Source organism: Aureibacillus halotolerans, assembly GCF_004363045.1.
In the GTDB taxonomy this organism is placed as follows: Bacteria; Bacillota; Bacilli; order Bacillales; family DSM-28697; genus Aureibacillus; species Aureibacillus halotolerans.
The window spans coordinates 1-57,671 of sequence record NZ_SNYJ01000009.1; the positions used below are offsets into that span (position 1 = coordinate 1).

General features: G+C 44.6%; 55 protein-coding genes. 4 read left to right on the top strand and 51 right to left on the bottom strand.

What is annotated here, in order from left to right; translation table 11 throughout:
* Nucleotides 1–236: 236 nt before the first annotated feature.
* The 23 genes from EV213_RS11520 to EV213_RS11630 all read right to left on the bottom strand — a co-directional run bounded on the left by EV213_RS11520 (nt 237) and on the right by EV213_RS11630 (nt 23,866).
* Nucleotides 237–1,133 carry a GIY-YIG nuclease family protein gene (locus tag EV213_RS11520; RefSeq protein ID WP_133580695.1) on the bottom strand — a complete coding sequence of 299 codons (897 nt, stop codon included), beginning with the start codon at nt 1,131–1,133 and terminating at the stop codon, nt 237–239.
* Between the two features lie 437 nt (nt 1,134–1,570).
* Nucleotides 1,571–1,801, bottom strand: a complete 231-nt coding sequence (locus EV213_RS11525; RefSeq protein ID WP_133580696.1) for a DUF2188 domain-containing protein — start codon at nt 1,799–1,801, stop codon at nt 1,571–1,573.
* Between the two features lie 212 nt (nt 1,802–2,013).
* Nucleotides 2,014–2,889, bottom strand: a complete 876-nt coding sequence (locus EV213_RS11530) for a Shedu anti-phage system protein SduA domain-containing protein (RefSeq protein ID WP_166639276.1) — start codon at nt 2,887–2,889, stop codon at nt 2,014–2,016.
* A 51-nt stretch (nt 2,890–2,940) separates the two neighbouring features.
* Nucleotides 2,941–3,975 (bottom strand): SDR family NAD(P)-dependent oxidoreductase, encoded by a 1,035-nt coding sequence (locus EV213_RS11535; protein WP_133580698.1) that lies wholly within the window; start codon nt 3,973–3,975, stop codon nt 2,941–2,943.
* Entirely contained in the window at nt 3,956–5,326 is a 1,371-nt protein-coding gene (locus tag EV213_RS11540) for a UDP-glucose dehydrogenase family protein (protein ID WP_133580699.1), read from the bottom strand. The genes EV213_RS11535 and EV213_RS11540 overlap by 20 nt, the downstream gene beginning before the upstream one ends.
* Nucleotides 5,327–5,359: 33 nt before the next feature.
* Nucleotides 5,360–6,379: a dTDP-glucose 4,6-dehydratase gene (gene rfbB / locus EV213_RS11545; protein ID WP_133580700.1), complete on the bottom strand. Its 1,020-nt coding sequence runs from the start codon at nt 6,377–6,379 to the stop codon at nt 5,360–5,362.
* The gene (gene rfbD, locus EV213_RS11550) at nt 6,380–7,234 is read right to left on the bottom strand and encodes a dTDP-4-dehydrorhamnose reductase (protein ID WP_133580701.1); all 855 of its coding nucleotides are present in this window, start codon (nt 7,232–7,234) and stop codon (nt 6,380–6,382) included. It abuts the gene before it with no gap.
* A 4-nt stretch (nt 7,235–7,238) separates the two neighbouring features.
* Entirely contained in the window at nt 7,239–7,796 is a 558-nt protein-coding gene (gene rfbC, locus EV213_RS11555; protein WP_133580702.1) for a dTDP-4-dehydrorhamnose 3,5-epimerase, read from the bottom strand.
* A gap of 23 nt (nt 7,797–7,819) precedes the next feature.
* The gene (rfbA, locus tag EV213_RS11560; protein WP_133580703.1) at nt 7,820–8,698 is read right to left on the bottom strand and encodes a glucose-1-phosphate thymidylyltransferase RfbA; all 879 of its coding nucleotides are present in this window, start codon (nt 8,696–8,698) and stop codon (nt 7,820–7,822) included.
* 71 nt (nt 8,699–8,769) lie between these two features.
* Complete coding sequence (locus EV213_RS11565) at nt 8,770–10,065, bottom strand: lipopolysaccharide biosynthesis protein (protein ID WP_133580704.1); 1,296 nt, start codon at nt 10,063–10,065, stop codon at nt 8,770–8,772.
* Nucleotides 10,066–10,151: 86 nt separating this feature from the next.
* The gene (locus EV213_RS11570; protein WP_133580705.1) at nt 10,152–11,207 is read right to left on the bottom strand and encodes an EpsG family protein; all 1,056 of its coding nucleotides are present in this window, start codon (nt 11,205–11,207) and stop codon (nt 10,152–10,154) included.
* Complete coding sequence (locus tag EV213_RS11575; RefSeq protein WP_133580706.1) at nt 11,204–12,220, bottom strand: glycosyltransferase family 2 protein; 1,017 nt, start codon at nt 12,218–12,220, stop codon at nt 11,204–11,206. The genes EV213_RS11570 and EV213_RS11575 overlap by 4 nt, the downstream gene beginning before the upstream one ends.
* Nucleotides 12,221–12,260: 40 nt before the next feature.
* Complete coding sequence (locus EV213_RS11580) at nt 12,261–13,109, bottom strand: glycosyltransferase family 2 protein (RefSeq protein WP_166639277.1); 849 nt, start codon at nt 13,107–13,109, stop codon at nt 12,261–12,263.
* A 67-nt stretch (nt 13,110–13,176) separates the two neighbouring features.
* A complete protein-coding gene (locus tag EV213_RS11585; RefSeq protein ID WP_133580708.1) occupies nt 13,177–14,082 on the bottom strand; it encodes a glycosyltransferase family 2 protein in 906 nt (301 codons plus the stop codon).
* 359 nt (nt 14,083–14,441) lie between these two features.
* The gene (locus EV213_RS11590) at nt 14,442–15,341 is read right to left on the bottom strand and encodes an ATP-grasp fold amidoligase family protein (protein WP_243740074.1); all 900 of its coding nucleotides are present in this window, start codon (nt 15,339–15,341) and stop codon (nt 14,442–14,444) included.
* A 200-nt stretch (nt 15,342–15,541) separates the two neighbouring features.
* Entirely contained in the window at nt 15,542–16,639 is a 1,098-nt protein-coding gene (locus EV213_RS11595) for a glycosyltransferase family 4 protein (protein ID WP_133580709.1), read from the bottom strand.
* A 2-nt stretch (nt 16,640–16,641) separates the two neighbouring features.
* Nucleotides 16,642–17,604 (bottom strand): SDR family oxidoreductase, encoded by a 963-nt coding sequence (locus EV213_RS11600; RefSeq protein ID WP_208112746.1) that lies wholly within the window; start codon nt 17,602–17,604, stop codon nt 16,642–16,644.
* Nucleotides 17,570–18,196 (bottom strand): sugar transferase, encoded by a 627-nt coding sequence (locus EV213_RS11605; RefSeq protein ID WP_133580710.1) that lies wholly within the window; start codon nt 18,194–18,196, stop codon nt 17,570–17,572. Before EV213_RS11605 ends, EV213_RS11600 begins: the two co-directional genes overlap by 35 nt.
* Before the next feature lie 182 nt (nt 18,197–18,378).
* Nucleotides 18,379–20,226, bottom strand: a complete 1,848-nt coding sequence (locus EV213_RS11610; RefSeq protein ID WP_133580711.1) for a polysaccharide biosynthesis protein — start codon at nt 20,224–20,226, stop codon at nt 18,379–18,381.
* Nucleotides 20,227–20,259: 33 nt separating this feature from the next.
* Nucleotides 20,260–21,165, bottom strand: coding sequence for a UTP--glucose-1-phosphate uridylyltransferase GalU (gene galU, locus EV213_RS11615; RefSeq protein ID WP_133580712.1), 906 nt, complete (start codon nt 21,163–21,165; stop codon nt 20,260–20,262).
* Nucleotides 21,166–21,559: 394 nt separating this feature from the next.
* On the bottom strand, nt 21,560–22,327 hold the full coding sequence (locus EV213_RS11620; RefSeq protein ID WP_133580713.1) for a tyrosine-protein phosphatase: 768 nt from the start codon (nt 22,325–22,327) through the stop codon (nt 21,560–21,562).
* A 101-nt stretch (nt 22,328–22,428) separates the two neighbouring features.
* A complete protein-coding gene (locus EV213_RS11625) occupies nt 22,429–23,130 on the bottom strand; it encodes a CpsD/CapB family tyrosine-protein kinase (RefSeq protein WP_133580714.1) in 702 nt (233 codons plus the stop codon).
* Nucleotides 23,111–23,866, bottom strand: coding sequence for a YveK family protein (locus EV213_RS11630; protein WP_133580715.1), 756 nt, complete (start codon nt 23,864–23,866; stop codon nt 23,111–23,113). The genes EV213_RS11625 and EV213_RS11630 overlap by 20 nt, the downstream gene beginning before the upstream one ends.
* Before the next feature lie 673 nt (nt 23,867–24,539).
* Between EV213_RS11630 and EV213_RS20765 the strand changes: the two genes are divergently transcribed.
* A complete protein-coding gene (locus tag EV213_RS20765) occupies nt 24,540–24,707 on the top strand; it encodes a hypothetical protein (protein WP_166639278.1) in 168 nt (55 codons plus the stop codon).
* A gap of 364 nt (nt 24,708–25,071) precedes the next feature.
* Nucleotides 25,072–26,220 carry an AI-2E family transporter gene (locus EV213_RS11635; protein ID WP_133580716.1) on the top strand — a complete coding sequence of 383 codons (1,149 nt, stop codon included), beginning with the start codon at nt 25,072–25,074 and terminating at the stop codon, nt 26,218–26,220.
* 102 nt (nt 26,221–26,322) lie between these two features.
* Here EV213_RS11635 and EV213_RS11640 read toward each other — a convergent pair whose 3' ends face one another.
* The 8 genes from EV213_RS11640 to EV213_RS11670 form a co-directional block, all read right to left on the bottom strand.
* Nucleotides 26,323–27,186: a GNAT family N-acetyltransferase gene (locus EV213_RS11640; protein WP_133580717.1), complete on the bottom strand. Its 864-nt coding sequence runs from the start codon at nt 27,184–27,186 to the stop codon at nt 26,323–26,325.
* Nucleotides 27,187–27,223: 37 nt separating this feature from the next.
* A complete protein-coding gene (locus tag EV213_RS11645) occupies nt 27,224–27,514 on the bottom strand; it encodes a hypothetical protein (RefSeq protein WP_133580718.1) in 291 nt (96 codons plus the stop codon).
* A 25-nt stretch (nt 27,515–27,539) separates the two neighbouring features.
* Nucleotides 27,540–27,842 (bottom strand): hypothetical protein, encoded by a 303-nt coding sequence (locus EV213_RS11650; RefSeq protein ID WP_133580719.1) that lies wholly within the window; start codon nt 27,840–27,842, stop codon nt 27,540–27,542.
* A gap of 123 nt (nt 27,843–27,965) precedes the next feature.
* Nucleotides 27,966–28,985 carry an alpha/beta hydrolase family protein gene (locus EV213_RS11655; protein WP_166639279.1) on the bottom strand — a complete coding sequence of 340 codons (1,020 nt, stop codon included), beginning with the start codon at nt 28,983–28,985 and terminating at the stop codon, nt 27,966–27,968.
* 13 nt (nt 28,986–28,998) lie between these two features.
* Nucleotides 28,999–29,616: a hypothetical protein gene (locus tag EV213_RS11660; RefSeq protein ID WP_133580721.1), complete on the bottom strand. Its 618-nt coding sequence runs from the start codon at nt 29,614–29,616 to the stop codon at nt 28,999–29,001.
* Between the two features lie 188 nt (nt 29,617–29,804).
* The gene (locus tag EV213_RS20770; RefSeq protein WP_166639280.1) at nt 29,805–29,978 is read right to left on the bottom strand and encodes a hypothetical protein; all 174 of its coding nucleotides are present in this window, start codon (nt 29,976–29,978) and stop codon (nt 29,805–29,807) included.
* A gap of 77 nt (nt 29,979–30,055) precedes the next feature.
* Complete coding sequence (locus EV213_RS11665; protein ID WP_133580722.1) at nt 30,056–30,433, bottom strand: hypothetical protein; 378 nt, start codon at nt 30,431–30,433, stop codon at nt 30,056–30,058.
* A gap of 170 nt (nt 30,434–30,603) precedes the next feature.
* The gene (locus EV213_RS11670) at nt 30,604–31,638 is read right to left on the bottom strand and encodes a zinc-binding alcohol dehydrogenase family protein (RefSeq protein ID WP_133580723.1); all 1,035 of its coding nucleotides are present in this window, start codon (nt 31,636–31,638) and stop codon (nt 30,604–30,606) included.
* Between the two features lie 236 nt (nt 31,639–31,874).
* On the opposite strand from EV213_RS11670, the gene EV213_RS11675 reads away from it, so the two are divergent.
* Nucleotides 31,875–32,846 (top strand): nuclease-related domain-containing protein, encoded by a 972-nt coding sequence (locus EV213_RS11675; protein ID WP_133580724.1) that lies wholly within the window; start codon nt 31,875–31,877, stop codon nt 32,844–32,846.
* 377 nt (nt 32,847–33,223) lie between these two features.
* Here the strand turns inward: EV213_RS11675 and EV213_RS11680 are convergent, their stop codons facing one another.
* From EV213_RS11680 to EV213_RS11775, 20 genes are all read right to left on the bottom strand, one after another.
* A complete protein-coding gene (locus tag EV213_RS11680) occupies nt 33,224–34,378 on the bottom strand; it encodes a DegT/DnrJ/EryC1/StrS family aminotransferase (protein ID WP_133580725.1) in 1,155 nt (384 codons plus the stop codon).
* Nucleotides 34,379–34,860: 482 nt separating this feature from the next.
* Nucleotides 34,861–35,940 carry an N-acetyltransferase gene (locus EV213_RS11685; protein ID WP_166639281.1) on the bottom strand — a complete coding sequence of 360 codons (1,080 nt, stop codon included), beginning with the start codon at nt 35,938–35,940 and terminating at the stop codon, nt 34,861–34,863.
* Between the two features lie 23 nt (nt 35,941–35,963).
* Nucleotides 35,964–37,070: a non-hydrolyzing UDP-N-acetylglucosamine 2-epimerase gene (gene wecB / locus EV213_RS11690; protein WP_133580727.1), complete on the bottom strand. Its 1,107-nt coding sequence runs from the start codon at nt 37,068–37,070 to the stop codon at nt 35,964–35,966.
* The gene (locus EV213_RS11695) at nt 37,067–38,188 is read right to left on the bottom strand and encodes a DegT/DnrJ/EryC1/StrS family aminotransferase (protein WP_133580728.1); all 1,122 of its coding nucleotides are present in this window, start codon (nt 38,186–38,188) and stop codon (nt 37,067–37,069) included. Before EV213_RS11695 ends, wecB begins: the two co-directional genes overlap by 4 nt.
* Nucleotides 38,185–38,856, bottom strand: coding sequence for an acetyltransferase (locus tag EV213_RS11700; protein ID WP_133580729.1), 672 nt, complete (start codon nt 38,854–38,856; stop codon nt 38,185–38,187). The genes EV213_RS11695 and EV213_RS11700 overlap by 4 nt, the downstream gene beginning before the upstream one ends.
* Nucleotides 38,780–39,406, bottom strand: coding sequence for a sugar transferase (locus tag EV213_RS11705; protein WP_243740075.1), 627 nt, complete (start codon nt 39,404–39,406; stop codon nt 38,780–38,782). Before EV213_RS11705 ends, EV213_RS11700 begins: the two co-directional genes overlap by 77 nt.
* 4 nt (nt 39,407–39,410) lie before the next feature.
* The gene (locus EV213_RS11710) at nt 39,411–40,748 is read right to left on the bottom strand and encodes a UDP-glucose dehydrogenase family protein (RefSeq protein WP_133580731.1); all 1,338 of its coding nucleotides are present in this window, start codon (nt 40,746–40,748) and stop codon (nt 39,411–39,413) included.
* A gap of 6 nt (nt 40,749–40,754) precedes the next feature.
* Nucleotides 40,755–41,642, bottom strand: a complete 888-nt coding sequence (gene galU, locus EV213_RS11715; RefSeq protein WP_133580732.1) for a UTP--glucose-1-phosphate uridylyltransferase GalU — start codon at nt 41,640–41,642, stop codon at nt 40,755–40,757.
* A gap of 24 nt (nt 41,643–41,666) precedes the next feature.
* Nucleotides 41,667–42,932 carry a glycosyltransferase family 4 protein gene (locus EV213_RS11720; protein ID WP_133580733.1) on the bottom strand — a complete coding sequence of 422 codons (1,266 nt, stop codon included), beginning with the start codon at nt 42,930–42,932 and terminating at the stop codon, nt 41,667–41,669.
* A 14-nt stretch (nt 42,933–42,946) separates the two neighbouring features.
* Nucleotides 42,947–44,059 (bottom strand): glycosyltransferase family 4 protein, encoded by a 1,113-nt coding sequence (locus EV213_RS11725; RefSeq protein ID WP_133580734.1) that lies wholly within the window; start codon nt 44,057–44,059, stop codon nt 42,947–42,949.
* Nucleotides 44,056–45,306 carry an O-antigen ligase family protein gene (locus tag EV213_RS11730; RefSeq protein ID WP_133580735.1) on the bottom strand — a complete coding sequence of 417 codons (1,251 nt, stop codon included), beginning with the start codon at nt 45,304–45,306 and terminating at the stop codon, nt 44,056–44,058. The genes EV213_RS11725 and EV213_RS11730 overlap by 4 nt, the downstream gene beginning before the upstream one ends.
* Nucleotides 45,303–46,490 (bottom strand): glycosyltransferase family 4 protein, encoded by a 1,188-nt coding sequence (locus EV213_RS11735; RefSeq protein WP_133580736.1) that lies wholly within the window; start codon nt 46,488–46,490, stop codon nt 45,303–45,305. Before EV213_RS11735 ends, EV213_RS11730 begins: the two co-directional genes overlap by 4 nt.
* A complete protein-coding gene (locus tag EV213_RS11740; protein ID WP_133580737.1) occupies nt 46,487–47,656 on the bottom strand; it encodes a glycosyltransferase in 1,170 nt (389 codons plus the stop codon). Before EV213_RS11740 ends, EV213_RS11735 begins: the two co-directional genes overlap by 4 nt.
* Before the next feature lie 22 nt (nt 47,657–47,678).
* Nucleotides 47,679–48,995 (bottom strand): flippase, encoded by a 1,317-nt coding sequence (locus EV213_RS11745; RefSeq protein ID WP_133580738.1) that lies wholly within the window; start codon nt 48,993–48,995, stop codon nt 47,679–47,681.
* On the bottom strand, nt 48,992–50,281 hold the full coding sequence (locus tag EV213_RS11750; RefSeq protein WP_133580739.1) for a polysaccharide pyruvyl transferase family protein: 1,290 nt from the start codon (nt 50,279–50,281) through the stop codon (nt 48,992–48,994). The genes EV213_RS11745 and EV213_RS11750 overlap by 4 nt, the downstream gene beginning before the upstream one ends.
* Complete coding sequence (locus EV213_RS11755) at nt 50,278–51,621, bottom strand: nucleotide sugar dehydrogenase (protein WP_133580740.1); 1,344 nt, start codon at nt 51,619–51,621, stop codon at nt 50,278–50,280. The genes EV213_RS11750 and EV213_RS11755 overlap by 4 nt, the downstream gene beginning before the upstream one ends.
* On the bottom strand, nt 51,605–52,648 hold the full coding sequence (locus EV213_RS11760; RefSeq protein ID WP_133580741.1) for a Gfo/Idh/MocA family protein: 1,044 nt from the start codon (nt 52,646–52,648) through the stop codon (nt 51,605–51,607). The genes EV213_RS11755 and EV213_RS11760 overlap by 17 nt, the downstream gene beginning before the upstream one ends.
* 384 nt (nt 52,649–53,032) lie before the next feature.
* Nucleotides 53,033–54,856, bottom strand: a complete 1,824-nt coding sequence (locus tag EV213_RS11765; RefSeq protein WP_133580742.1) for a polysaccharide biosynthesis protein — start codon at nt 54,854–54,856, stop codon at nt 53,033–53,035.
* A gap of 208 nt (nt 54,857–55,064) precedes the next feature.
* Nucleotides 55,065–55,766 carry a CpsD/CapB family tyrosine-protein kinase gene (locus EV213_RS11770; RefSeq protein ID WP_243740076.1) on the bottom strand — a complete coding sequence of 234 codons (702 nt, stop codon included), beginning with the start codon at nt 55,764–55,766 and terminating at the stop codon, nt 55,065–55,067.
* Complete coding sequence (locus tag EV213_RS11775; protein WP_133580743.1) at nt 55,756–56,499, bottom strand: YveK family protein; 744 nt, start codon at nt 56,497–56,499, stop codon at nt 55,756–55,758. The genes EV213_RS11770 and EV213_RS11775 overlap by 11 nt, the downstream gene beginning before the upstream one ends.
* Before the next feature lie 645 nt (nt 56,500–57,144).
* Here EV213_RS11775 and EV213_RS11780 point away from each other — a divergent pair.
* Nucleotides 57,145–57,513 carry a VOC family protein gene (locus tag EV213_RS11780; RefSeq protein ID WP_208112748.1) on the top strand — a complete coding sequence of 123 codons (369 nt, stop codon included), beginning with the start codon at nt 57,145–57,147 and terminating at the stop codon, nt 57,511–57,513.
* The last annotated feature ends 158 nt before the right edge of the window (nt 57,514–57,671 follow it).

The window sequence follows — 57,671 nt, forward strand, 5'->3', positions numbered from 1 at the left end:
AACCACGACTATTACAAAGCGGGAATTTTAGTTGAGTGTAACCGGCATCAACTTTCAGGGTAAAGTGTCAAGCACTGATTTCGAGGTAGAACCTTATTTTAATAATGCTTTTCCCTGGGTTGCTTATGTCGTTCACACTTTCAGGTTTAAAATTGACTTCACTACCCTACTCCACAATGTTACTAACGCTCAATCGTGTCCAGATATTGATGAATCGTTTGCCCTCATCTAAATGCTTACCTATCAATAATCTCCTTGAGCGTCACCCCGTTCTTATCCTTCCACTCCACCAAGCCATTTGTGTGCCCACCAATGACAAAACTAGAAGCAGCAGAAGGGCTTTTAAAAAGGATATTCTCTTTGAGTATGCCTTGCCCATCAAAGTGGCCCTGTGCCCTTCTGAGTTTTGCACCAGATGGAATACTTTTGGAATCAATTGTTTCGATCAAGCTCCATTTTAGAACAACAAAGCCCTCATTGGTCTGTTCACAATGTGCTAGTATTTTCTTATCGCTTTTCTTGCTCTTCCTCTCTAAAGAAAGCATATTATTATCACTGCGTTCAGAAATGATGTTTGAATCGTCATCAGAATTTCTATTAATCAGCTTTTCAAATACCTTATGCCCGAGCGTTCCCATAACAATCTTTGCATATTCAATAAACCCTTTCAATTCGCTTTGCTTCTCTTCTGTAATATTACCTGGCATCGGTTCATTACCGTTCTTCACTTCATACCGTTCGGCCGCTTTTGCCATGCTAAAAAAGCAGCTTTCAAGATAGCTTATTTCAGTTGGCCCGAATGAATTATTAGAGGTTGTAAAGACAATCGCTTCTGTCCAATAATTCTTTTCGGAGCTTCTCTTATGCTCAAGCAAACGGTTCAGCAAACCTTCTCCGTTTTTTCTTACACCCGCTTGTCCCACATAAACACTGTCTACTCCGCTATCTTCAGAGGTACTAAAAAGGAAATAGATGCCCGTTTGCGATAGGTCTTTACGAGTTCGACACTTTTCAAGTTCAGTCCTCGGAATCCGATATGCGAGACCTGTCCAATTTGCTAAAGTACACTTTATCAGCCCATTAGGATTTCCATCTATCAAATACAGATTAATACTCTTTTCTTTTATCATCATATATGGTGGCTCCAGTCGTATTTATTTTTCTACTTCATTAACCTTTTGACCTAAGTAGAAATACTAAGGTTAAAACCGCAAATGTTAGAAGAAGTCTTTAAAAAAAGAACCACACTCACAATAAAGACGCCAAAAGTCAACAATAAATCACTAATTATGGCAAAATTAGATACCACCATTGACTTAACTTTTTGTCGTCTTTTTGGATTTATCTCAGTTGCGGCATAAATATTGTATAAGGGACTTACTTGCTCAAACATGATAACTTTAGACAAACCGATTCTAAGTATACCCTTCCGGGGTATACTTAGAATCGGGATGGAATTTATAAAAAATATTCATAACTGGCCCTGATCACTTTAAAGTAGATCAATTTGTCTTTCTTGACCTTTTTCTCCATAATTCGTTTAAGAGATTAACATGTCACTGAATCTGATTTAACCTTTAGGGGGATAAGGATCATTACCGTATGTACGTTCGTCTTCAATTTTACCATCTTTATTTTTTATTATGACTTGACTAGGTTGATTGTTCTTTGCAAAAGTTACCGCAGCATCTATCGCCTCTGTTTTCAAATTATATAAACCAGAAGCTTTTTCTGCACCAGTTTTCTTTACCTTCCACTGCTTAGCTTCACTATCGAACGTAACAAAGTATTTTGTTCTCATTTGTTATCACCTATCCTTTTTTTAGTATCCTAATATATATCGGCATAACAAACTGATTTTACAGATAAAAATGTGATTTATGAATTTTATAAGTTTTTTATCCAAAGATATTGAATGGCAACTTCATGAAGTTCCGAGTTTTTTCTTGATTTTTCCATGGAGATTGACGATGAATCTAATAGAGCCACAGTATCCGAAATTCCCTCTTAAGATCACTCTCCTTCTCCGCTATGTATTAGACCCTTTTGATCTGAATTACTAAATTCGACCCAATAATCATATCTCATTTCTAAAAACTCTTTCCTCTCCGGTGAAGTATGTCTCATGTTTTTTATTGCTTCCTTAAAATCTCTAACTGAAGCAAGCTCCTGTGCACAATCTGGACGATATTTAAATGTAGGAGCAATACTTTTTACTCGATACTCTTTATTCCATACCGTACTCGTGATGAATTGATAATAATCTCTAATGGGTCGAAGTCTGTCAAATGACATGATATCAATATTTTCCTGGCGCATTGTAGCTCTTTTATCTCTTAACAATTCTTTATTCTCATATTCTTCTCTCCTCCCATAAATTAGCAAAAATTGAGGTTTGAAGTTTTTCTCTCTTATCTCCTGTGGTATGTTAAAGAAATCGAACAACAATAGCTGATTTGCCGGCTTTTTTAATATGGACTTCCATTCATATATTTGATCAATAGCTTGTGTGAATTCAGCCTTAGTACTCCCGCTTTTGTTAAACATCAATTTAGACGGTTTTTCTATTTCAACAAAAACAGGCGAAAAATCGAGACTATTTTGTGCCAACCAAACAAAATCAGGAATGCGGGTATAGGACGAACCAATTCGAGGTTGCGATACTAAAGAATGCATGAAAGGATAGTGTCCAGATTGTCCAAACAATTCTAGTGCACCAGGCATATATGAAGGATTTTCTTCAAAAAAGTTTTGGAATACCGCTTCATTGTCGCTTGATGAACTAAGCAATGTATAAAATTCTTCCTTGGATTTTGTCTCATAGTCTTCCCAAGCAATTTCTTTTGGTGCATCTTTAATAATTTCATAAGATCGAGATAATATATTCAAAAAAGGCCCTCCTTCAAAAATCATTATAATTTTACACTCGCTTCTACCTACTTACCTAAACCTCTCCACCCCATAATACTCCACATACCAATCAGCAAATTTCTGCAGTCCTTCTTCAATTGATGTCTCCGGTTTAAAGCCAACAGCTTTTTGCAATTGATCTGTCGAAGCATACGTCGCTGGTACATCCCCTGGCTGCATCGGTTCAAAGATCTTTTCAAATTGTACTTCTTTGCCTAGTGCTTTGCTTAAGGCCGTTTCTAACGTTTCAATAAATACCATGAGTTTCTCTGGGCTGTTGTTTCCGATATTGAAGACTTTATGTTGAACGTCACCTTCAGGCGGATTGCTTAATATTCGTTCAATTCCTTCGATGATGTCATCAATATACGTAAAGTCTCGGTAAAGATCATTCTCAAAATCGCCATTATTGAAGATCTTGATTGGTTGTCCTGCGAAATACTTATTTGCAAAACCATAGTAGGCCATGTCTGGTCGACCCATAGGTCCGTAAACCGTAAAGAATCGAAGTCCTGTAGCGGGAATCTTATATAGGTGGCTATATGTATGTGCCATTAATTCATTCGATTTTTTCGTGGATGCATAAAGTGAAACTGGATTGTCCACATGATCTGATTCTTCAAAAGGAACTTTTTTATTTGCTCCATAAACTGAACTAGATGAGGCATAGACAAGATGGTCTACTGGATGACTTCTGCAAGCCTCAAGGATATTGTAAAAGCCAATGATATTACTTTGAATATAGACATCCGGATTCTCTATTGAATACCTTACCCCTGCCTGAGCAGCTAGGTTTACGACAATATTTGGCTTGTACTTTTCAAAAGTCTCCATAACCAGATTCTTGTCTGCTATGTCGCCTTTAATAAAGGTGAACTTCTCGTATGGTTCCAACTTTCCTAACCTAGTGTGTTTAAGATTCACATCATAGTAGTCGTTGACGTTATCAACACCGATCACCTGGCAACCCTGTTCTAGTAGATTTTTAGCTAAGTAGTACCCGATAAAACCTGCTGCTCCAGTAATTAAATATATTTTACCACTATCAATAGTTTTGCAATTCATAATTATTAGACTCCTTAACAGATACTCTAGATGCAGGTTTTCTTCCGATGGAGTGATATTCTACTCCAGCTTCCTGCATATCCTCTACTCGATACATGTTCCGACCATCAAAAACCAATGGTGTTCTCATTAATTTCTTAAACGTTTCTGGCGTTACTGCTTTGACATCTCCCCATTCAGTAAAAACAAAGCAGACATTTGCCTCTTCCAAAGCATGTTCAATGTGGGACACATAAGTAATGCTTCCTTTTCCTTGCTTGCCTTCTGGATGAACTTTAGCAAAGCTCTCTGCTCCCACAGGATCATAAGCATAGATATCTGCACCTTGTTCCAACAATAAAGGTATATTTTCAAGAGACGCTGCTTCTCTTAAATCGTCCGTTCCAGGCTTAAACGTCAACCCTAGCACAGCTACTTTTAAGCCGTTTAAGGTGATTAGCCTTTTGCTTGCTTTCTTATATAGCATTGTTTTCTGCTCTTTGTTTACATCAATTGCAGCTTTCACCGTTTTGAGTTCATACCCGTTCTGTTTTGCGATATACTCAAGCGCTTTTGTATCTTTAGGGAAACACGATCCACCAAAGCCAATCCCTGCATTTAAGAACTTACTGCCAATACGCTCATCATAACTCATTCCCTTAGCCACATCCTGAATATCCGCGCCAACCAATTCACAAAGGTTAGCAATATCGTTCATATAAGAGATCTTTAAGGCAAGGAAGTCATTGGACGCATATTTGATCATTTCTGCCGATCTTCTATTTACTGAAACAATCGGTAAATGAAACGGTGCGTATATTTTCGTTAATAATTCCTCTGACCATTTACTTTCTGTTCCGATGATGATTCTCTCAGCATGAAGCGTATTATGAACAGCTGATCCTTGCGCTAAAAATTCTGGGTTTGAGGCGACTTCTACCTTTACGTCTTTGACTAGGAAGTCCTGTATAAACTGCTCGACTTTATCATTTGTTCCAACAGGTACCGTCGATTTAACAACGACGAGGCAGTCATTCTCAACCGATTCAGCAATTTGCCTGGCCACTGTAGCAATGTAGGATAGGTTAGCAGAACCATCCGGTTGTTCAGGTGTCCCAACACCAATAAAGATGGCATCTGCCTCTTGATAGGCGGCTTTGAAGTCAGTTGTATAAGTAATTCTGCCAGCAGCATAATTCGTTTGCATTAATTCTTCTAAACCTGTTTCGAAGATTGGTGAAACGCCAGATTTCATTAGGTCTACTTTCTGTTCATCAATATCAACACAGGTGACTTGATGACCAATTTCAGCAAAACAAACGCCGGCCACTAGGCCGACGTATCCTGTTCCTGCTACTGCTATTTTGTACATAATTATGCCTTCCTTCTTTAATAGTAAGGGGCTTTAGATACTATATTGTTTTTCGAAATAACTTTGATACTCTCCGCTAATAATATGCTCCCACCATTCTTTATTATCTAAATACCATTGAATCGTCTGATCAATACCAGTTTCAAAGGTATACGTTGGCTTCCACCCTAATTTTTCTAATTTAGTAGGATCAATCGCATATCTTTTATCATGGCCAAGTCGGTCCTTTACGAACTCTATTAAGTCATCTGATTTACCTAATGCTCTAATAATCGTCTTAACCACTTCTAAATTTGTCTGCTCGTTATGTCCACCTACATTATAAACCTCGCCGTTTATACCCTCATGCATAACGAGATCAATAGCAGTACAATGATCAATTACATGTAACCAATCACGAATGTTCTTTCCATCACCGTATACTGGAACCTTTTGATCATTCAATATCCTAGATATCGTTAATGGAATCAGCTTCTCAGGAAAATGATAAGGACCGTAGTTATTTGAACAACGGGTTATATTGACTGGCAATTCATACGTTTCATGATATGCACGGACTAATAGATCAGACGATGCTTTACTTGCACTGTAGGGACTGTTTGGTTGTATTGGGGTTTCTTCTGTAAAAAATGTCGTCGGGTCAAAATCTAATTCCCCGTAAACTTCATCTGTGGATACATGAACAAATTTTGTAACACCAATGTGCTTTGAGGCATCCAATAATACTTGAGTCCCTAGTACATTCGTTCGGATGAATACTTCAGGATCTGTGATTGAACGGTCAACGTGGCTTTCCGCTGCAAAATGCACCACATAATCGAACTTCTCTTGTACAAAAAGAGGTATTATTTGTTCTCGATCCGCAATATCGGCTTTAATAAAATGATAATTTTTCTTTGTTTCAATTTCACGGTGCTTTGTTAAATCACCTGCATATGTCAACGAATCTAAATTATAAATATCGTATTGGGGATATTTATGAATCATGTATTGCACAAAATTCCCACCAATAAATCCTGCTCCTCCAGTGACGAGGACTTTTTTCTTTGGCATTTATTTTACCTCCTGTGATAATTGTTTGAGGTATCTCGCTACTGCATCCTGCCATGATGGTAATAGAACAAAACCATTATCAGTCAGTTTTTGCTTTGACATTCGCGAATTTTTTGGTCTTGTGGCTCTTGTAGGGTATTCCTCTGATGAGATAGAATTCACTTTTACATTCATATTAGCTTGTCTAAATATCTCTTTTGCAAAGTCGGCCCAGCTACAATAACCTTCATTGGAAGCATGATATATTCCATATTTATCGGTTCTAATCATATCTAATAATAATCTTGCCAAATCCGATGTGTACGTTGGTGAACCGAACTGATCATCGACAACATTTAATTCGTGTCGAGTTTCTCCTAATCGCAGCATTGTCCTAACAAAGTTGTTACCATTGATACCAAACACCCATGAAATGCGAACAATAAACCAGTGATCCAATAATTGTCTTACAACTTCTTCACCTTGAAGCTTTGACCTCCCATATTGCCCAATTGGATTAGGTTCATCAGTTTCAATAAATGGCGTATCTCCTTCACCACTAAACACATAATCTGTGCTTATATACATAAACTTTGCACCTAATGCCTTAGACACTTCTGCCAAATTTGCTGTACCATCAACATTGACATATTGGCATGCATCAATATCATCTTCAGCTTTATCAACAGCTGTAAACGCTGCACAGTGGATAATTGCATCTGGTTTCAATTTTTTAACATACTGAGAAACTTCTTCTCTATTCGTTATATCTAAATCCTTAGATCCTATACCCACCATGTCTAAACCATGGTGCAACCCGTGATGAACAACGTCATACCCCAGTTGGCCTGTATATCCAGTGACTAAAATCTTCATAGTTTCACTGCCCATCATTGAAACTTTCCGCATCCTTTAGTAATGGGGCCTTTTCATCTTTTTCTGATAATATTGGCTTTAGTTCCATTGGCCATTCTATGCCAAGGTCAGGATCATTCCAAATGATACCTCTGTCACACTCAGGAGCATAAAACTCGTCCACTTTATATTGAACTTCCGTATCTTCAGTTAAAGTCATAAAACCATGTGCAAATCCTTTTGGTATTAGTAATTGCTTTTTATTTTCTTCAGTCAATTCTAAACCAAACCATTTTCCATATGTTGAACTACCTTTTCGTATATCAACCGCTACATCATAAATTGCTCCCTTAGTACAACGTACCAATTTTGTCTGTGCTTTCGGATTTAATTGAAAATGCAGCCCTCTAAGAGTACCTTTTGCTGCAGAGAAAGAATGATTATCCTGAACAAAGTTTACATCTTTCCCTGCATCAATAAATTTTGTTTCATTGTATGTTTCCATAAACCAACCGCGGTGATCTCCAAATACATTAGGTTCTAAAATGACCACACCATCTAAAATGGTCTTCGTAATTTTCATTAGGTATCCTCTTCTTTCTATGCTTAATATTGAATTTCTCCATTGGCAACTTTCATTAAATATTGGCCATAACCAGTTTTACTAAGTTTTTCACCGCACTCCCATAACTGTTCCTTAGTAATCCAACCATTAATAAAAGCAACTTCCTCAGGAGCAGCAATTTTAATTCCTTGATGTTCTTCTACTGTCTTAACAAAATTAGTCGCAGCAACTAAGCTTTGATGCGTTCCTGTATCCAACCAAGTAAAGCCTCTTCCTAACAACTCGACATTTAGGTCTCCCATTTTTAAGTACGCTTCATTTATTGACGTAATTTCAAGTTCACCACGTTCAGAAGGCTGAATATCTTTAGCGATATCGACTACACGGTTATCATAAAAGTATAATCCAGTTACAGCATAGTTGGATTTTGGAACTTTCGGTTTTTCTTCTACACTAATTACCTTACCATTCTTATCAAATTCCATAACCCCAAAGCGTTGTGGGTCTTGGACATGATACCCAAATACAGTAGCACCACTTTCTTTGCTAGCTGCACGTTGAAGTATTTTCCTCATACCACTACCATAATAAATGTTGTCCCCTAAAATCATGGCAACAGAATCATTTCCAATAAATTCTTCACCAATTAAAAAAGCCTGAGCTAATCCCTCAGGTCTTGGTTGAACTTTATATTTTAGATTTAAACCGAATTGTGAACCGTTACCCAACAGAGACTCAAAGCGCGGAGTATCCTCTGGGGTTGAAATAACTAATATATCCTTAATCCCTGCTAGCATTAAGGTTGATAGAGGATAAAAAATCATTGGTTTATCATAGACTGGGAGTAATTGCTTACTTGTTACCATTGTTAATGGGTAAAGTCTAGTACCACTGCCGCCTGCTAAAATAATACCTTTCATTTACAAAGCTCCTTTCAGTTTCCTCGCTTGTATATTGTTCTTGACTTATTGAAAAATCACCTTTATAGATTCTATGATTTCGTAGATACTAAGACATCAGAACGCTTTTTACTAATTCTAAATGTAACAATAATTAATACAATATTTAATATCCCACTTAAAACTCCAAATAATGCAATTGCTATTAAATCACTAGAAAACGCATAGTATCCAAATGCAAGAGCACAACTCCTAATTAATAAGGAAAAGCCAGTGTATTTTAGATGTAATGCTTGAGCATTTAACACTGGCAAGGCTCTTATACTAGGCTGTAGGATAAAGGTTGAAAAACTCCATAAGGCTATCCACCTAGCATATTTTCCAGCTATTAACCATTCCTCTCCAAACACAAACTCGAATAGCCCAGGACCAAACAAAATAACTAGCCCGAACGGAACGACACCTATTGATATAAGTATATTAGTTGCTTTCTTATTCAAGTTACCAAGATCTTCGCCATTATTAGCAGCTTCAGAAATGCGAGGATAAAAAACATCACCCAAAGATTTGCCAATAAGTTGTGTGGGAATGGCTAGCACTGTCCGACAAATAGTATAGAATCCTACAGAAGCAGGACCAAAGAAGCTTGTCAACATTAAGATTGGAATATTTTCAGACACTGAGTTTAAAAATGATTGTGGTCCTCTATATATTGGAAAGTCTTTATATTTTTTAGCAAGATCCTTTATAGATGATTGGTTAGACAAATGATTATTTAAGTTTTTTTTATCTGAGAATATTATCATTAGAACTGCTCTTAATGCTTGACTGAAGGCTGTTAAAACAATAAGTATTGAAGGAAATGGATACATAAATCCAATACCAACTTTACTGCCTTGTACTATTAAAGATTGTAAAAATGTAACTTTAGCTGTGACTTTGAATTGCTTTGTTCGGATAAGCCATTGTTCAACAACCTGATATAATCCAGCGAAAAAAATTACTAGAGGAATAAGATATAAAAATGACGCTAGATCTTCAATATGAAATATTTCAGCTATTTGTTGATTAAATAATGTTAATTGAATAACTACAAACGTCGCAATTGAAGTCGAGATCAATAAAGAAAGTCGGATTAACCCTATAGCATCATTATCAGTTTTAGGAAGTACAATAGCTATAGGATAAGTTAATGACGCTATTGGTGAAAGAATTCCTATAATTGATATAAATACACCCATTAAGCCATATGCTTCTGGCCCATAAATACGGGATATTACCGGAGTTAATACCAATGAGACTAATTGAGCTGATGCTGTTCCGGTTATCATTAATACTACATTTCTCACAAAACTTTTTCGTAATAGTATTCCAATTATTGGTTTCATTGACTATTCCTTATGCCCTCTCTATTCTCACCCTCATTGTTTCTTCCACTCACAAATTAGAAAAACTAATCTATTTATAATTAAAGTTATACATTAAAAATCCATTCATACGGCACTGTTTCGTCATTCTGTGCATAAAAATAACGATACCACCAAGTGAAAATTATAAAAAATACTAACAACCAACCAAAAAAGTACCTCTTATTCCCCCAAAATTTTTCGATAAGATATGGCAGCAAAATGATTTGTACTATAATAAAATTCCAAGACAATCTATATGCGAATGTGCTTGCGTAATAAATCGAAAAATTTAAAATGAAACCTACAAAGTAAGTACAATAGTAAAAAATAAACACATTACAATTTTCTTTAAACTTTCTATATAAATAATTAGCAGCCACTATATAAGGCAAATTTAATATTAAGACCCCAAAGCCTAATTCTAATGAGGGATCTCTTTGCAAGTAATGCTTATAATGCTCAGGGACTAGGCCAGTCAATATTATGTCATAATAATATGAGATAAATAGTATTAATACATAGAGAATAATCCTAATAAATTTATCTAGTTTTTTATTACTACCAATTAACTGATATATAAAATAGAAGGGGTATATAACCAAAACTGAAAAGTGAAAAGTAACGGCTAATAATACAAAAAGAGAAAATAAAATTAATCTTTTCTCTAAGATATATCTTATGCTATATAATATAATAGCCATAGCTGTGACTTGTAACATCGTATTATAGGACATTTGATAGAATAACAACATAAAAACAAACATTCCTATACCTACGTTTAGATGTTTTTTGTGGTAATCGAGGGCAAAATAAATGAAAAGAACTGTAATCGCTTCTATTATAAATAAAAGAAGTTGAAAGTCCCCACCTAACATAATTATTAATTCACTAATTATCTTGTAGCTTATTTCAGAATTGCTACCCCAGCCTAGTTCTAGATTAGTAAAACCTTGCTTATAGCTAAAATAATCTGTGCCAATACCGTACCTTACAGCAGCAAAAAATGAAGGTGTAAAGACTGTTATAAAAAGCATAACTCCTCTTGATATATTATCTTTACACTTTGCAGTAATAGTCGCAAAGATACTAGTTAGAATCGCCAAAAGGCCATAAAAAATCATAGATCTTTTTTCCTCTTTATTTCTTTTTTTAACTTATATATTAAATAAATAAAATAGGGACCCACTTTTGTAAATAGAAAATTGTCGAGTATTTTCCGTTGCACACTCACACTTCCATTTTGCTCAATATAATACTTGTTAGATTTAAAATGATTAAAGTTACTTCTAAAAAAATTGATATAATCATATCTGTATTTTCTTATATTTTTAAAACTACAATTATTTAGTGATATCTTATACCACATTATTCCGTACTTTAAGCTTATCATCTCAATTTCTTCAAACCAGTAATTATATATGTTGTTACTTATTGCATACTCTTTTATTAATTTTAGTATCTCCAATACATCTGTTAACGTTTTTGCATTTGCTTGTGTTGCACTACCTGGCCTTAGTACTCTGTAGTTATAAAGAGGCTTTTCAATACATACAATACTGTTTGCCATCATTAATGAACAACTAATTACAAATAAATCTTCTCTTCTGAAATCCACGGGAAATTTTATATTATTTTCAATCAATAGTTTTCTTCTAAAAAGTTTATTCCATGGAGTAGGATTCACATTAAACAAGACATTCTTTTCGTCTTTATTTAATATTTTCTTATTATAAGGACCTCCCACCACCATCTTAATCCTACCTTTTTCCTTGACTTCGTAATAGTTACATATCGCTATGTCAACATCATGTTTAATAATTGCAGAATATAACTCTTCAATCATTGTTTCTTCACACGAATCATCTGGATCAATAAAAATGACATATTCAGATTTGGCAAAACGTAATCCTCTATTTCTTGCTGAACCTGCCCCATAATTGTGTGTGTTAATAACCTCTATCCTGTTATCCTTTCCCCTCCAATTTTCTATTATCTTAAGAGTACTATCGTTTGACCCGTCATTGACTATTATTATTTCAATATCTTTAAATGTTTGGTTAACAAGTGAAATTAAACATTCACCAATAAATTGCTCAACATTATATGCAGGTAATATTATGCTTACTTTTGACATTTTCTCTCCTCAAGTCATTTATTTGTTACTTTGCCTATATTCAACTGATTCTTGAGTATTTGGAATACAAACCATCTTTTAAACCTTTAGCAATATATTTCAACTTCGTCATTCTTTGCTTCTCAAATAAAATGATAGTGATAATTCCTCTTGTTTTTCTTAATAATTCCAGTAAACACCAACCAGGAAAAAAAATACAATATCGTTTAATCACATAAATAAAGTTCCTATAAATATAATATCTCCTAATATGACTATGATTTGTAGTATTGATATTTCTTCCAAAAAAACTATGTTTTTTTAATTCACCTAGCTGATGATTTAACTGTGCAGTACTTATTTTCACAATATTATAGCCATTTTTTTTAATACGTAAGCAAAATTCATGGTCTACATAGTCAATAAACAATTTTTCAAGAGCTCCACCAACACTGACCGCCATATTAACATTCATTAAGCTTCCAGATGTGAAAACAGTTGTAGGGTTAGAAATATTATTAATGGAAGACGATATATTGAAATTATTACCAATAATATTTGGAGCCACTATCCCTAAGTTTTTATTCAAGTGATCGTTATTTATAACATTTTTCATTTCATTTATCATATTCTCTGAACAAATGCTGTCTTGATCTAAAGTTAATATCCATGAATAGGTATTCTTAAAAGCATAATCTATCCCCTGATTAATAGCTTTTGCAATCCCTAAGTTGTTAGGATTTTTAAACATGTCAATGTTAAAATCTTTAATTAGTGATTGAACTTGCTCAATATTACTTGATGAATTATCGATTATAATAGTTTTATCCACTTGCTTTATAATTGCATTAATATTTTCTTTCAATCTCTCTATTTCCGGGTTATAAGTTATTATAACTGCAACAATCATGTTAAACTCCCTCTTCATTAATTCACTAGTTTTTATTAAATCTCGATAAACCAATGACGTTTGCAAATTACAATTTCCCAAGTATAGACAGTATAATTAAGAAAACATTTGTAACTTTACTAGCCGATTTAATGTCTTTATTAAAAGCTAATCTTAGCCTTTTTATAAAAGATCGCCTATATCCCACAAAAATTTCAAGTGAATCAAAATTTTCTCCTATAAATAAATGACCGTATGTTGATTTAATTTGACAAGCCATTATGTGCTTTTTATTAGGTTCGTTAGTAAAGAAAAACCTCTTGAATCTTTTATAGTTTTTTTTGTAAATTGATCTTTCATTTCCAACAACGTTATTTTCATGCTGACGATAGCTTATATGTGGGGTTTTATCAAATATCACTTCACCCAAACCTATTACAAGTTTATACAGCAGGGCATCATGCATATAAACGTCCCTAAGCTGTTGATAATGAAGTAACTCCCTCGCTTTATTATTGAAGACATATGTACAACCAGGAGATGGAATTTGGACCAAGGATTCTCCAAAAGTTAATCTATAGTTATTTTTACTAGATTGCCTTATCACATTTAATTTTTTGTCCACAAGCCTTGTTGTTGAGCAATATAAAATCGGAATATTCGTTTGTTTTTTATCGAGAAAGTCTAAAGCTATTTCTATTTTATCACTGTCCCATACATCATCTTGATCAGAAAAAGCATAATAATCTGCTCGCGGCGCCTTTTTTACTAGATTTATAAAACTAAGAGCAGGCTTTATATTCTCTCCACTATACCAAGATAAATCCCCTTTTAATGAATAACTTTCCAAGATTTTTTTTGTTGAATCAGTAGACCCATCGTCCCTTACAATCAGTTCTAAATTATTATAAGTTTGAGATAAGATACTTTCTATTTGATCTTTGATATACTCTTCTCCATTGTACGTGGACATCAACACTACAATTTTTTTCAATATTTTCTATCCTCCTTTTACGATAATTCAAACTCCTGCCTAAATATTCCTATATGAGATTTAATCACATAAAATGTCATTTCACCTTAGCGTTTTTCCTATAAATTTTTGAATTAGATGTAAGATCCTCCGACCTGAATTTCATAATATAAAGTTGAACAATAACTCAAACGTATCATAGTTATTATCAGGTGTTGTTGAATTCCACGATGAGTATGGATACAATTTACTGAGTTGTGCCGGATTATCCAAAAGTGTAGCGATTCGGTTCATTCTCAACCACATGTAACTTATAGTATTTTTAATCTCTTCATGTTTCTTTAATTAATTCTTAAATTATAAAATCCTTGTGAATTGAATTAGTTATGAATTAAAGCAGGCAATTCAAATTGTTCACCTAAAATAAAATCAAATTTATCTGGTTTAAATTGAACATATCCTGTCCATGGATAAAATGTCAATTCACCAAAATAAACCTTACCATTAACATAATAAAGATCTACACGTACAAATGGGAAATCCTTTGAAAGTTCATCAGCGATTGCCAACATTTCATTTAGGTGGTCCGGCATTGGAATTACATCTCCAAAATTAGGATAATCCGTACTCACATCAATTAAATTCCAGTTAGTATCGTAAATATTTCTTTTATGTGAGATTTGTCTATCAACATCAAGTACAATATACTTTGCCTTTCCATTAAAACATATAAACTTATAATCATTTATCCCTTCATAAATATTGCTTTCATCTTCTAAGTATTCTTCAACTACTATTTTCGGTGTAATGTTTTTATATGACCATTCACGCCCTAAAGAATAATAATCCCTAACCATCCAGGTGTTTAAGGACCTTTTAAGTTTATCTATTTGTATTAATGATTTATTCTTACATAAAATGTTTGTACCACTACCATTTGTAGTTTTCATGACGAACTTATGAGGCAATGAGTCTAAATTAATTTCCTCAGAATTGTCATAGACGGCATAAAGCTCAACTAAAATATTTTCTAAACCTTTGGATTTAATATAATTACGCACCTCATATTTATCCGCACATTGTGTCATAATAGTTGTCCTATAGTGGATCTTGTACCACTGAAGCTTTTCAGTCCATCGTTGTGGCTTTTTTAGATCAACTTGCCTACCCATCTTTATTTTATATTGGATCTTTAGCATCCATGCATCAGGTATTATCTTTAAATGACGTAATATCTTAAACCTCAACTCTTTATTCTTAATAATTTTCTTATAATCCAAACTTATTCACCAAATTTCTTTCTGTCTTGTAAAGATCTGCTTTTACTAAAGTAGTTCTATCAAACTCATATTATATTTTGTTCTTGCGCTTACAAGGAAATCTTAGTAAAATCACTGCTTCTAATAATTATTACACATTTTATTTCATTATCAGAGGTAACGTTAAAAGTTCATACCATTTATAAATGATAAAAGTTAGACTATATACTTGTCTGTATTTCACTTAAATAGGCTCTAATTATTAACTGTCTATCAAATTCATTCTCTACTTTTTTCCTAGCTTCTAAACACATCTGCTTTTTTGTCTCGAAATCTAATTTTATAAAGATTTCCACTTTATTTATTAGATCCAATGCATTACCAGGCTCAAACAGAAAGCCTGTTACCCCTTCATCTACGACATCTTCAGAGCCACTTATTTTAGAAGCAATACAAACTCTGCCCATAGCCGCAGATTCTAGGAGTGCATTTGGTACTCCTTCTCCGCCATGAGAGGGTAAAATAGTACAATGGCATTTTTGGATCCATGATTTAATATCCTTCTGAAAACCAATATAATTAACAATACCTTTTTCTACATAGTCATTTATGATTGCTTTATATGAATCTTCCTCAATAAAACCTGCAATGTAGAAGTTTGTATTTGGATAAACTTGCTTTATATTTTTTGCAGTCATAAGGTACTGATCAATGCCTTTTAATTTCATCACTCTGCCGATAAATAAAAAATTCATATGATTCTCTGGTGGTAAATTACATAGTTCATACTGTTTTAAATTCACCCCAGAACCAGGAATCATTGCATAATTATTTTTCACCATATGATTCTCAACAAAATAATCTCTATCACCATAATTTTGAAAAAATACCTTATACGATCTTTTAAACGAAATCTTGTATAAGAATCCCGCTATATTACTAATTAAATTTTTCTTTAGAAAAGTAGCCCCTGTGCCAGTAACATTACTCACTTGTTTATTTTTCGTGAGATTAGAGGCTATACATCCATATATGTTCGGTTTAATTGTATATGAAAAAGTAATATCTGGTTTTATCCTATTCATTATATTTATATATCTCAAAATCAATTTGAAATCCCTTATAGGATTAATGCCCCGCCTGTCAACCGGGGTATCAATAACCTTACATCCCATATTAGTAAAGAAAATATTGTCGGTATCTTTAGGCATTGAAATAAATACCTCATGTCCGTCCTCAACTAGTTTTAAAATTAATTCCTTCCTAAAGTTATATAAAGTTATAAAGTGATTAGATAAAATTAATATTCTCTTTCTCATATCTACCCCACCTGCTGTTTGTTTAGATATTCCCTAACCTCCCTTTCTATTCCGTATTCAAAAGGTTCTGGAGTATATTTAAAATCTGCTTTTGCCTCTTCGTGAGAGAAACATCGATCCTCACTCATTCGCTGAACTCTTTCAATATAATCAACTTTTCCAGCTGTAAATAGTCTTAAGGATTTAGCTATAAACACACTAAAACCTAAAGGGAAACTTATAAACGTTGTTTTTTTATTTAGATATTTATTAATTAGCTTAAAAGCATCTAACAAAGCTATAGGTTTATCCCCTGATAATACATACTCAAACTTCACTTTCTCATCAGGTATCATTAAAACATTGTAGTATGCTTTACCAAGGTCTCTCGCGTTTACAGGTTGAATTAGGCCTTTGCCATTATTAACAATAGGAAAAAACCTTAATTTGTCCACCATCTTGATAAACTTACTCATGTTACGGTCAACAAGATCCCCATAAATCATGGTTGGCCTCAATATAGTAATATTAATTTCCGTTTCAGAAAGTATATCTTTAAGTTTGTCTTCAATAATCTGATATTCTTCTGAAGCCAGTCGAAATTTAGAATATATACCAGTTGTATGCACACAGATCGCTCTCTGCACATTATTCTTGATAGCTGCTTGTATTAGTGGGAGGGTGTGTCTAATGTTCACAATATGAACCACTTTATTAACACCTTTCATACACTTATCTAGAAATGCTTCATCTCTAAGATCACCGATAAATTTCTCTATTTCCAATCCACTTTTATCTATGAGAGAAGTATCGGATGATTCCCTAACAATACAACGAATAGGACCTTCATAATTATTAATAATAAGTTCTTGTAAAAAGTACCTTCCTGTATGACCCGTGATTCCGGTGACTAAAAGCATTTTAACACCTCTATTACTCAATTTAAGTTTATCAAGTACCTGTCTTCTTAGTACCTGCAACTTCATGCTCTACTCCAGTCCTACCTTCAACAACACCTTCACTCTTAACAACACTAAAGATGGTTCCAATGAAGCACCTTACATCCATACGAAAGCTAATATTCTCAACGTACTCCCCATCCAAATTCGCTTTCACTTCTAAAGGAAGCTCATCACGACCATTAATCTGTGCCCAACCTGTTAATCCAGGCAGTACATCATTAGCTTTATATTTGTCTCTTTCAGCAATCAAATCATACTGATTCCATAGTGCTGGTCTCGGCCCTATAATGCTCATCTGTCCCACAAATATATTCCAAATCTGCGGAAGCTCGTCAAGCGAGGTTTTTCTCAAGAGTTTACCCATTTTTGTGATGTACTGTTCTGGATGACTTAATAGGTGAGTTGGCGTGTCCTTCGGTGTTTCGATTCTCATCGTACGAAATTTTAATATATTGAAATGTGTTTTGTTGATGCCCACACGTTTCTGCTTAAACAGAACAGGGCCTCTTGAATCAAACTTCATAGCAATAATTATAATTAAAAAAATCGGCGATAAAATGATCATTCCAATCAGTGAAAGAATGACATCTCCCCATCGTTTACCTTTCATATACACCAAGATACACTCCTTCATGTTTGTTCCCTTTAGTAGATTAGGACTTCATTAGAATTTGTATTCCTCCATTCCAACCAACTACTAGACCACTAAAAGGTCGATTTAGTTTAAGACCACACTTACCCAGCTTCTCTTCTTTCATTTTTCAAAGTCCTTCACTGGGCTTTCGTTCTTCCAAAACCTCAACGACTCATCTCTAACGTATTCTTACTATTCGCCAATCCCAACAAAATCTCTCGCAACCTTCCATACTCCAGCTCGTTCACATCACTGACCACCGTTTCCACCTGATCGAATTCAAACGGCACGGTTCTGCCGACAAAAATCTTCGGGAACACTGGGTTTGGATCTATTTCTGCTTCGTTCAGCAGTTCTTCAAACATTTTTTCGCCGGGGCGAATGCCAGTGTATGTTAGGCCGACCTCTTCGACCGAAAATCCGGAAAGGCGAATGAGGTTTTTGGCTAGGTCGACGATTTTGACGGATTCGCCCATATCGAGGACGAAAATTTCGCCGCCATCTGCTAAGGCGCCGGCTTGTAACACCAATCGGGACGCTTCAGGAATGGTCATGAAATAGCGCGTCATGTCCGGATGGGTGACGGTTACTGGGCCGCCGGCTTCGATTTGCTTTTTAAACAGCGGAATCACGCTGCCCCGGCTTCCGAGGACGTTCCCGAAACGGACAGCGACAAATTTGGTTGGGCTTTTTTGGTTCATCGTTTGCACAACCATTTCTGCCAATCGTTTTGTCGCCCCCATGACGTTGGTAGGGTTGACAGCTTTATCCGATGACACGAGCACAAATGTCTTCACGCCTGACATTCCTGCGGCTTCCGCAACATTCCTTGTGCCGAGCACATTGTTTTTGACAGCTTCTCTTGGGTTCTCTTCCATCAAGGGAACATGTTTGTGTGCAGCGGCATGGTAGACGTAAGCCGGCTGATGCGTAAACATCACGTCCATCATCCGCTCCTTGTCCTGAATATCTGCGATCACCGTGACCAGCTCTGTGGGGACAGCCAGTGCGCCAAGTTCCATATGGATCGCATAAATGCTGTTCTCCCCGTGTCCCAACAACACAAGTTTTGCCGGATTAAACGGAAGCAGCTGGCGGCAGATTTCCGAACCAATCGAACCTCCTGCTCCGGTAACGAGGATGGTCTCACCCTGAATCTCACGTGAAATCGACGTAATATCGAGCTCAACAGGCTCTCTTCCCAACAGGTCCTCAATCGACACATCGCGAATCTGTTTGACAGAAATGTTCCCAAGGGCAATGTCTTCAATCATCGGCAAGGTTTGCACGTTTTTCACACATGCTTGCGCCAATGTAATGATGTCCTTGATCCGCTCTCTGGACGCTGATGGCATGGCGATGACGACATGGGTGACATGGTATTTCTCTACAAAATGCGTTAAGTGTCTGATTTCGCCAAACACAGGATAGCCGGAAATAGTTAATGTATGAAGGCGTTCATTATCATCCACAAAGCCGACAAGCTCAGTTCGCCAGTCCGCACTTTTTTTGATTTGCCGTGCAAGCATTTGTCCGGAGGAGCCTGCCCCGATAATGATCGTTTTTGTTTTTGTCTTTTCATCGTTTGCTTTCTCTTTTTTGGATGTCGCCCTTGTTTTGAAGCTGTTGGTTTTATAGTACCGCCACATAAAGCGAACTCCGCCCAAAAGAAGAATGTGCAGCATCCACGTAATGATCAGCGCCCGTTGATAAATCTCTCCAAAAAAGATTCCTTGAACAATGGCCGTCGTACCAATCGACAGACTGACGACTTTAATTAACCCTAATAATTCTTCCAAGCTTGCGTATTGCCAAACTTTCTTGTACATCTTATAAATCCACGAAAATAAATGATGCGTGAACAATAAAGCCGTTGCAGAGACGAGCATCATGAAATCAAATGCCGTGACATAAGGATTGAGAAAAAAGTGCGACATGTAAATGGAGAAAGAGACAATTAAGGAGTCAAAGAATATGAGTACGAGTAGTCGTTTTTGTATCGTTTTGCTCATCCAATCCCTCCTTCCTTGTGAATAGCCACTGCACTAAGACGGATACAAAACCTTCTTCGCTTCGGCATCGCTCACTAATGAGCGCATATACGCCGCAACTTCTTCCCGCAACTCCTCATCCTGCAAAGCAAACGCAAGCGTCGTCTTCACAAAGCCGAGCTTTTCGCCCACGTCATACCGCGTGCCTTCAAAATTATAAGCAAACACGCGCTGGATGTAGTTCAGATCCTGAATGGCATCCGTAAGTTGGATTTCTCCACCTGTGCCAACCTGTTGTTTGTTCAAATAGAGAAAGATTTCTGGTGTGAGAACATAACGTCCCATAATGGCCATAGTGGAAGGTGCCGTGCCTGGTTCTGGTTTTTCAACTAGACTTTTCACTTCTGCCCGACGTTCAGTCATCGTGTCCACTACAGGGTCAATAATGCCGTAGCGATGTGTTTCGTTTTCGTTCACGTTTTGCACGCCAATGACGGACGAAAGCGTTTGTTCATGCTGTTGGATGAGTTGTTTCAAACATGGGGTTTCGCTCTGGACAATGTCATCTCCAAGCAGCACAGCAAAAGGCTCGTCGCCGATAAAGTTGCGTGCACACCAGATCGCATGCCCGAGACCTTTTGGTTCTTTCTGTCGTATGTAATGAATATTGGCTAAATTGGTGGAATGCTGCACCCGTTGCAGCAATTCATGTTTGCCTTTATTAGCGAGATTCAATTCAAGCTCAGGCGCCATATCAAAATGGTCTTCGATGGCACGCTTGCCTTTGCCTGTGACAATAATGATGTCTTCAATGCCTGATGCGATCGCTTCTTCGACGATGTACTGAATTGTCGGTGTGTCAACGATTGGAAGCATTTCTTTTGGCATTGCTTTTGTCGCTGGCAAAAACCGCGTCCCTAATCCGGCGGCTGGAATGATTGCTTTTCGTACTCGTTTCATCGTTTCCTCCCTCGTTTCAACAATAAAACACCCAGCCCAAAAGTCCTTACCTCTAAGACACTTCTCAGCTAGATGTTCTATCAATTTTTCATGACTTTGACACTATATCAAACGAAACGTTTCGAAATTTCAGTTCATAGAAACGGGATTTCTCCCTAGGGCATTCAACCCTACCTCACACCATACTTTTGACAACGAGCGCGTCTAAGGGCAGCTTCTTGGAAGTTGTCCCACAGCATAGCCGAGTGCCTCCGTGGATAACGGCGAGGAGACATGTCCGTTACGAACTAGTCGCAAGGTTGGCGTTCATTAGAACTAGTTTACTTCCAAAAGAAAGGGCGCGTTCTCCGTCATGGAGGGTTGACGCGTCCTTGCCGTTACTAGCGCCTGTCTGCTAGAACAGCCCGAGAATTTTCTTGCGTTTGATTCTGGATGGCATTTCGACATGCAGCATACGGCCGTCGACGGTGAGCTCGGCGTTTTCCTTGAGCATCATGACCATGTCGAGGCCAAATTCATCGTCAAGCACATCGTAACTCTCTGCCAAGTGGAATCCGCGCGTGCTTGTATTGTGCGCATCACTGGCAACGAGATGAGCAAGACCATGCTCCAGCAGTTGAAAGCTAAACATTTTTATTTTTTTGCCGAAATGACCTGTGAGGGATCCTGCAGTGACTTGCGCAATGCAGCCTTTTTTAACCAGCCGGTAAAGCTTGTCCGGCTGTTCAATGATTGCCTTGTTGCGTTCGGGGTGTACGATGACTGGCTTCAGTCCTTTGAGCATTAAATCGTATAGAACGCGTTCGCTGTAAGCGGGCACGTCACCGGACGGAAATTCGACGAATACGTATTTGTTTGTATCGTTTAATGTGATCAGCTCGCCTTGCTCATACGCCTCGACAATGTCTCCGAAGATGCGCGTTTCCTGACCAGGTAAGATTGTGAGTGGCAGTCGTTCATCGACGAGTGCCTGATTCAATAAATTCACGCGTTCGATAATTTTTTCACGATCATTATCATAACTCCCATTGGCGTGATGGGGCGTGGCCACAATGGCTGTAATGTTCTCTTGAACGGCAGCTTTCGCCATTGCGATGCTGTCGTCCAACGTTTGTGCGCCATCATCAACGCCGGGCAAGATATGGCAGTGAAGGTCGATCACAGCCCATCTCTCCTTTTTGGATAGGACCAAATGCCTATACAATTGATCCTACCATAGTATACTTCCAATGAAAATGCTTTCTTTGTAAATATTAGATACTTTTAGTTGCGTCCATAGTAGTAATAATAGTTGCTTTGCTTGACTGGTTTTTGATTCAGCACAACGCCTAGCAGCTTGGCTCGTGCGTTTTCGAGGAGCTCTTTTGCCTTTTTTGCGGCTTCCACTTCCGTTTTCCCGCTCGCTGTGACGAGAACCACCCCGTCACATTGATTCGCCAGCACTTGTGCATCGGTGACCGCGAGAACGGGCGGTGTGTCAAAAATGACGATGTCGTACGTTTTGCGAAGGTCGCTCATTAGAATGTGCATTGCCTGACTGCCAAGCAGCTCGGCAGGGTTCGGCGGCACGGGACCACTTGGCAGAATGTCGAGTGAGTCGATCTCGCTTTTGACGTAGGCTTGCTCGACCGTGCTTTGTTTCGTGAGCACGCTCGTGAGACCGAAGCTGTTTTCTAAATGGAACGTATAATGCACCGTCGGCTTTCTTAAGTCGCCATCGATGAGCAGAACGCGCTTGCCTTGCTGAGCAAAAACGACTGCCATATTGGCCGCGGTCGTTGATTTGCCTTCTTCTGGTCCTGATGACGTCACCATGATCGTCTGCACATTCGCATCCACAGCGGAAAACTCAATATTCGTACGAATCGTTCGATACTGCTCTGACACGGGCGATTTCGGATTGCGAAACGTGATTAAGCTGCGCTGCTTAATCGCTTGGATGGACTTATTGAGCTTTCTGCTCATAATGCTGTCGCTCCTTCCGTGTCAATCGTCCAGTAGTGGCTGGGGTAGCAGCGACTTCTTTTTCAAGGTCAATTTGCGTGACAGCACCGAGCACTGGCAGCTCGAGATGACGTTCGATGTCCTCTTCGGTTTTAAGCGTGTTATCGAAGTATTCCAACAGAAAGGCCAAGCCGACGCCTGCCATCAGACCGACCACAAAGGCAATCGCAACGTTGAGTGCGATGCGTGGGCTGACGGGATCATTTTCTACTTGCGCTTCTGAAAGAATGGACACATTTTCCACGTTCGTACCGAATAACTGAGGAACCGTCTCTTGAAAGACGACAGCCGTCGTGTTCGCGATCGCTGCGGCCAAGACTGGATCCGCATCTTCAACAGAAATGCCGACAACCTGTGAATTTTCCTGTGAGTTGACGGTGATCTTTGTTGATAGCTCATCTGGTGTTAGTCCGGCGCCTACTTGTTCGGCAACTGGCTCAACAATCGTATTACTCTGAATAATGACTTTGTATGTATTGATAAGTTCAAGGCTCGTCCGAATGCTGTTCGGATCGTATTGCGTTGTTTCACTCTGCTGATTGACAAGAATTTGCGCGGTTGACTGATACATTGGCGTTAAAACAAACAAACTGATGACGGCACTGATGCCTGTGGCTGCGAGTGTGATGGCCACGATAAGCCAAAGGCGCTTTTTCAACGTGTCCAGCAAATCCCGCAACGAAATCGTTTCCTCCATAATACCCTCCGTATACACTGTCGCATTTTGGTGTTTAGCTACAGAGTATTATAGCACATTTTCCCAACGATTCTTCCGATTTCCATAAAAACCAATGCAATTTTTCGGGACGAAAGTCATGTGTTGTCGATTAACTCCTCTTATTGTAGACCACAATGTCCGTTTTGTTTTTTAACTTTATGTCAATTTTTGTTGTTCTTTACGCCTTCTTATGTAATCGCTTTCTTTTAAAGCAATAAAGGAAATCCATGTTTTTCCGCAGATTGCACCGTTCTGTTTCAAGAACATCAAGTTAAGTATTCTTTAAGTCTGTCGCGATCGTTCGACATTTCTCGACTGAATTTCTGTGTGGAAGTGTTAACTATTCTTCTTTAGTGAGAATACACCTATGGTTTATAACTCAACTTTCGCTCCTTTCATTTAGCAAAGGCAGATACGTATTAGATATATCATTATTGTGATTACTTTTAATACAAGCTGCCATACGCAGCTTTCACCCTAAAGGGCACATAAAAAGAGCCTTTTTGAGGGGCTCTTTTCTCATACACCGATATATTTTCTCTCTATTCTAATCATTCAAAACCTATGATAGACTAGCTAAAGCAGGTGCCATATGGCTTTGGGCTGGCTCACCCCTCTTTTCGGATATTTCCGAAGAAAGGAGGTGAAGTTCATGGAATTTCTTATTCTTTTCCTTTTAATTGAAGTCGCAAGAGCGATGATTCGGGAAGCATGTTCCTTTCTCATTCAATGGCTCAAGCGTTCATTCATGAAAAAAAGGCATAAGAAAAACCGCTCTCAACGCCGTAGCAAGCAAAAGGGCGGTTCCAAAAACAGATAAACAATTGAGTGAGCCGACTGTATAAGGCTAGCATCTGCTTTTTTGGACGATGTTAACGCATCGTCCTTTTTTCAATATACCCAGAATCACAGCAAAGCATGCATGTTCATTTTTTTGCTTTTCTCTGCTTTAAACCTACCATAGATGCTGTAACTTCGTAAAGGGATAATTTTCTTCCTCCACTCACTATTGGGCTTCTCGAATCACAGGCTTGGAGTCTGATTTCGATAAATCCCTCTTTACTTTCCCCCTCACATTTACAAAAAAGTCCCAAACACGAGGATTTCAGACAAGATTCCTTTCTTTCCGCTCGCTTTTTGATTAGAATAAAGAGAGAGATATGTGAGAGCGAGGGACGCCTGTGATGCCAGCCAATTGGAGCGAACGTTTTAAAAAATTTTTCCTTAACAATCGATTTGTCCTGTTTTTGTTCATCCTGCTTCTCCTCGGCCTAAATGTCATGGTTCTCATGCACATTTCATTTATATTTGAGCCGTTTGTCGTACTCCTGAAAACCATCATCCTGCCAATTATTTTAGCAGGTATCGCCTTTTATTTACTAAATCCCGTCGTCGACTTGATGGAGCGCTACCGCATACGTCGAATTTATTCGATTTGCGCACTGTTTCTGTTCATCGCTGGGCTCATTACACTTTTGATTGTCGCCGTGCTGCCGCTCATTCAAGAACAGGTGATGGACATTGCTCAGAAATTCCCGAGCTACGTCAATCAACTTAGTCAGGAGCTTACGGGGTTATGGTACAGTCCGATCTTTCTCGACGTGAAGGAGACGCTCAACATTGACCTGCAAAGCATCGCGATGCGCTTTTCCAACTGGGCTACGGATTTTCTCGACAATGCAACACAACGTGTATTCAGCGTCGTCGGTGCCGTAACGGAAGTCGTACTGGCGATTATTACGCTTCCTTTCATCTTGTTTTACCTGTTGAAGGATGGCAAGAAATTGCCCGGCTACTTCGTTCATTTTCTGCCAGTTCGCTTGCGTGGAAAATCCCTTGAGGTGCTTGGCGACATCAACCATCAGATCAGCTCGTACATTCGCGGGCAAATCATTGTCAGCTTTTGCATTGGTGTGTTGCTTTACATCGGCTATTTAATCATCGGGCTCGATTATTCGTTAACACTTGCGGTCATGGCGGCCTTTACGAGCGTCGTTCCATATGTCGGTCCGGCCATAGCCATTACGCCGGCGCTCATTATCGCGCTTGTCACATCGCCAATCATGCTTCTAAAGATGATTGCCGTCTGGACGATTGTCCAGCTCATTGAAGGCAAGTTCATCTCCCCGCAAATTATGGGGAAAAACCTGCACGTCCATCCGATTACCATCATTTTTGTGATCCTGACCGCCGGCAACTTGTTCGGCATCGTCGGCATCCTTGTCGCCGTGCCTGGCTACGCCGTGCTCAAAGTCATTTGCACCTACGCCTTCCAGTGGATCAAAGAACGCTCCAAATTGTATGAAGAAAGCAGCCAGATTCGGAAGAAATAGCAAAGGAACCCCCTGACTTTTGTGGTCAGGGGGGTTTTTGTGCAGAAGAGAAACGCTCGCTTTCTTCGTTGCTTTGTCTTGTTCTCCTTACCTGTTTATCCTTTAGTTTGCCATCAGCACTTGCTCCATTGTCTCACTAAACCCCATTTCCTCAAGAATGTTGAGCTGCTGCGGTTTCGATGCCGGGATGTTAAAGACCGTGCGCTTGCAATCGAGCTCCGGCTGCCATAGTTCACGAAGAATGACTGAGAGGGCTGCCCTTTCATCAACACAGTCTGGAGCGGTTTCAAGACGGTACAAAATAATTCCTTTTACGCTCCCATCAACATCGTAAACTCTTCGGATAAGTCCGTAGCTGACAATTTTGTTGTCTTTGGTAGCGAAGACGCATTCCCCGTTCTTTAAGCTTTGCAGTCCTGCCTGCCAAACATCACAAACGTGGTACCAAGGAATCGCTGTTGCTGCAGCTGCTGGGCTTCTATAAATGTCGTATGTTTGCTTATCCGCTACTAGACCCATCGGATTGAGCCTCTTGCAAGACAACAGCTTTAATTGGTCAATAACGGAATAGCCTTGCCCCTCATAAAGGTGAATAGCGCTCTTGTTGCTGCTTATCGCTTCCAATGTGGCACGCTTCACGCCTTCCGCAATGTAAAGCGCTTGATTGTGTTGCATGAGAGCTTTACCAATTCCGCGCTTTCGGAATGCAGGCGCAACTGCAGTGCCCCCATTCCATGCCATCAAGCTTTCCCCGACGTGACGAAACCCGTTCATCACAATCGCCGCTGGTGCCTCATCTACGTAACAAGCGAAAGATCGTGTCAAAGACAGCCCCTCATTAGCCACTCTGTCGATGAACCGATCCATCGGCATTGAGACGTCCACTGAATAATTCTCAAATGATAGATTCCACAAATCGGATGCCATTTTAATCGGTAGCTCGCTTAAAGGTTTATACGTTATCATCCTATGCTCCCTTCCTATAAAAACATTTTATTTTCATTTAATTTATAAAAGCGATCGCTGAAAAAACGATCATGACGACGGTGTGACTGAGCACTAGATAGATCGTTGCGGATTTGTATAGGGAGCCTATCGCCGTCGCGTAGCCTACGATTGTGAACATCATCGGGATAAACTCTTTTATTTCGGTAGTTGCCAGTGCGGAAGGGAGACTTTGTGTGAAGTACATAATGACGTACACAATATGAAGAAGGAGAATACACACTGACAGAATGGCGAAAGGTTTTCTCGGCTCTGGAATTTTAGTCATCCCATGTTGATTGTTCGGCATTCGAATTTCCCCTTTCAATTGTGTCTTATCCACCTGTCACAATAATAAAATGTAGAACACAAAATACGGCAAGTTGACAACCTACCAAGCTGAACATCGTTTTCTGGTGCTTCGTTAGAGCAGAGGGACAAACTGCACATACCGAAAGCGCTACGTTCAAAAAGAACGAGTTTGGATACACTGCTAAAATCTCAGGCAATAACTGAAGCAAGTAAAGGACACCGAACACAATTTGCAAGACAAGGAACAACAACGCAAAGACCACGTAGCGTGTAATCGGTTTGTCTCTGAATTTCGTTTCATTCGTCGTTGGTTGCGGATTTGACATAAGGTCTCCCCCTTTTTGTGTAGTACGTTACATTACATGGTCTTTTATATCCATTTTTGATGTTCTTTCCCACAAAAACCAAAAAAGGAATCATTGGCAAATGCGCCTCTGATTCCTTCTTCTTTATGTGCTTGAGTGTAGTTTTGACGTTACCCAATCATACGATCGCCGACCGCTGATTTCATGAACGCCAGGGAAAATGTCATGCGCCATGTGCTCTGACGCACCGGCCGCTTCATAGACTTTCCTTACCTCAGCTATACACTCTTGGACTGGCTCAACAGGAAACACCATATCGTTGTCACCGCTTTCAATAAACAGCGGACGCGGTGCAAGCGTGCTAATGTAGCCAGGCAATTCGCTTGGCAGCGCCAGACCGGGGGCATAGTTGTCGTGGCAATGCGGGCGATCCATCGTGCTGCCGATAAATGTGCTCGGAAACCCGCAAAGAACGATCGCTTTTGGCACCGTGCTTCGAATGCCGACACTTAGAGCAAGCAAGCCGCCTCCGGAAAAACCCATCATGCCAATAGCGTTCTCCTGAATGTCACTTCGTTTCTGCATATAACGTAGCACTTGCAGTAGCTCTTCGGTGCGATAGCCGGTTAGCGTTTGTCCAAGCATTAGCAGTTGGGTGGCGAAGCGGGCGCAGGACGATCGTTGGTCTGTTTCAATGTCTTTCGGATGACGGCGTGAGCCAAAGCCGGCCACTTCAGGTGCCACAGCGATGACTCCACGTTTCACTAACTGTACGGCAAAATGCTGGTGAATGCCTGGTGCCTCTTCATCGATCTCGCCAGTTTGTGTCCGTCCAACGATTTCATTATGACCGTAGCCGTGGCCGTGAATGGCGAGCACGGCGGGGGCTGGCAGTGTGACATTGTGAGGTATAAGAATATAGATTGGCATCGTCGCGACGTCACCGATGTGCAGCTCGACCTTTTCTTCTCTATACCCGTCCCGCTCTACGCTGTGAATCAAATTCACATGCAGCTCTGCCTCCGCTACGTCCGGGCATGTCCCTATGGCGTTCGTCCATTCAGATTGTAATGCGTCGGCGTGCTCTTGTGGCGTTCGTTTCGCCTTTGCCTTCTCCTGTTGAGCTAACGCGCGTTGATAATGCTTTTGTATGTACGTCTGCATGATTTCTCTCCTTTTAGATGAAGTGAATCGTGCGCCAAGGAACAACATAAGGAAGGGTCGTGATCGTTTGTTGATTGCCCGGATGGCAATGCAGCGTTCCAGGCACCATCGTTGAGGGGGAGATCAACATATTGTCTGCACCGTCAACAACTGCCTTGGCACCGTCGGGATAAACAATCGGCACGGGCGAAGATCTTTTTGGCTCCATCTCTATAATGGATATGCCCTCACCTTCCACTTCTGTGTCTCTCGGCAATGCGATCCCTGTCCATTCGCCAGTGAACAATGCGGCTCTCCAGTTTGGCTGCGCGGGAATCTCATAGCGCAACGACAATTGATCTTCTTTGAGCACGACGTGAATGGTCCATTGTCTCCTAGGGTTGGCGTCCTCCTCAAGATGGAGCTGAACACAGAGGCCCTCTTCCGTTTCCGATTCTTCGACATTCTTCAGCTGCGTTTCAGAGCCAAGCGGTTGCACATGCACCGCCGTTACACCTAAAGGTGAAAGGTCGACGCGCTTCTCCCCCTTGTACGTCAGCGTGTAATGCGGCACTCGCGACCCTCTTTTTTCAGCGGGTTGTATCACAAACGTGAAGATCAGCGTCCCATGTTTAGATGTAAATTGTCTCACGCACTTCCACCTTCTCTCTCTTTGCCGTAATGGTGTTAACCTTATCGTACCTTTTATATCCTTAGAGGTAAATACTGCTTGCTGAATCGCTCTAATTTGAATGTCGGGGTTCGCGCAGGTTCACCTCCGTTTCGAGCAATATTAGTCGATTTTCGCGCACTCTCTCCTCTTTTTCGCGCAAACCGTGGCTATTTTCGCGCACCTCCAGCTGGTTCGCGCAGGTTCCCCTCCTTTTCGAGCAGTATTAGTCGATTTTCGCGCACTCTCTCCTCTTTTTCGCGCAAACCATGGCTGCTTTCGCGCAGACCGTGGCTATTTTCGCGCACCGCATATCCGTAAGCGCGCACTTTCGCATTCTCCATCCTTGTAATACTTCTTCAAACAAAAAAATCCCAGCTAACATAGGTCAGCTGGTTTAAATAGGGTGGGGTTAAGCTTGTTACTTGGTGATTTCTTCTTCACAAAGTGCATCCAGAATTTCATCATCGCTTTTCTTGGAAGGGGGCTTCAGATAATACTCAAATGACTTCCCGGTTAGGATGCAGAACCCGAGATATAAAAATGCGCCTCCAAGGACAATGTAGACGAAATCGGGCGGTAGAAAAAAGCTACAAAAGGTGACGAGAGCTAGGGTGTAATGAATGTAGGCCAAATACCGAAGCCAAATGCTTCTCTGCTCGTACAACACCCAGCCAAAACCTGCTAGAAAAATGGGACCTAACAACATTTGGGCAGTACTCGTCGTCGCAAGTACTATCGATAGACCGATATAGGCGAGGATAAATCCAAAAAATCGCCTCACAATGTTTCGAAACATCAGCCGTGCCTCCCTTCCGCGTTGATGACTATTCTTAGTATAGCCATCCCGTAATGGAAGAAGAAGGTTCGGAGGTCAGATCTTGTCTCAGACTTTAGACTGATATGAGCGTATGTGTAAAGGTGCAGAGATCATCTGATGCTTGCGAAACTTACCCATAGAAATGGGGCTTATTCAAAGCTTTCGACGACAATTTTGCCAATCATATTGCCCGTTTCGACGGCTTTATGTGCCTGTCGCAGCGTTTCGGCGTTGATTGGTTGGAGCACTTCGCTGACGGTCGTTTTGAGAATACCGGCATCAAGCAGGCCAGATATTTTGTTGAGAATGTCTCGTTGGCGCTCGATGTCGTCCGTTTGAAAACGCGGGCGAGCAAACATTGACTCCCAGCTGAAACGAACGGCCTTTGAAAACACGGGGTTCAGATTGACGGCGCTCGCAAAGGGCACGATGGATACAATGTTGCCTTGAGGAGCCATAATGTGCAGAAGGTCTTCCCAATGTGGCTGAAGATCATTGGCAGCGAACACAATGTCAAGTTTATCGATGCCTAGCTCCTCCAGCTGTGGCAAGAGCTCGTCGTGGTGATTAATCGTCGAATGCGCGCCGTTCTCTTTCGCCCATTGCTCGGTATCCTCGCGTGACGCTGTGCCAATCACGTGGAGCCCAGCAAAACGTGCAAGTTGGGTGGCCATTGAGCCGACACCGCCCGCGGCACCAATGATAAGAATCGTTTTCCCTTCGTTGCCGTTTTCCTCTTCCTTTAGACCAGCGCGGTCGAACAAGGCTTCCCACGCTGTTAGTCCAGTGAGCGGAATGGCTGCGGACGCGGCGTAATTGAGCGTCGTAGGCATACGTCCAACGATGCGCTCATCGACGATATGGTACTCGCTGTTTCCGCCTTGCCGTGAATTGTCACCAGCGTAATAGACCGCATCACCTGGTTTGAGGTAATTCACATCGTTTCCGACTTCTTCGACGACGCCTGCGACATCAAAGCCTAAAATGGTGGGTGTGTCTCCTTGTGGGTGCTGGTTTTTACGAATTTTCGTATCGACTGGATTAACGGATACCGCCTCGACACGAACGAGCACATCTTTGCCCTCGGGGTTTGGTCGTGCCATCACAACATCCATCAAGCTTTCTTCTTCTTCAATCGGCAACGGCCTTACGTAGCCGACCGCCTTCATACTTTCTTCCTTCATCTTCATCGCTCCCTTCGCTACTGGTTGTCTACCCGTTTTTGTGAGAGCTGTAACGTCTGAGGTGTGAGGTCTTGTTGTTCATTAAACGTTTAATTAGATGGATTGGGGTAGTGTGCCCTGCATGATGGGGAGAAATACGAGTAATCCATTTGGTGTTATTTAAAACGATGTGGAAAATAGAAGGGATTTTTGTTTCGTGGTCGAATGTTTGAGGGACATAGGAAAGGAGAAAAGAGATGCTTGTAAAACCATTAGATCAACCGATTGTACTGGAACAGCTGCGTTCTTTATTGAAGAGAATTCCACCTTCCTCTCCGCTCCAGCCGAGGATTGAAAAAGAGCTGGCAACGAGAAAAGCCGGATTTAGCGGCGAAACATCGGTGGATTATTATCTTCCGTTTATTGACGAGGCGGCTGCTGTACTCCGTGACATTCGCCTAGACACCCCACACGCTCATGCACAGATAGACCTCTTGATTGTCACCCCTACCTTCGCCCTCATCGTCGAACTGAAGAACATTGCCGGCGTCTTTCAGTTTGATTCCATATTCCAACAATGCATCCGCACGTTTAATGACAAGGAAGAGCGTTTTTCAAACCCCCTCCTGCAGGTGGAGCGGCAGAAAACACAATTCGTGAAATGGTTGAAGGAGAATCGTTTTCCGCTCCTGCCCGTGGAGACGTTAGTACTCTTCACGAATGGGAATACTTTGATAAAAGGGCCAGATGTGTCAAGCGCTCGTATTGGCCATTTGGAAATCCTCCCCGCCGTGATGACCAAGCTGGAATCGCATTACTCGAAACGAGTGCTCCGTCGTGAGATCCAGCAGCAATTGGCCAACGCACTCCTTCAGGCGCACACCCCACAACGATTCAACATCCTCTCCTATTTTCAATTATCCGAAACCGATGTAATGAAAGGTGTGTTTTGTCCGACTTGCTCGAAGGGTAGTATGCGCCGTGTCCATGGTTCATGGAAATGCCATCATTGTGAAGCGATCAGCAAAGTCGCTCATGTCCAAGCGCTGTATGAGTATCAGCTATTGTTCGGAGACACGTTGACACGGAAGGAGTTGCAGAGGTTTTTGGGGCTATCCTCACGTCATACCGCTTTACGGCTCATTCAGAATATGAAGCTGCGACCAGCAGACGGCCGAGCAAAAAGCCAACTCTATGCATTGCCCGATCTAGATTTCACGAGAAAATGACGATGATAAAGGGAGGATCTTGCGCGAGGGCAAGATCCTCTTTGTCTTTCGGTCACTCCTTCTGTTTCGAGCATGACCCTTTGTTTTTCGCGCGTTTGTCCCGGATTTTCGCGCGCCGACTATGATTTTCCGCGCACTACTTGACGGTTTTCGCGCACTTTTTCTATTTCGAGCACGACCCTTTGTTTTGCGCGCACTCATCACGGATTTTCGCGCGCCGACTTCGATTTTTCGCGCGCAAATTGACGGTTTTCGCGCACTTCAACGACTTTTCTGGGCCCTTCACCACCGTTAGGGTCACCTAGCTCTACAACCCCAATTAAATTGCACGCCAAAAAGCCCGCACCGCCCTTAGGCGATGCGGGTCGATCCATTCGTTACAGCACGCTGCGCTTTGGGGCGACGGCGTGGCGAATGGTGCGGATGACGCGGAGCTGCTGTTCGTGAGTCAGGCTTGAACCGGAAGGCAGGCAAATGCCGGTGGCGAAGAGCCCTTCGCTGATGGGGCTGCGAGTATCGTCATGGCTGAAAAAGGCGGCGTCTCTGAAGAGCGGCTGCAAGTGCAACGGTTTCCAGACAGGACGAGCCTCAATGTTAGCTGCGTTCAGCTGCGCCAACACTTCGGAGGAACTACCTGTTGATGGCGCGAGTGTAAATGTTGTAAGCCAGCGATTCGATCGCGTCCCAGCCAGCTGCGGCATCATCGTTAGGCCAGGAATGCTACGGAAAGCGTTGGAGTAGCGTTCAAAAATCGCGCGTCGGGCTTGCACTTTCTCGTGCAGGCTCGCGAGCTGGACACGGCCAATAGCGGCGAGCACGTTGCTCATTCGATAGTTGTAGCCGATCTGCGAATGCTCGTAGTGCGCAGCTTGGTCACGTGCTTGGGAAGCCAAAAACCTTGCCCGCTCTAGCGCGTCGAGGTCATCCGAGACGAGCATGCCGCCTCCTGAAGTGGTGATGATTTTGTTGCCGTTGAATGAATAAATACCAAACTTCCCGAATGAACCGCTCGGGCGCCCTTGATAGGAGGAGCCAAGCGATTCGGCAGCGTCCTCAATCATCGGCACACGGTATGCATCGCATAGCTCGGCAAGCTCGGCCATTTTGGCGCTCTGACCATATAGATTCACGACGATCACCGCTTTTGGCAATGCCCCTTGTCGCTTCGCCTCCATTAATGCTTTTTCTAGCGCGACCGGGGACATGTTCCACGTGTCTGGCTCGGAATCAATAAAGACAGGAATTGCTTTTTCATACAGCACCGGATTGGCGCTGGCCACAAAGGTCAATGAAGAACAAAAGACCAAGTCCCCCGGGCGCACATTTACTAATTTCAGAGCCAAATGAATAGCGGCAGTGCCAGAAGACATGGCAGCGCCGCCTTTTTTCCATACCATATTGGCCAGCTCTCGCTCGAATGCATCTACTTGCGGACCTAGTGGAGCAATCCAGTTGGACGCGATGGTTTCTGCGACCATCGCTTCTTCTTCGCCTGTCATATGCGGTGGCGACAATAATATTTTATCCTTCATGGTCTCGTTCCTCCTCAATCATTCTCTGGCAGATCTTCCACGCGGATCATTCAATAATTTTTCATTTATTTCTATTTATGTTTGTGCTTTGTTTCACATTGTGGCCCTTTCACTATTGGTCCAGTGCCACTTCTTTTTTCGGACACTTGCACCATTATTTCGGGCACTTTCTTTCCATTTCCGGACACTTATGCCTTTTTTTCGGGCACTTCTCTTCTATTTTCGGGCACTTCCTCTGCGTTCGGACACTTGCACCATTATTTCGGGCACTTTCTTCCCATTTCCGGACACTTATGCCTCTTTTTCGGGCACTTCTCTTCTATTTTCGGGCACTTCCTCTGCGTTCGGACACTTGCACCATTATTTCGGGCACTTTCTTCCCATTTCCGGACACTTATGCCTTTTTTTCGGGCACTTCTCTTCTTTTTTCGGGCACTTCTCTCCTAATTTCGGGCACTTTCTCTGCGCCAAGCACCGCCCCCTTACTCCAATCGCTGATCCGCCGGCACGTCGCGTAAATATTTGGCGGGGGCGCCGACGACGATGGTGGCGGGGCTGACGTCTTTGGTGACGATGCTGCCGGCTGCGACGGCGCCTTCTTCGGCAATGGTGCGGCCTGGCAGGATGGTGCTATTGGCGCCGATACGCCCACCGCGTTTGACGGTCACGCCTTTGAAGGCGGCGAAGCGCTTGTCAGAGCGCGCCATGTAATTGTCGTTTGTCGTGATGACGCCTGGCGCGATAAAGACGTCGTCCTCCAAGGTGGAGTACGCCGTCACGTAAGCGTTCGTCTCAAGCTTGCAGCGTTCGCCAATGCGGCAATCGTTTTCGATCGCCACCCCACGGCCGACAATGGACTTGGCACCGACAAAAACGGCATCGCGCACAGTGGCGAGATCGGCAATAAAGACGTCGTCCTCAATGATGGCGCCTGCATAGAGCACGGCTTGGGTGCCAACCGTTACGCCTGCTCCGAGCACGGCAGGGGGTTTCGCTCGTTTTGTCTCTGGCAGAGCAGAGGCTTTGGCGCGGACAGGCTGTTTTCCAACAACCGCATGGTCTTGAATGATGTTGCCTTGCCCGACTTCGGTAAGCGGATATAAGCGGACATGGGCACCAAGCTCAACGTCGTTTCCGAGCTTGACGCCTTCAGCAACATCGGTGCCTTGTTGAACCCAGCAGCCTTCGCCAACGACGACACGTGTACCAACAGACGCATAACGATCAATGACACTGCTTGTGCCAACCTCTGCGCCTGCTCCAACCGATGCGTATGTGCCGAGCTGAACACCTTCAGCAAGAATGGCGTTTTCCTCGACGATCGCACCGATGTGAAGCAAGCTATTCGCTCCGACGACGGCTGCTGGTCCTAGGACGGCATGGGGTTTGAGGCGTGCGCCTGCGCCGACATAGGCGTTATCGTGCAACACGACACCTGTTTCGATGATTGCTCCAGCTCCGATCGTCACGCCATTTCCGATCGTGACAAAGGCGCTAATGGACGCTGTTGGGTCAATCGATGCCTGGCCTTGAATGACGACGGTGTCTCTCGAGGTCATCATTTTCGTTGCAGTGCTGCCGTTGACTACGAATGGGCGGCCCATGTGCCCACCTCCTCCTTTTGGAGCTCACTGGCGATATGGTCAGCGATGTGCTCAGAAGCGTGCCCATCCCCGTATAGCGTCGTCGTCCCTTCCAACGGGTGCAGTTGGCGGCGTTCAGCCTCTAAGTCGAGACCGATTGGAGATACGAGACGATTCCAGCCCGCCGTGATCGTTTCGCCCCATTCGGTTTCGTCGCGCACGGTCAGGCAAGGCGTTTGCGCAAAATAAGCTTCCTTCTGAACACCACCTGAGTCGGTCACGATATAGCGTGCATGCTTTTCCAAGAGCAGCATGTCCAAATACGACAGCGGATCAAGCAGCTGAATCGTTGGCGAATGCTCCACGAGATGAAACAAATTGGCTTCTTGCAGCTTTTTCCGCGTGCGTGGATGCAGCGGCAAGACGACCTTCGTTTCCGCACGGTTTAAGGCGTGGAAAAGACCGGCCAAACGTTCTGGACGATCGGTGTTTTCCGCACGATGCACCGTTGCGAGGATAAACTGGTCGGAGGTGAGTCCGAAGCTTTCCAGCGAGCGGTCTCGTTCTGCTGCCTGGATAAAACGCAGGGTAGCATCATACATGACATCACCTGTTTTAATGACTCCTTCGGAAATGCCTTCGTCTTTTAAGTTGATCACCGCGGTTTCTGTTGGGGCAAAAAGCAACGTCGACACGTGGTCGGTCATGATGCGATTAATTTCCTCAGGCATCTCCTTGTTGTAGCTGCGTAATCCAGCTTCGACATGGAAGACAGGAATGTGCATCTTGCTGGCGGCCAGTGTTCCTGCCAGGGTTGAGTTTGTGTCGCCATACACGAGCACGCCATCGGGCTGCTCGTTTTCAAGGACCTTCTCCACCTCTGTAAGCATCGCTCCGGTTTGTGCGCCGTGTGTGCCTGACCCAATGTTGAGGTTGTAATCTGGTGCTGGAATGCCAAGCTCTTCAAAAAAGACACCGGCCATATTGTGGTCATAATGCTGTCCAGTATTGACAAGCACTTCCTTTGTTTTCTTCCGCAGCGCACTGCTGACGACAGCCGCTTTGACAAGCTGGGGACGTGTGCCGATAATCGTGACGACTTTCTTCATTTCACAAGCGCCTCCTTGAAAAAATGTGAGATGGCAGCCACTACTTTTGTTTGGTCTTCTTTTGTTAGTTCAGGGTACATTGGCAACGACAGAGCTTCCTTGCATGCTCGTTCCGCTTCGGGAAAATCGCCTTCCTTGTAACCAAGTGACGCGAACACTGGCTGAAGATGCATCGGCACAGGGTAATACACCATTGTGGCAATGCCTTTTTCTGACAAGGCATTTTGCAACGCGTCGCGCGACGTTGTGCGAATGGTGTATTGGTGAAAAATCGATACGTGCTGCTCCCCTATGTATGGCGTTTCCACGGGAACAGACACCTCTTGAAACAATTCGTTGTAAATCGTCGCCACTTGTCTGCGACTTTCGCTCCATTCTTCTAAAAAGGTAGCTTTCACATTTAAAATGGCGGCTTGGAGCTCATCCAACCGACTATTGATACCGAGCATTTGATGATAATATTTTGGTTTACTGCCGTGCACACGTAAAATCCGCATTGTCTCGGCAAGCTCATCGTGTTTCGTCACGATCATTCCGCCGTCGCCGTATGCACCGAGGTTTTTCGAGGGAAAAAAGCTGTAGCAGGCGGCATCGGAAAGCTGTCCTGTTCGTTCGCCGGCAAAGGAGGCCCCAATGGATTGAGCGGCGTCCTCAATCAGCCAGAGCTTATGGGCATCAGCGAGGTCACGCAATCGCCCCATGTCGGCCGTTTGACCATAGAGATGCACCGGCAAAATCGCCTTCGTTTTTGCTGTGATCGCTTTTGCGACAGCATCAGGGTCGATGTTAAAGCTGACGGGATCAATATCGGCAAACACTGGTGTTGCCCCTGTTCTCGCAATGGCTCCAGCGGTCGCGAAAAAGGTAAACGGTGTCGTAATGACCTCGTCTCCTTCCTTCAGTCCACAGGCTGCGAGTGCAATGTACAAGGCATCACTGCCGCTGCCAACGCCGATGCCGTGACTGACGTTGGAAAGTGAGGCAAGTCGCGCTTCTAGTTCGCGAACCTCTTCACCTAAAATAAAATGCCCGCGTTCAATGCACTGAACAATGCGGGCATTCATTTCTTCTTTTAAGGATGCATATTGTGCTGTTAAGTCTAGCATTGGAATCTTCATTTTGCGCCTCCTTTTCGTTTCTGAACAAGTGGTCGTGCGGGGACACCAGCGACGGTCGTAAAGGCTGGTGTGTGATGTGTGACAACAGCGCCCGCTGCGACCGTGCTCCATTTCGCAACGGTTGTCCGTGGCAGGATTGTTGCACCTGTGCCGACCATAGCGCCCGTTTCAATGACAACTTCGCCTGCCGTGACGACGCCAGGACATAGATGAACAAAATTGCCTGCCGCCGAATCATGATCAAGGGAAGCCCGTGTATTTAGAATGGAATGGGCCCCTAGAGACGCATCCGTCTGAATAATGGCGCCTGCCATCACGACCGTTCCCGGTCCGATCGCAGCGCTCGGACTAACGATCGCGGACGGATGAATGACCGTGCCATAGGCGTCTTCTAACAAGCTCAAGCTTTTTGCGACTTCCATGCGTGTGCGGTTGTTGCCAATCGCAAGAACGGCCTTTGCGGCAAACTGTAGGAGCAGCGCAGCCACGTCCTTTACCGGCGCATAAATGACGTCAGCCGTTTCATAACGCTCTGTCACGTTGTCATCGGCAATGGCGACGACACGCCCGCCGCCTGCCTCCACGGCTTCTTTAATGACTTTCGCGTGCTGCCCGTTCCCGATGAGAACGATCGCTGCCGGTGAAGCGTTCGGTGGTCGCATGTCCATCCTTGTTCACTCCTTCTTTTTTTAGCACTTTCACAAACGTCAGCCAGAGAATTTTCAGGTCCAAACGAAACGATTGAGAATCTACATACGAGACATCAAGCGCAAATTTGTCCTCCCAGGAGATCGTGTTGCGCCCGTTTACCTGCGCCAAGCCTGTGATGCCAGGGCGTACGTCATGCCGACGGGCCTGCTCCTCTGTATAAAGGGGCAAGTACTCCTCCAACAGCGGACGCGGACCAACAAGCGACAGCTCCCCTTTGACGACATTGAACAACTGGGGGAGTTCATCAAGGCTCGCTTTGCGAATGAATTGGCCAAAAGGGGTCAGCCGTTTTTCATCCGACAGGAGAACCCCCTGTTCGTCGCGTGCCTCTGTCATACTACGAAACTTGTACACATAAAACGGCTTGCCGTGAAGGCCTGGCCGACGTTGCATAAACAGAACAGGCCGACCGAGAAACACAGCGATCAACACGGCGGTGACGAGCAAGACGGGAGAAAGCACAACGATGAGAGAAAGCGAGACGAAGAAATCAAACAGTCTCTTCACACCATCACCCCGAGGAAGCCGCTTTTGCCAATGTGTGCGGCTCGTAATTTCGCCCGACTTGACGGATATCAAAGCCAGCTGAATAGGCCATGTCAGGCAAGCAATTGCGCCCATCAACAAGCACAGCCGGATGATTCATTAATGCATACAAGCGGTGATAGTCGGCTTGCAGAATGTCCTTCCACTCAGTAAGCACGAGAATGACATCGGCACCTTTGGCAGCTTCATAGAGTGATGTATGATAACTCGCTCGTGAGCCGAGCACTTCTCGTGCTTCTGGAATGGCAATTGGGTCGTACGCTTTGACGGTGGCGCCATGCTCTCGCAACGCAGGAATAATGTCCAACGCAGGGGCGTCGCGCATATCGTTCGTGTCTGGCTTGAAGGCAAGTCCAAATACAGCAACCGTTTTTCCTTGCAATCCGTTGGCTGCGTTGTTGACCTTATCAACAATGGACCGGCGCATGCGTTCATTTGTTTCAATCACAGCATTCATCAATGGGAAACGCATGCCGTTCGTTTCGGCAATTCGCATCAGGGCCTTCGTATCTTTTGGAAAGCAGGAGCCGCCAAAGCCAACACCGGCCTTTAGAAATTGGTGACCGATGCGTGGGTCAAGCCCCATACCACGAGCGATATCAGAAACATCTGCCCCTGTCGCTTCACAAATTGACGCGATGTCATTAATGAAGGATATTTTTGTTGCTAAAAATGCATTGGAGGCGTATTTGATCATCTCGGCGCTTTCAATCGATGTGCGCATAATCGTTTTCGCAAGCGTTTCATGTAAGGAAGCAATTTCCTTGTACGCGACCTCACTGCTCGTGCCAATGACGGCACGCTCCATCGCTAGTGCGTCCTTGACGGCTGTGCCCTCCCGTAAAAATTCTGGATTCGACACCATGGCCACCTCGTGAGGTGCTGCGCGGTGTTCCCGGATTAGCTGACCGACACGATGGCCTGTACCAACGGGAACCGTGCTTTTAATGACAACGATTTTTGGGCTGTTAATGGCCTCGGCGATTGTCATCGCCACCCGATTGATGTACGTCATATCAGCGTCGCCTTTCGCAGACATTGGCGTGCCTACAGCGATGTATAAAATGTCGGCCTCTTGAATAGCTGCTGTCAAATCGGTCGAAAAGGAAAGACGCTCCTCACGGACACTCGTTTCCACGATGTCAGAAAGGCCCGGTTCAAAGATCGGCATATGACCTGCCTGTAGCTGGTCAATTTTTCGTGCATCCACATCACAGCAAACAACGCGATTCCCCGTGTGTGCAAAAATCGTTCCTGTGACTAATCCAACATAGCCTGTACCTATGACGGCAATTCGTTTCATCGGAATCTATCCTTTCACTAGAGATTGCTTGAGCACTTGCTGGAGGTAGTCGCGAATATCATCCTTTAACTCATCACGCTGAAGAGCAAAATCAATGGTCGCTTTGATAAAGCCTGCTTTGTCGCCAACGTCATAGCGTTTGCCGGCAAAATTGTAGGCGAGAACGGTCTGCTGCTGACTGAGGACATTTAAGGCATCAGTGAGCTGAATCTCGCCTCCCGCTCCTGGTGGCAGCGTTTCGAGAATGTCAAAAATGCTTGCTTCAAGCACATAACGTCCCATAACCGCATATTGGGAAGGCGCCTCGTGTACAGATGGCTTTTCAACGAGATGCTTGGCACGAACGAGGTTTGGTGCAAGCATGTCCTCGGCCGGTTCAACGATGCCATATTTTTCAACATCAAACAGTGGCACCTCTTGCACACCAACGACACTGGCCTGATGGGTGTTGTAAATATCAATCAATTGCTTCATGCACGGGGTATCAGCCTGTACGATGTCATCGCCAAGGAGCACGGCAAACGGATCAGAGCCGATAAAGCGACGGGCACAATAAATGGCGTGTCCGAGGCCCTTCGGCTCCTTTTGACGGATATAATGAATGTTCGCCATGTCGGCAATGGCTTGAACGGATTGGAGCTGCTTCGTTTTGTTGCGTTGCTGGAGGGCGTCCTCGAGCTCATACGATTTGTCAAAATGATCTTCAATCGCTCGCTTGCCTCGACCGGTGACGATGAGAATGTCTTCAATGCCCGCGGCCACGGCCTCCTCAACGATGTATTGAATCGTTGGTTGATCAACGATCGGCAGCATTTCCTTTGGCTGTGCTTTCGTGGCTGGCAAAAAGCGTGTGCCCATACCAGCTGCGGGAATAATGGCTTTTTTTATGCGCATGATGCCTCTCCTCCTGTTCGCGTTTTAAAACTTCCGGGCCTGTGCTTCTTTTAAGCGATGGGCTGACGCTGGGCGAACGGCATTCGTTAAGACGCGCTCCACATGCAGCGCAAGCTTTTGACGATCATAATCATTTTCAGCAACAGCGCGTGCGCGTTTGCCCATTTCCTCAAGCCACTCAGGGTCCTGCTTCAAGCGCTGCAGCGTATCAGCAAACGCTTCTGGTTCGTCAGGATCAACGTATTCGCCAATCTTACAGCCTTCAACGATTTGCCGGGTCCAACCATTTGAATTGACAAGGATAGGCTTTCCGGCAGCCATCGCATCGAAAAACTTGTTTGGCGAATTTGTCGCTAAAATCGGCACCTTTTGAAACGATGTGAGTGTGAGATCCGCAAGCGCAAGAATATCTGGCATGTCCTTGCGAGGGACACTGCCGGTAAAGTGGATATTGTCGAGTCCTTCACGTCGGCAGGCTTCCTCGAGCTCTGGTTTCGTTTTCCCATCACCTGTAAGCAGAAAGGCGACGGAGTCATCCTGACGTCGTTTCAGGGCCGCTGCCGCCTCGACGACACACTGAAGGCCATTGGCAATGCCCATGGAGCCGCCATGTACGACGACAAACTTGCCTTCAAGTCCGTATTTGGCTTGTAGCTCTGGCGCTGCTGCTTTGCTTGGATCAAAGAGCGATAGATCTGAGCAATTTGGAATCATCGTCACTTTTTCTGTTGCAATGCCTTCATCCGTTACCCCTTTGGCCATGCCTGGCGACAACGCGATGACATGCTCTGCCTTGCGATAGGTATGCTGTTCCACCGTTTTCAACACTTTTTTAACGATGGGGGAGCGGATAATGCCCATTTGGATCGGCGCTTCTGGCCACAGATCTCGGACTTCAAACACGAACGGCGTCTTGCGCCACATGCGGCGAAGCAGTGCGGGAATCGCGACCGTTAGCGGCGTGGACGTTGCCAATACGACATCGATGTTTTTGTCTTGAAGACTTAGTCTTGATGCTTTTGCCATAAAGGAGAGAAAGCTTTTGATACGCGCTGTTGTACTCATGTAATTGGAATAGGCATTGCGGATCGCAACCACCTCAATGCCATCCATCGTAAAGCGAGCAACGCGTTCATCGGAGGCCGGCATATACGCCTTCAGATGTGCATCCCCTGTAATGACTGTCACCGAGTGCCCTTGGGCGACGAGGTGCTTGGCAAACTCATAGGAGCGTGTGCCTGTTGCCCCATCTCTCGTCGTGAAATACTGATGAATGTACAGGATGTTCATTGGTTGCCCTCCTTTTATGAATGAGCTGGCTGTAGACTTCGGTACAGCTGCTGCAACGTTTCATTTTCGTTGGCCCAATTGTAGGACCGTTCGACAGCCGCTCGTCCGCTTTGGCCAACGGATTTCACAAGCGCTGGATCAGCGGCGAGTGTGCGTATGGATTCCGCAATTTCCTTTGGGTCCTGTGGATCAACGACAAATCCACACGAGGATGCGTTCACGACGTCTTGATAAAGAGGAAAATTTGATGTGATTACTGGCACCTGAAGCGCCATATATTCAAACATTTTTGTCGGGTAGGAATTGACGTAGTTTCCGATCGGTTCTAACACAGCAAGTCCAGCAAACGCCTTTGCCACGATTCGGTAAGCGTCCTTTGCCTTCATGCGACCGTGAAAGACAACGAGGTCTTGAAGTCCGTATTGCTGCACTTTGTCGCGCAGCCGTGTCTCATCCGCTGAGGACATGGCTCCGATACATTCAAATCGCACCGGCGTCCCTGCATCCTTTAGCAGCTTAAGTGCGTCGAGTGTTACATCAGCGCCACGAATTTGTGATACACCGCCAAGGTATACGATGTACGGCTCCTTTTTTTCAGGAGGCGTCGGGAACAAGGTCAAGTCAGGAAAATTCCGCACCGTCCACGTTTTCCATGCTGGTGGATACAGGGCTTCATAGGAGTCTTCAGCGAGCACGAGCGGGAATGCCCGTCCTGCCAGCCGTTCCATCTGGCGATAACCCGCGGCAAACACCGACTTAAATGGCAGCCATTCTTTATGAAGCATTTGCTCGGCGACATTTTCGTGCACGTCGTAAATGACGTGGTAGCCCTTGGCTTTCAACACGAGACCAACACCGATGAGCTCAGGATCGTGAAAGTGATAAATGTCGGCTTTTTCCTTCAGTGCCCTTTGTAACAGTACAAATGTCGTTTTCAACATGCGCTCAGGACGGTTCTTCGGCTGAGGCAGTGGCACAAGACGGATGCCTTCAATCGTTTCCTCCTGAGGCGTTTGGCAAATCAGTGTAACGTCGTACCCTGCCTTCCGAAGACTAACCGCTTCCTTATAAAACACTCTCGTGTCAAACGGATTGTGCACGGAGGTTAGAAAACATACCTTCGTCATTGTTCAGCCTCCTTTTTCGATAAAAACAATAGCATGCCAGCGAAGGCGAAAATCAGGCGATTGTCATTCAAGTCCCCACTCACGAACGCACCAGCGAGGAAGAAAAGCAGCAGCATGACGGTTGTCATCGCCATCGGTGCTTGAGCGAGGCGGCGCCAAGGGACACGGCAAAGACTCCAAACGAGCACAATCGCGAGCAACACAGTGCCGATAAGTCCAAGCTCGACCATCAACTCAAGCACAATGTTGTGTGGATAGGAACGCGTGTCGTTGTAGCCGTTGATTACTGGCCACGACCCTAGTCCGTTGCCGATCCACGGGGATTGGCTAAACAACGCCAAAGCATTGCTGTAATGATCAAGCCTGGCATCGGCAGAATCGCCAAAATCGCCTTGCCCACTGAACAGCACGAGCATGCGCCATAGCGTTCGTGGGAGCTGATCGAGTGAAGCGGCATAGATGAGATAACCGATCCCCACCATGACGGCAACCCCAATAAAGACCATGTAACGCTGCACATGCGACGTCGTGAATAACCGAACGATGTTGATGAGAACAGGTAACGTGATGGCCGCCAAAAACGAGACGAGCGGTCCACGTGCCCCAATTTGCATCAGTAGAAACAGCAATACAGCGGTAAACAGAAATGCCGCCAGCTTTAGCGGCCATTTGCGGGCAAAAAAGAGCGCATAGCTAAACAGCAACGTCGCGCCTAACGCAACAACGATGCCTACACCTAAATAATCTGTAATGCCCGCGTACGCCGCAGGCACAGCGGCAACAAAATCCTGCCAACGAACAACGGCAATGGTGACGGTCAGTAAAACGGCTGCTCGAAAAAAACGACGAATGCGCGTTGGATCAGGTGCGATAATGAGGGCCGAAGCGATCGCGCACCAACTAGACAACGTCAAGAGCAGCATCGCTTTCTCCCTGCTATACACAACACTCGGGCTCCACATCAGCGATGCCACGGCGTACACGACAAAGGCTCCCCACCCAATCAGCCAATACAACGATTGCACCGGCAGTTGGTCGTGTTTCTTCCATAGTAATAGCAACCCTCCGGCGACCGACAAAACGAACGTTACAGCGGTTAGATCAATTGATGATCCGATAAGGGCTTTGTAGCGCCCTGCAAATAAAAACAGCACGAACATGACTTCAAAGGAGCCTAAGAAAGCTAGGAGCGTCTGCGGCCATAGTATGGCTCGTTGTGGTCGAGCAAGTTGACTTTGATCAATCATGTTTGAACCGCCGCTTCAATTAAGTCCATCTCGCGTGTGATTCGTTCACTCCAGCTGTCAAAGGAGGTGCCCGCACGCCGTAGGGCTTCTTCGCGGATTCGTGCGGTTGCTGACGGATCGGCGAGCAGCGCAGCAAGCTTGTCTGCCCCTTCCTTCGTATCGGAAAACAACAGACCGTTTTCTCCGTCCACGATCACTTCATCCAAACTGCCATCCTTCAAGGCGGCGACAAGGGCGCCATTCGCCAACGCTTCTATGGAGACATTGCCTAGATTAGACACTTGATACAGCGAAAGCACAGCAAACGCATCATTGTACAACTGCGCCATCTCCTGTGCCGGACGTGTGCCAATATGGGTCACGTAGCGTTCTAACCCGAGCTGTTTTGCTCGCGCTTGGATCTCCTTCCAGTACGCGTGATCCTGAATGTGGCCGGCAAATTGAAGGCGAAGCGTCTTGTGGCCTTTTTCGTGAAGCTCGTGGAGAAGTTCAACAGCTAAGTGTTGCTGCTTCCAGCGAGCAAGCCTGGCGGGGAAAAACAAAAACGGCTGGTCCTCTGCCGTTTTCCTGCCCTCGCTTTTCGTTGGCTCCACTCCATTAAGCCAAAAATGAAAGCGATACGGCGGCTCTGTCTGTTTTGGACAGAGCGCTTCATACACATGATTGCCTCGCGTGCCGTCGTTCGTCATCAGCATGAACTTTTTCGGCAGTCGATAGGCATAATACTCGAGCGGATGCTGCTTACGAACCTGTGTCGCTGGTCCTCCCGTTGCCTTGTCGGCTAAAAAGGTGCCATACAATCGCATGCCACAAGGAACATTGGCATGATTGGCAGCAAGATTGCCTACAACAGAAAGGCTCCCGTGCCCATACACAAAATCATAGGATTTCAATTTCAGTTGCTGACGAACAGCCTGGTACATTCGCCATGGGGACAGGAGCTTTTGCGTTCCATTCGCCTGCCATTTCACACAGATGACGTCTTCCTTCACAAGCCACGGGACCGAGATGACGAGCGGTTGTTCAGGGGTCGGAGTGCCTACTAGAAGCGTCACCTGATGGCCTTCGTCACGCAACCGTTTCAGCGGGCGTAAAAACGCTGGCATGCCCCGGGGCTCTGTTTTGCCTTCGAGAATTAAATCCTTTAAGCCACTCCACATCGGGGTCACATACAAGATGTTCATCCGCTTCTTTGCCTCCTTTTCGTATCAATAATGGGCTCGTAAATGTCTACTAGTTGAGACACGACGGCTCTTTCGCTAAACCTTGCAATACAGCCTTCACGTATACGCTGAGGTGAATAGGTGTCGATCGTTGAAGCGAGCTTACGAAGGGCGTTGCTCAGTGCAGCGACATCACCAACGGGCACTTGCAGGCCATTGTCTTTTGTGACAAATGCGTCTGGCCCTCCACACGCTGTGGCAATGACTGGTTTTCCGCACGCCATTGCTTCAATGTACACGACTCCAAAGGTTTCGTAGTGGCTAGCAAGCACAAACGCATCACACGCCTGCATCGACCGGATAACGTCACTGCGAGAAAGCATCCCTAAAAACGTGACTTGCTCATCAATTTGCAGTGATTGGGCCAGTTTGATAAGAGATGCCTTTTCAGGTCCATCGCCGCCAATGACAAGTCTGGCAGCGCTGTTCTTGTGGGCCGAAGCAAACGCCGTCAAGAGCTCATGCATGCCCTTGCCTTTTGTAAGAAGGGCGCAGCTAAAAAACTGGAACGGTTCGTTTTGCTGTTGCCTCGATTGGGTGATGTTAAATTGTTCCGTGTCGACGATGTTCGGCACCACGACTGGCGAACGCCCAGTCGTTTCTTTAATCGTGGCAGCTAGTCCACCACCCACTGCCAACACTGCGTTCGCCTGCTCGACAATCGCCGGGAGCACGTTCGCCTGTTCAGAGGTGAGTCGCTGCTGCCCAACGGAAGAGGCGTGCTCGGTTAACACAAAGGGAAGTTGATGAATGTTGGCGAGCATTCCTGCTGCCCAGCCACCCCAAAAGCTAGCATGGGCATGTATCAGATCTGGGACCCCTTCTTCCGCTTCAATTTGATCGTACAGGCGTTCAAGCTCTCTACGGTAAAGCTCACGAGGAGGCTGCTGCTTCCAGAGACGCCATCTGTAAGCAATGCTACGATACGTGGTCACCCCATCCTGATCTGTTTTCGTTCTCCCCACTTGTCCGGCCGTCCGCCATTCTTTAAGACTGCGAATTTCAGGGTAAGCGACGGTCACCTTAATGCCGTGCTTGGCAAGCGCCTGCGCCTGGGCTTGAAAGAAACTGCCGCCAATCGGCTGGCGTTCAGTCGGATACCAAGAAGGGACAATTAACACATGCATACCGTTGCACTCCTTTCTATCATCAAACGGCCGTTCGCCGGCGCCTCGCTACGAAGTGCCACAAGGCTTCGATGTCCTTTGGTTGAACACATAGAAAGGTCAGCCATGGCATATGCGTCATGCGGCGGAAAATAAGGCATTTGATGAGCCAATTGATGCCATACGTCACCGATGTTGCCAGCGCTGCGCCTTTAATGCCAAGCCAAGGGATAAAGGCGATATTCAAGAGAATGTTGCACACGACCATGGCGATGGACACATACAGGTTGTATTCCGGTTTGCCTCGTCCTGCAACGTCATTGGAGAAAATTTTAGCAACTGCACCGAGGACGATGCCGGGCAACAACCATTTCAGCACAACAGCAGCTTGTGCGTATTCAGCGCCGAGGACGAGGTGCACAGCAGGCTCACTAATAACCCAAAGCACAACACCCATCGCGAGCGACAGCCCACATGTCATTCGGGCGACGGTAGACGTGAGACGATTTTTTTCAGACTCCGACTTGCTCGAGGCAATTTCCGGATAGAGCACCGTTGTGATCGCCTGCGAGACCATCCAAAGCTTTTCTGCAAACGATACGGTAACAAAATAGATACCAACAGCCGCCGGGGATAAATAAAACGACACAAGCAAGAGATCGACGCGGTAGTTTAAGAACGCCATCACATTGCTCATATACGCCTTACTGCCAAACGCAATTGACGATTTCATATAGCCTGGACGCCATGTCGCCTTTTTCCATGTCAGCTGGAGGCGTGAACGAAGCAGCCAGGCAACCACACCTAAAGTCACGATTTGAGCGACGGCATAGGCAATAAGGGCACCGGGGAGTCCGAGATGAAAGACAGACAGTGCCAGCCAAACGCTTGCTAGTAAGCTCAGATGTGTCGTTAGCACGATGATATTAAAGGAGGCAAAATCCTTTACCGCTTGAAACAATGCCTGAAAGAAACGAGAGGCAAACAAGACCGGCAGCAAAAAAAGCATCCCAATAAGCAGTGTGTTGTCAAGCGCGCCAAAAAAAGCATCGCCAAACAAAACGATGAGGACGCCGACAACAATGGCAAGCGTGCTGAGCATCGCCGCTGTGATCGTATTCGTTTTCCACGCGTCAGCCACATTAATCTGTTTCTGCCCGATGTAATAAACCGACGATTGCCCAACGCCAAGATTCATAAACGTCATCAGTAGCGTTGGCAATAAAATCGCTAATGCATAAGCCCCTTGACCGGACGGCCCTAGCTCACGCGCAATCAGCACCGTCGTCAGCAACCCTGCGCCAATACCCGCCATTTGTCGTAACAACGTCATAAAGGCATTTTTCATAAAGGTCTTCACAGCTGTGACGCCACCTTTTCGTCTGCCAGAATGCGAGTCAAGGTGTCCTCGAGTTGCTGGCGCTCATACTTCAGCTGTACTCTTGCTTCATGAAAGGTTTTCGTTCCCTCTTTGGCAATGGCTAGAATGTGATCCGCCATCGCTTCGATTTGATCCGGGGTTAAAGGCTGACTGAGCTTCTTCATCGACAAGTAGTCGGCTGGCTTGTTAATACGTTCAATAAAATAATTGACCTTCGGCTGATAATTCGCTGCAACCACATTCGTCCCCGCACAAAGTGAGAGAATCAGGGAATGCAAACGCGTACCAAGCACAAGGTCAAATTCGGATGTCGTGTCAAGCAATGCTTCAACGCTCATATGCGTCGAGTTTACCGCCACAGCGTCTTTTGTTTTCATGGTCGCCTGCACCTGCCTAGCGACCTGTTCATCCGCAGGATAATTGGTCGCAAAAAACGTCACCTTCGCTTGAGAGTGTTTCACAAGCACTGCGTCGAGCACGGCGCCCATGTTTGTCGTGTAGGCCTTGTAGATCTCTGGCGAATGAGTCGGCCAATAGAAATCAGCATAGTAGGGCACAACCGTGACGCCGATATGAAGGTTTTCAGACTTTCGCACCAGTGGCTCATGCTCGCGAAACAGTCCTAGCGCGAGATCCGCATGCACGACAGGGGCAACGCCTGTGACCTTCTCAATCACATCGGCACTGCCCTGATCTCGTACAGACACAAAGCAGGTGCTAACGATTTTTTTCATCGTATGCTTGGCAGCCGCTGATTTTAACGGTCCCGCTCCAACACCTAAAAACACGACTGGCACACCGGCATTTTTCGCTTCTGCCAATACTTCCTGTAAAAAAAACACCCATGTCGGGTAAATGTCCATCAATACATTGCCACCGCCAAAAATGAGCACATCAAGTCCGTTGAACAACTTCGGTGAAATGCGCTTCATTTTCTTGGCGCGGCGTCTCGCTTCATCTGCGTAGGCCGCCACCGTTGGCGATGCTTTTTTTACGGCAAGAAAGGTCTGCTTGATTAGCGAACGTGGCTGCTGACCACCACTAGAGACCGAGGCAGCCTTAGGTCGCGCGGCGCTCCAATTGACAAAGGAGATGCCTTCCCCTGCTTTGCCAAGTGCGGTTCTCGTCACATTGTCGTTGCCTGTAAACACCGTGATGTCTATTGCGGTTCGATGCTCATCAAGCATTGAAAGCAAACCTTTTAAAATCGCTTCGTCTCCAATGCTTCCTCCGCCATAGGAGCCTATGATGCCAACCTGCTTCATAGCTTGGAGTATTCGCCTTTTGTTTCTAGCTGTCCAAAGCAGTTGCGCGTATCAAAAATGACTTTCGCATGTTCGGCAATCAAGCTGTAATCGACATTCGTATGGTCAGTTGTCACGAGCACAAGATCAGCCGCTTCAACCTCTTGCTTTGTAAGGGGAACCGTACGAACAGTCTTTTTCGATAACGGGAATTCTGAAACGAACGGATCGTGCACGCGCCAGTTCGCACCATTTTCCTCGAACGATTGGAGGATTGGCAATGTTGGCGATTCACGGTAATCAGAAATGTCCTTTTTGTAAGCGACGCCGAGAACGAGAATACGAGCATTACGTAAGGAACGACCTTCATTGTTCAACACCTGTGAACAACGATTGACAACGAAATCTGGCATTGAATTGTTGATTTCACCCGCTGTTTCAATCAAGCGTGTGTGGTAATTGAACTCACGCGCCTTCCATGTGAGGTAAAAAGGATCGATTGGGATGCAGTGCCCGCCAAGGCCTGGTCCAGGATAAAAGGCTGAAAACCCATACGGCTTTGTCGATGCCGCCTGAATGACCTCCCACACATCAATGTCCATTTTGTTGCAGAGAATCGCCATTTCATTGGCAAGGGCGATGTTTAAATGACGATACGTGTTTTCAAGAATTTTCTCCATTTCAGCAATGGCTGGTGACGATACTTCGTGCACTTCTCCATCAAGCACAGAGCGGTACATGACAGCCGCTACTTCCGTGCAAGCCTTTGTCATGCCGCCAACAACCTTTGGTGTGTTTTTCGTATTAAAATGCTTGTTGCCTGGGTCGACACGCTCTGGCGAATAGGCAATAAAGAAATCTTCACCACAGCGTAAGCCGGACATTTCGAGCATTGGCTTGACGACTTCCTCCGTTGTGCCTGGATACGTTGTGCTTTCAAGTACAACGAGCATATCCTTGTGCAAGTATCGGGAAATTTCCATCGCTGAGCTCTCGACATAGCTTGTGTCGGGCTGCTTGTAAATATCTAATGGGGTTGGTACGCAAATGGCGACGGCGTCGACTTCCTTGATTTTTGAGTAATCCGTCGTCGCCTGCAAACGACCAGCGTCAATCATATGGGACAACTCTTCATCGATGACATCGCCTATGTAGTTAATGCTATTGTTGACCATGTGCACGCGGTTCGGTTGAACATCAAAACCAATGACGGAATACCCCGCCTTCGCTTTTTCAACGGCCAGAGGCAAGCCTACATAACCGAGCCCCACCACTCCGATAACGGCGGTTTTGTTTTCAAGTTTTTGAATCAGCTGCTCTTTGCTCGCATTGCCTTTTACTGTATTAGCTTGTGCTGGCATAACGCTGCACACTCCTTTGTAATGTAATCGGTTGCTGTGTCGCATCTGAACGATAGAAAGCATCCACGAGCTCAAGAGCGGCGCGACCGTCTTCACCAGCTACGGCTGGTGCCCGTCCACCTTTCACCGCTTGGACAAAATCTTCAATGATGGCGTGGTGTCCGGGCTGTCCGACGGGATCGGTCTTGATTTTATCCAGTAGCAACTGTGTCTCCATTTCGTTCATGCCTTCAATATCAATATGTTCGATCCAATTGGCTGTCACACCACCGAGCTTGACGGTGCCTCTTTCGCCAAAAATGCATAACGTTTCCTCAAGATTTTTCGGATAAACAGTGGTCGCTGCCTCAACGATGCCTAGCGCACCATCGGCGAAACGCAGTACGCCAGTGGACACATCCTCTGCCTCCATCCGCCGAAAGCGTGTCGCCTGCATACTAAACACGCTGTCCACTGGGCCGATTAACCAAAGCAATAAATCGAGGTGGTGGATCGCCTGATTCATGAGAACGCCGCCATCCAATGCTTTTGTTCCGCGCCAGGATGATTGATCATAGTAGGCTTGATTCCGATTCCAACGAACAGCTGCGTTCACGTGGCTAATACGCCCGAACGCACCACTGTCCAACAACCGCTTTACTTCCATCACAGCCGGACGAAAGCGGTTAGGGTGGACAACGGCAAGCTTTACGCGATGCTTCGTGCACTCACGAAGCATCCGATCCGCATCCTCAAGCGTAATGGACATCGGTTTTTCCACGATGACATGCTTGCGATGCTGCGCCGCCGCACAAGCGATGGTGGCATGAAACCCACTAGGAACAGCGATAATAACGCCTTCCACCTGGCGATCATTCAAAATGGCGTCCAGTGACGCATAGGCTTTTGTGTCGTACTGCTCAGCAAACGTTCGCGCCGTCTCAGATGATGTGTCATATACACCTGCTAGCGTGGAAGACTCACTAGTTACGATGGCATCAGCGTGCTTTTTCGCGATATGGCCGCAGCCAATTAGGGCAAATTTCACTCTCGCAACCTCCTTTGGCTTTGTCTGTGTCTCGCAACAAAAAGGCGCAGTCGGGCGATAAATTGTTTATCGCTCGGCGCCAGTGGGATCTAAATATCTTAGTTTGGGCTCGCTTTCCGGTGATTTCGGCTCGCTTTCCCTCCGTTTGGGCTCGCTTTCCCGCTTTTTGGGCTCGCTTCCTCTTCATTTGGGCTCGCTTTTCACGGAATGGCTCGCTTCCTCCGCATTTCGGCTCGCTTTCCCTCCATTTCGGCTCGCTTTCCTGCATTTTAGGCTCGCTTCCTCCGCATTTCGGCTCGCTTTCTTCCTCAACGTGCTCAATCTTCATTCCAGTGGGTGCACACACTCCGGTAAAACCCTTTTTTTTCTGTATTCTATCTCTATTTATGACCAGGAACTCACAAGCTGAGCGGCTGGTTCTGGTACCTTGGTTTGACGGTTCGCTAAGTGTAGGACGGCCTTCCGAATGTCCTGTCCAGACATACTAGAAAAGGTCGCAAGCAAATGTTCAATTTCACCAATATACAGCGTCGCCGTTTTACCGACATAAATTTTCGGATGTACTTTTCGCTGACCGGCCTCATCTGCGCCTAGCAGCTCTTCAAATAATTTTTCTCCAGGACGCATCCCCGTAAAGGTGACTGGAATATCATCAGCAGAATACCCGGATAGATGAATAAGATTGTGGGCAAGATCGACAATACGAACGGGCTCACCCATATCAAGCACGAAAATTTCACCGCCGTGAGCAAGCGCACCTGCCTGAATGACGAGACGTGAAGCTTCAGGAATCGTCATAAAATACCTGCGCATGTCGGGATGCGTTACGGTGACGGGACCGCCTGATTTAATTTGTTCCTTAAACAGTGGAATGACACTGCCGCGACTGCCTAGCACATTGCCAAAGCGCACCGCAACAAAACGAGTGTGGCTTTGACTGTTCATATGCTGCACGATCATTTCAGCAAGACGCTTCGATGCCCCCATGACACTCGTCGGGTTCACCGCTTTGTCTGTTGAAACCATCACGAAGGTTTTGACGTTCGCAGCGTCACTGGCCATAGCTACGTTTTTCGTGCCCATGACATTGTTTTTAATGGCTTCTTCAGGGTTCCGTTCCATTAAAGGCACATGCTTGTGAGCGGCTGCATGATACACCACCTCTGGCGCATGCTTTTGAAGCACCTTCTCCATTTTGTCGTAATACTGAATATCGGCAATCTCCGTATCAATCGGCAAATCAGGCCATGAACGACGCAGCTCCATTTCAATAGAATAGATGCTGTTTTCTCCGTGTCCTAACAAGATTAGTCGACCTGGCGTAAATGACGCTACTTGACGGCAAATCTCCGAGCCAATCGACCCTCCAGCACCTGTTACTAACACTGTTTTTCCTGTTAACGTGCCAGCTACGCTTTCAGTATCAAGGCGAACGGGTTCACGCCCAAGCAAGTCTTCCACTTCGACATCTTTGAACTGATTCAACTGCACCTTGCCTGAAATGAGATCTTCAATGTGCGGCAGGGTTTGCGTCTTAATGTTTGTTTTCCGGCAAACGGAAACGAGCTTTCGAAGCATGTCTTTCGGGAGGGAAGGAATGGCAATGACGATATGCTGAATCTCTTTTTCGTTGACGACCTCTAGCATCTTGTCGGTGCCTCCGTAAACGGGAAGTCCCATGATTTCCATACCCCGCTTTTGCCCGTCGTCATCAATAAAGGCCACTGGTATTAGCGCCTGATGACTGTTCAGCAGTTGGCGTGCAACCATTGTGCCGGCTGAACCTGCTCCAACGACCAATGTACGAACGCCAGGTTTTTTCCCAGGAAGCCAGCGACTGCGAACCATACGCCATGAAAAACGCGCGCCGCCGATAAACAATATATGAAACATCCAGGAAATGACGAGAACTCGTGGAGTCATTTCTTGAAACAAAAGCATCTGTGTCATTGCTGTCAACAACTGGGCAAATGTAGCGACGATAAAAATCATCATCAGCTCGCCAACGCTTGCGTACGACCATACCTTCTTATACAGCTTGTACAAATGGGCTAGCGCGTGGTGACTAATCACAATCGCTGCCATTGTGACGAGAAGAACGTTTTGATTTAGTGGCATATTGACGAGTTGCTCTGCCATGAACAAACCAAAAACCAACAGCAGTGAATCTAGCAGCATCCATGCCGTTGTTCGTTTTGCGTATGTCATCTCTGCCCTCCTTTGACGTTATGAGAAAAGATTTATATTAAATACTTTTTTAAATGCATAGGGCATTAAACCCCACCTCACACCACACTCTTGACGACAGGCGTCTAAGGAGCTTACGTTCACTCCCACAGCATGATCGAGTGCCTCTCATAGATATCGGCCAAGGAGGCATTGCCGTTTTCGTTCCTACATTTCAAATCCAATCGACTTATAACGCGCCTTGTGCACGATAATCGTACATATCGCTTTTCTTCTGTTTCTTTTCATTGAGAACGAGCCCTAGAATCGGCGTCCCCGTTTGCTTTAGCAGGTCCTGCGATTTTTTTGCCTTCTGCTTCTCGATGCTGGCGCTTTTTAGAACAAGCAATACGCCGTCCGTTAAACTTGCCAAAATTTGAGCGTCTGTGACTGGCAATACAGGAGGTGAATCAAAAAACACAATGTCATAGGCACCAACCGCTTCTTCGAGCACTCGTTTCATTTGCTGCGATGCGAGCAGTTCAGCAGGGTTTGGAGGCAGTGGACCGCTTGCCAATAAAGACAATCCTTCAACGTACGTATCTTGTACAGCTTTAGCAAGTGGCATTTGCTGCGTAAGCATGTTGGTCAGGCCTATCATTGAGTCACATAAAAAAGTTAGATGGGCTGTAGGCTTACGCAAATCGGCATCAATGAGTAGCACTCGTTTGCCCTGCTTTGCAAAGACGACGGCCAAGTTGGCAACAGTCGTTGATTTGCCCTCCTCTGGAACCGATGAGGTCACAAGAACTGATCGCAAATCGTCATCTACTGTGGCAAAGGAAAGGTTGGTTCGAAGCGTTCGAAATTGCTCTGCTGCCTGAGAACCAGGTGAATGGTGGGTCACGAGCTGACGGCCAAGAGGTTTCACTTGATTATTGTTACGTTTCAACTGTATTTCTCCTCTCGACAGCGTCTTGTGGTTTCGACTTTCCACGCGTCTTTTTCTTCGTATCAAATATTTGCACTGTCCCTAAAACAGGTAGCTGCAACGTTTCTTCGGCTTGCTTTTCCGATTTAATCGTCGAATCAAGGGCTTCAATTAGAAAGGTGAGGCCCACACCTAATGCCAAACCTACAAACGTGGCCAAGACAATGTTTAGAAAAGGTTTCGGTGATACTGGTGTAGCGGCAGACGTTTCTTTTGCCCTTGTGAGCACACTGACATTGTCGACATTCATAATGGACGGGATTTCACGTTTAAAAACATCCATCGTTTTGTTTGCAATGGTCACCGCCATCGATGGGCTAGAGTCGGTCACTATAACGGAAAATACTTGTGAGTCCTCTTCACTAGCGACAGTCACCTTTTGCCTTAACGCTTCTACACTTTGCGGCAGTTGCAGCTCTGCTTTCACATGATCCATAATGGCCGCACTTTTCATAATCACGCGATATGTACTGATGAGTTCAAGGTTCGTGCGCACATCATTGTACGAAAACGATGTTGGTTCGGGGGACGATTGGTTAACGAGCACTTGAGCACTCGCCTTATATTGTGGTGTTAGCACCATGTAGCTTATCGCTGCACTAGCCCCTCCGAGAAACACTGCCATCAATAAGATTAGCCAGAGCCTCTTTTTCATCGTTTCAAACAACTGCTTCATGCTGATCGTCTCTTCCATGGAACCTCCCTTTCTCCAACTAAATTTGCTTTACTTGATGACAAACCCACAGAAACAAATTGTTTCATTAGGAAGCAAACGATAGCCACCCTCTTATTTGTTTAGGGAAGCTTTTTTCTAGCGAGGCATTTCCGACAATCCTTTTTCACACAGCTTTCTTTTAAACATGCATCTTATAGGTTTCTTTTTCTATTTCATCTTACATGACGTACAACAAACGTCACCATAGGCCAAACGACGACAACTTTTTCATGAGATCGTAACATTCTGACACTATGCAAAAACCTAGGGACATCGCCTTATCGACAGGGTCTCCCTCATATTTTGGCGAGATTATATCATTTCCTAAATACATAAAACCATTGCTATTAAAGGCCGGAACGTCATTTTGCCAAATAGGGACTTCCTACTTATCAATGAAGGGGTTTTGATCGTTCTTAAAACATCAAAAAGGACATTTTCTGTTCATACTTTTTTAACATAAGGCGAAATTGATGACTAAAGGACTAGTCGAATTTAAGGCGAATTACCCTAAGTAATGAATTGTGATTCAATTTTCTAATCGCTACTCATTCGGTTTTTAACATTCCGTAATTCTAAATTTCTATCTATACTATGGAAGAAACGAAAATAAGGAGGCTTTCTATGTACCTTGGTATCGATCATGTACAAATTGCTATTCCTAGTGGCCAAGAGGAATCTGCGCGCCACTTCTATAAGGTCATTCTTGGCTTCAATGAAATCCCCAAGCCTTTGTCGTTGCAAGGCCGAGGCGGTTTTTGGCTGCAAGTCGGCCATCAAGAGCTTCATGTTGGTGCACAGTCCGATTTCTTGCCCGCGAAAAAAGCCCATCCCGCTTTTCTCGTTTCTTCCATCGCCAAAATCATCTCCATTTTAGAAGCCAATGGCATCGCCCCACTTCACGATGCACCAATTCCCGGCAAGAATCGTGTGTCCGCTATCGACCCCTTTGGCAATAAACTCGAATGGATTGAGCATCTCACCGAAGAATAAACGTATGTCTTGTCATTTCCCGGGGAATATTGCCAGCAAAAAGAGAGATCTGCAGAATGAGCAGACCTCTTTTTTGTCGTAAGATTTATCGCAACAAATTGCATGAAATGGATGAAATAAAACAAGCCCTATGGCAATATTGAAAAGTGTAGTGCTGT

What these genes read in the sequence shown, in the direction of transcription:
- EV213_RS11520 (WP_133580695.1), bottom strand. Translation starts at nt 1,133, where the DNA reads ATGATGATAAAAGAAAAGAGTATTAATCTGTATTTGATAGATGGAAAT.
- EV213_RS11525 (WP_133580696.1), bottom strand. Translation starts at nt 1,801, where the DNA reads ATGAGAACAAAATACTTTGTTACGTTCGATAGTGAAGCTAAGCAGTGG.
- EV213_RS11535 (WP_133580698.1), bottom strand. Translation starts at nt 3,975, where the DNA reads ATGAATTGCAAAACTATTGATAGTGGTAAAATATATTTAATTACTGGA.
- EV213_RS11540 (WP_133580699.1), bottom strand. Translation starts at nt 5,326, where the DNA reads ATGTACAAAATAGCAGTAGCAGGAACAGGATACGTCGGCCTAGTGGCC.
- rfbB (WP_133580700.1), bottom strand. Translation starts at nt 6,379, where the DNA reads ATGCCAAAGAAAAAAGTCCTCGTCACTGGAGGAGCAGGATTTATTGGT.
- rfbD (WP_133580701.1), bottom strand. Translation starts at nt 7,234, where the DNA reads ATGAAGATTTTAGTCACTGGATATACAGGCCAACTGGGGTATGACGTT.
- rfbC (WP_133580702.1), bottom strand. Translation starts at nt 7,796, where the DNA reads ATGAAAATTACGAAGACCATTTTAGATGGTGTGGTCATTTTAGAACCT.
- rfbA (WP_133580703.1), bottom strand. Translation starts at nt 8,698, where the DNA reads ATGAAAGGTATTATTTTAGCAGGCGGCAGTGGTACTAGACTTTACCCA.
- EV213_RS11565 (WP_133580704.1), bottom strand. Translation starts at nt 10,065, where the DNA reads ATGAAACCAATAATTGGAATACTATTACGAAAAAGTTTTGTGAGAAAT.
- EV213_RS11570 (WP_133580705.1), bottom strand. Translation starts at nt 11,207, where the DNA reads ATGATTTTTTATGGCCTTTTGGCGATTCTAACTAGTATCTTTGCGACT.
- EV213_RS11575 (WP_133580706.1), bottom strand. Translation starts at nt 12,220, where the DNA reads ATGTCAAAAGTAAGCATAATATTACCTGCATATAATGTTGAGCAATTT.
- EV213_RS11580 (WP_166639277.1), bottom strand. Translation starts at nt 13,109, where the DNA reads ATGATTGTTGCAGTTATAATAACTTATAACCCGGAAATAGAGAGATTG.
- EV213_RS11595 (WP_133580709.1), bottom strand. Translation starts at nt 16,639, where the DNA reads ATGAGAAAGAGAATATTAATTTTATCTAATCACTTTATAACTTTATAT.
- EV213_RS11600 (WP_208112746.1), bottom strand. Translation starts at nt 17,604, where the DNA reads ATGAAGTTGCAGGTACTAAGAAGACAGGTACTTGATAAACTTAAATTG.
- EV213_RS11610 (WP_133580711.1), bottom strand. Translation starts at nt 20,226, where the DNA reads ATGAGCAAAACGATACAAAAACGACTACTCGTACTCATATTCTTTGAC.
- galU (WP_133580712.1), bottom strand. Translation starts at nt 21,165, where the DNA reads ATGAAACGAGTACGAAAAGCAATCATTCCAGCCGCCGGATTAGGGACG.
- EV213_RS11625 (WP_133580714.1), bottom strand. Translation starts at nt 23,130, where the DNA reads ATGAGCAGAAAGCTCAATAAGTCCATCCAAGCGATTAAGCAGCGCAGC.
- EV213_RS11630 (WP_133580715.1), bottom strand. Translation starts at nt 23,866, where the DNA reads ATGGAGGAAACGATTTCGTTGCGGGATTTGCTGGACACGTTGAAAAAG.
- EV213_RS20765 (WP_166639278.1), top strand. Translation starts at nt 24,540, where the DNA reads ATGGAATTTCTTATTCTTTTCCTTTTAATTGAAGTCGCAAGAGCGATG.
- EV213_RS11635 (WP_133580716.1), top strand. Translation starts at nt 25,072, where the DNA reads ATGCCAGCCAATTGGAGCGAACGTTTTAAAAAATTTTTCCTTAACAAT.
- EV213_RS11640 (WP_133580717.1), bottom strand. Translation starts at nt 27,186, where the DNA reads ATGATAACGTATAAACCTTTAAGCGAGCTACCGATTAAAATGGCATCC.
- EV213_RS11645 (WP_133580718.1), bottom strand. Translation starts at nt 27,514, where the DNA reads ATGCCGAACAATCAACATGGGATGACTAAAATTCCAGAGCCGAGAAAA.
- EV213_RS11650 (WP_133580719.1), bottom strand. Translation starts at nt 27,842, where the DNA reads ATGTCAAATCCGCAACCAACGACGAATGAAACGAAATTCAGAGACAAA.
- EV213_RS11655 (WP_166639279.1), bottom strand. Translation starts at nt 28,985, where the DNA reads ATGCAGACGTACATACAAAAGCATTATCAACGCGCGTTAGCTCAACAG.
- EV213_RS20770 (WP_166639280.1), bottom strand. Translation starts at nt 29,978, where the DNA reads ATGGAGAATGCGAAAGTGCGCGCTTACGGATATGCGGTGCGCGAAAAT.
- EV213_RS11665 (WP_133580722.1), bottom strand. Translation starts at nt 30,433, where the DNA reads ATGTTTCGAAACATTGTGAGGCGATTTTTTGGATTTATCCTCGCCTAT.
- EV213_RS11670 (WP_133580723.1), bottom strand. Translation starts at nt 31,638, where the DNA reads ATGAAGGAAGAAAGTATGAAGGCGGTCGGCTACGTAAGGCCGTTGCCG.
- EV213_RS11675 (WP_133580724.1), top strand. Translation starts at nt 31,875, where the DNA reads ATGCTTGTAAAACCATTAGATCAACCGATTGTACTGGAACAGCTGCGT.
- EV213_RS11680 (WP_133580725.1), bottom strand. Translation starts at nt 34,378, where the DNA reads ATGAAGGATAAAATATTATTGTCGCCACCGCATATGACAGGCGAAGAA.
- EV213_RS11685 (WP_166639281.1), bottom strand. Translation starts at nt 35,940, where the DNA reads ATGATGACCTCGAGAGACACCGTCGTCATTCAAGGCCAGGCATCGATT.
- wecB (WP_133580727.1), bottom strand. Translation starts at nt 37,070, where the DNA reads ATGAAGAAAGTCGTCACGATTATCGGCACACGTCCCCAGCTTGTCAAA.
- EV213_RS11695 (WP_133580728.1), bottom strand. Translation starts at nt 38,188, where the DNA reads ATGAAGATTCCAATGCTAGACTTAACAGCACAATATGCATCCTTAAAA.
- EV213_RS11700 (WP_133580729.1), bottom strand. Translation starts at nt 38,856, where the DNA reads ATGGACATGCGACCACCGAACGCTTCACCGGCAGCGATCGTTCTCATC.
- EV213_RS11710 (WP_133580731.1), bottom strand. Translation starts at nt 40,748, where the DNA reads ATGAAACGAATTGCCGTCATAGGTACAGGCTATGTTGGATTAGTCACA.
- galU (WP_133580732.1), bottom strand. Translation starts at nt 41,642, where the DNA reads ATGCGCATAAAAAAAGCCATTATTCCCGCAGCTGGTATGGGCACACGC.
- EV213_RS11720 (WP_133580733.1), bottom strand. Translation starts at nt 42,932, where the DNA reads ATGAACATCCTGTACATTCATCAGTATTTCACGACGAGAGATGGGGCA.
- EV213_RS11725 (WP_133580734.1), bottom strand. Translation starts at nt 44,059, where the DNA reads ATGACGAAGGTATGTTTTCTAACCTCCGTGCACAATCCGTTTGACACG.
- EV213_RS11730 (WP_133580735.1), bottom strand. Translation starts at nt 45,306, where the DNA reads ATGATTGATCAAAGTCAACTTGCTCGACCACAACGAGCCATACTATGG.
- EV213_RS11735 (WP_133580736.1), bottom strand. Translation starts at nt 46,490, where the DNA reads ATGAACATCTTGTATGTGACCCCGATGTGGAGTGGCTTAAAGGATTTA.
- EV213_RS11740 (WP_133580737.1), bottom strand. Translation starts at nt 47,656, where the DNA reads ATGCATGTGTTAATTGTCCCTTCTTGGTATCCGACTGAACGCCAGCCG.
- EV213_RS11750 (WP_133580739.1), bottom strand. Translation starts at nt 50,281, where the DNA reads ATGAAGCAGGTTGGCATCATAGGCTCCTATGGCGGAGGAAGCATTGGA.
- EV213_RS11755 (WP_133580740.1), bottom strand. Translation starts at nt 51,621, where the DNA reads ATGCCAGCACAAGCTAATACAGTAAAAGGCAATGCGAGCAAAGAGCAG.
- EV213_RS11765 (WP_133580742.1), bottom strand. Translation starts at nt 54,856, where the DNA reads ATGACATACGCAAAACGAACAACGGCATGGATGCTGCTAGATTCACTG.
- EV213_RS11775 (WP_133580743.1), bottom strand. Translation starts at nt 56,499, where the DNA reads ATGGAAGAGACGATCAGCATGAAGCAGTTGTTTGAAACGATGAAAAAG.
- EV213_RS11780 (WP_208112748.1), top strand. Translation starts at nt 57,145, where the DNA reads ATGTACCTTGGTATCGATCATGTACAAATTGCTATTCCTAGTGGCCAA.